This window comes from Stenotrophomonas mexicanensis (assembly GCF_032911605.1).
Lineage (GTDB): Bacteria > Pseudomonadota > Gammaproteobacteria > Xanthomonadales > Xanthomonadaceae > Stenotrophomonas > Stenotrophomonas maltophilia_A.
This window is the reverse complement of record NZ_JAWJTG010000031.1, coordinates 1-57,329: the sequence shown is the minus strand read 5'-3', so window position 1 is coordinate 57,329 and position 57,329 is coordinate 1. Positions and strand designations below refer to the sequence as shown.

48 protein-coding genes (1 of these 48 running past the window's edge) are annotated in these 57,329 nt (G+C 65.1%); 21 read left to right on the top strand and 27 right to left on the bottom strand.

The window, feature by feature from the left end; translation table 11 throughout:
* Positions 1-2,477, top strand: partial view of a M14 family zinc carboxypeptidase gene (locus tag R1L06_RS14110; protein WP_317218020.1) — the 3' portion only. 118 nt of this gene lie to the left of the window's left edge; the window shows 2,477 of its 2,595 coding nt (coding positions 119-2,595); its start codon lies off the left edge, out of view; the stop codon is at positions 2,475-2,477.
* A 562-nt stretch (positions 2,478-3,039) separates the two neighbouring features.
* Here the strand turns inward: R1L06_RS14110 and R1L06_RS14105 are convergent.
* On the bottom strand, positions 3,040-4,455 hold the full coding sequence (locus R1L06_RS14105) for a DEAD/DEAH box helicase (protein ID WP_317218019.1): 1,416 nt from the start codon (positions 4,453-4,455) through the stop codon (positions 3,040-3,042).
* Positions 4,456-5,415: 960 nt separating this feature from the next.
* Here R1L06_RS14105 and R1L06_RS14100 point away from each other — a divergent pair.
* From R1L06_RS14100 to R1L06_RS14090, 3 genes are all read left to right on the top strand, one after another.
* Entirely contained in the window at positions 5,416-6,405 is a 990-nt protein-coding gene (locus tag R1L06_RS14100; protein ID WP_317218018.1) for a fumarylacetoacetate hydrolase family protein, read from the top strand.
* Between the two features lie 14 nt (positions 6,406-6,419).
* Complete coding sequence (gene maiA, locus R1L06_RS14095) at positions 6,420-7,088, top strand: maleylacetoacetate isomerase (protein ID WP_317218017.1); 669 nt, start codon at positions 6,420-6,422, stop codon at positions 7,086-7,088.
* A gap of 139 nt (positions 7,089-7,227) precedes the next feature.
* Complete coding sequence (locus R1L06_RS14090) at positions 7,228-9,165, top strand: hypothetical protein (RefSeq protein ID WP_317218016.1); 1,938 nt, start codon at positions 7,228-7,230, stop codon at positions 9,163-9,165.
* 49 nt (positions 9,166-9,214) lie between these two features.
* Here R1L06_RS14090 and R1L06_RS14085 read toward each other — a convergent pair whose 3' ends face one another.
* The 3 genes from R1L06_RS14085 to R1L06_RS14075 form a co-directional block, all read right to left on the bottom strand.
* The gene (locus tag R1L06_RS14085) at positions 9,215-10,687 is read right to left on the bottom strand and encodes a UdgX family uracil-DNA binding protein (protein ID WP_317218015.1); all 1,473 of its coding nucleotides are present in this window, start codon (positions 10,685-10,687) and stop codon (positions 9,215-9,217) included.
* Entirely contained in the window at positions 10,668-11,945 is a 1,278-nt protein-coding gene (locus R1L06_RS14080; protein WP_317218014.1) for a putative DNA modification/repair radical SAM protein, read from the bottom strand. The genes R1L06_RS14085 and R1L06_RS14080 overlap by 20 nt, the downstream gene beginning before the upstream one ends.
* Before the next feature lie 130 nt (positions 11,946-12,075).
* The gene (locus R1L06_RS14075) at positions 12,076-13,203 is read right to left on the bottom strand and encodes a PilT/PilU family type 4a pilus ATPase (RefSeq protein ID WP_014645840.1); all 1,128 of its coding nucleotides are present in this window, start codon (positions 13,201-13,203) and stop codon (positions 12,076-12,078) included.
* A gap of 121 nt (positions 13,204-13,324) precedes the next feature.
* Between R1L06_RS14075 and R1L06_RS14070 the strand changes: the two genes are divergently transcribed.
* From R1L06_RS14070 to R1L06_RS14035, 8 genes are all read left to right on the top strand, one after another.
* Entirely contained in the window at positions 13,325-13,690 is a 366-nt protein-coding gene (locus R1L06_RS14070; protein ID WP_317218021.1) for a DUF4398 domain-containing protein, read from the top strand.
* Positions 13,687-14,571 (top strand): OmpA family protein, encoded by an 885-nt coding sequence (locus R1L06_RS14065; RefSeq protein ID WP_121504819.1) that lies wholly within the window; start codon positions 13,687-13,689, stop codon positions 14,569-14,571. The genes R1L06_RS14070 and R1L06_RS14065 overlap by 4 nt, the downstream gene beginning before the upstream one ends.
* 324 nt (positions 14,572-14,895) lie before the next feature.
* Positions 14,896-15,132, top strand: coding sequence for an HP1242/YdcH family protein (locus tag R1L06_RS14060; RefSeq protein ID WP_004154075.1), 237 nt, complete (start codon positions 14,896-14,898; stop codon positions 15,130-15,132).
* 299 nt (positions 15,133-15,431) lie between these two features.
* Positions 15,432-16,802, top strand: coding sequence for a pyridoxal-phosphate dependent enzyme (locus R1L06_RS14055; protein ID WP_317218013.1), 1,371 nt, complete (start codon positions 15,432-15,434; stop codon positions 16,800-16,802).
* A 123-nt stretch (positions 16,803-16,925) separates the two neighbouring features.
* A complete protein-coding gene (locus R1L06_RS14050) occupies positions 16,926-18,098 on the top strand; it encodes a cystathionine gamma-synthase (RefSeq protein ID WP_317218012.1) in 1,173 nt (390 codons plus the stop codon).
* Entirely contained in the window at positions 18,095-18,913 is an 819-nt protein-coding gene (locus tag R1L06_RS14045) for an ABC transporter permease (protein WP_317218011.1), read from the top strand. The genes R1L06_RS14050 and R1L06_RS14045 overlap by 4 nt, the downstream gene beginning before the upstream one ends.
* Positions 18,903-20,255 carry an ABC transporter ATP-binding protein gene (locus R1L06_RS14040; protein WP_317218010.1) on the top strand — a complete coding sequence of 451 codons (1,353 nt, stop codon included), beginning with the start codon at positions 18,903-18,905 and terminating at the stop codon, positions 20,253-20,255. Before R1L06_RS14045 ends, R1L06_RS14040 begins: the two co-directional genes overlap by 11 nt.
* On the top strand, positions 20,227-23,667 hold the full coding sequence (locus R1L06_RS14035; RefSeq protein WP_317218009.1) for a glycosyltransferase: 3,441 nt from the start codon (positions 20,227-20,229) through the stop codon (positions 23,665-23,667). Before R1L06_RS14040 ends, R1L06_RS14035 begins: the two co-directional genes overlap by 29 nt.
* Positions 23,668-23,741: 74 nt before the next feature.
* Here R1L06_RS14035 and wecB read toward each other — a convergent pair whose 3' ends face one another.
* Positions 23,742-24,872 (bottom strand): non-hydrolyzing UDP-N-acetylglucosamine 2-epimerase, encoded by a 1,131-nt coding sequence (gene wecB, locus R1L06_RS14030; RefSeq protein WP_317218008.1) that lies wholly within the window; start codon positions 24,870-24,872, stop codon positions 23,742-23,744.
* Positions 24,873-25,039: 167 nt separating this feature from the next.
* Between wecB and R1L06_RS14025 the strand changes: the two genes are divergently transcribed.
* Complete coding sequence (locus R1L06_RS14025) at positions 25,040-25,450, top strand: hypothetical protein (protein WP_317218007.1); 411 nt, start codon at positions 25,040-25,042, stop codon at positions 25,448-25,450.
* Positions 25,451-25,455: 5 nt separating this feature from the next.
* Here R1L06_RS14025 and R1L06_RS14020 read toward each other — a convergent pair whose 3' ends face one another.
* The 13 genes from R1L06_RS14020 to R1L06_RS13960 form a co-directional block, all read right to left on the bottom strand.
* Positions 25,456-26,979 (bottom strand): hypothetical protein, encoded by a 1,524-nt coding sequence (locus R1L06_RS14020; protein WP_317218006.1) that lies wholly within the window; start codon positions 26,977-26,979, stop codon positions 25,456-25,458.
* A gap of 2 nt (positions 26,980-26,981) precedes the next feature.
* Complete coding sequence (rffA, locus tag R1L06_RS14015) at positions 26,982-28,109, bottom strand: dTDP-4-amino-4,6-dideoxygalactose transaminase (protein ID WP_317218005.1); 1,128 nt, start codon at positions 28,107-28,109, stop codon at positions 26,982-26,984.
* Between the two features lie 29 nt (positions 28,110-28,138).
* Entirely contained in the window at positions 28,139-28,765 is a 627-nt protein-coding gene (locus tag R1L06_RS14010) for a class I SAM-dependent methyltransferase (RefSeq protein WP_317218004.1), read from the bottom strand.
* Positions 28,766-28,768: 3 nt separating this feature from the next.
* Positions 28,769-29,134 carry an EamA family transporter gene (locus tag R1L06_RS14005; RefSeq protein ID WP_317218003.1) on the bottom strand — a complete coding sequence of 122 codons (366 nt, stop codon included), beginning with the start codon at positions 29,132-29,134 and terminating at the stop codon, positions 28,769-28,771.
* Between the two features lie 4 nt (positions 29,135-29,138).
* Positions 29,139-30,362 (bottom strand): acyl-CoA reductase, encoded by a 1,224-nt coding sequence (locus R1L06_RS14000; protein ID WP_317218002.1) that lies wholly within the window; start codon positions 30,360-30,362, stop codon positions 29,139-29,141.
* The gene (locus R1L06_RS13995) at positions 30,359-31,465 is read right to left on the bottom strand and encodes a LuxE/PaaK family acyltransferase (protein WP_317218001.1); all 1,107 of its coding nucleotides are present in this window, start codon (positions 31,463-31,465) and stop codon (positions 30,359-30,361) included. The genes R1L06_RS14000 and R1L06_RS13995 overlap by 4 nt, the downstream gene beginning before the upstream one ends.
* Entirely contained in the window at positions 31,462-32,862 is a 1,401-nt protein-coding gene (locus tag R1L06_RS13990; protein WP_317218000.1) for an AMP-binding protein, read from the bottom strand. The genes R1L06_RS13995 and R1L06_RS13990 overlap by 4 nt, the downstream gene beginning before the upstream one ends.
* Position 32,863: 1 nt before the next feature.
* Positions 32,864-33,607: an SDR family NAD(P)-dependent oxidoreductase gene (locus R1L06_RS13985; RefSeq protein WP_317217999.1), complete on the bottom strand. Its 744-nt coding sequence runs from the start codon at positions 33,605-33,607 to the stop codon at positions 32,864-32,866.
* A gap of 2 nt (positions 33,608-33,609) precedes the next feature.
* Positions 33,610-33,858, bottom strand: coding sequence for an acyl carrier protein (locus R1L06_RS13980; RefSeq protein WP_317217998.1), 249 nt, complete (start codon positions 33,856-33,858; stop codon positions 33,610-33,612).
* Positions 33,855-34,613 (bottom strand): GNAT family N-acetyltransferase, encoded by a 759-nt coding sequence (locus R1L06_RS13975; protein WP_317217997.1) that lies wholly within the window; start codon positions 34,611-34,613, stop codon positions 33,855-33,857. Before R1L06_RS13975 ends, R1L06_RS13980 begins: the two co-directional genes overlap by 4 nt.
* The gene (locus R1L06_RS13970; RefSeq protein ID WP_317217996.1) at positions 34,610-35,578 is read right to left on the bottom strand and encodes a glycosyltransferase family 2 protein; all 969 of its coding nucleotides are present in this window, start codon (positions 35,576-35,578) and stop codon (positions 34,610-34,612) included. Before R1L06_RS13970 ends, R1L06_RS13975 begins: the two co-directional genes overlap by 4 nt.
* Before the next feature lie 450 nt (positions 35,579-36,028).
* Positions 36,029-36,970 (bottom strand): electron transfer flavoprotein subunit alpha/FixB family protein, encoded by a 942-nt coding sequence (locus tag R1L06_RS13965; RefSeq protein ID WP_317217995.1) that lies wholly within the window; start codon positions 36,968-36,970, stop codon positions 36,029-36,031.
* Positions 36,970-37,716 (bottom strand): electron transfer flavoprotein subunit beta/FixA family protein, encoded by a 747-nt coding sequence (locus tag R1L06_RS13960; RefSeq protein ID WP_317217994.1) that lies wholly within the window; start codon positions 37,714-37,716, stop codon positions 36,970-36,972. The genes R1L06_RS13965 and R1L06_RS13960 overlap by 1 nt, the downstream gene beginning before the upstream one ends.
* A 264-nt stretch (positions 37,717-37,980) precedes the next feature.
* On the opposite strand from R1L06_RS13960, the gene rfbB reads away from it, so the two are divergent.
* Genes rfbB through rfbD form a run of 4 tightly spaced genes read left to right on the top strand, consistent with a single transcriptional unit; the run spans position 37,981 to position 41,382 of the window.
* Entirely contained in the window at positions 37,981-39,036 is a 1,056-nt protein-coding gene (gene rfbB / locus R1L06_RS13955) for a dTDP-glucose 4,6-dehydratase (RefSeq protein ID WP_317217993.1), read from the top strand.
* Positions 39,037-39,050: 14 nt separating this feature from the next.
* The gene (gene rfbA, locus R1L06_RS13950) at positions 39,051-39,938 is read left to right on the top strand and encodes a glucose-1-phosphate thymidylyltransferase RfbA (protein ID WP_317217992.1); all 888 of its coding nucleotides are present in this window, start codon (positions 39,051-39,053) and stop codon (positions 39,936-39,938) included.
* Positions 39,935-40,492: a dTDP-4-dehydrorhamnose 3,5-epimerase gene (gene rfbC / locus R1L06_RS13945; RefSeq protein WP_317217991.1), complete on the top strand. Its 558-nt coding sequence runs from the start codon at positions 39,935-39,937 to the stop codon at positions 40,490-40,492. The genes rfbA and rfbC overlap by 4 nt, the downstream gene beginning before the upstream one ends.
* The gene (rfbD, locus tag R1L06_RS13940) at positions 40,489-41,382 is read left to right on the top strand and encodes a dTDP-4-dehydrorhamnose reductase (RefSeq protein WP_317217990.1); all 894 of its coding nucleotides are present in this window, start codon (positions 40,489-40,491) and stop codon (positions 41,380-41,382) included. Before rfbC ends, rfbD begins: the two co-directional genes overlap by 4 nt.
* Positions 41,383-41,456: 74 nt before the next feature.
* On the opposite strand, the gene R1L06_RS13935 is transcribed toward rfbD, so the two are convergent.
* From R1L06_RS13935 to R1L06_RS13925, 3 genes are all read right to left on the bottom strand, one after another.
* Entirely contained in the window at positions 41,457-42,860 is a 1,404-nt protein-coding gene (locus tag R1L06_RS13935; protein ID WP_317217989.1) for a mannose-1-phosphate guanylyltransferase/mannose-6-phosphate isomerase, read from the bottom strand.
* Between the two features lie 12 nt (positions 42,861-42,872).
* On the bottom strand, positions 42,873-44,219 hold the full coding sequence (locus R1L06_RS13930; RefSeq protein WP_317217988.1) for a phosphohexomutase domain-containing protein: 1,347 nt from the start codon (positions 44,217-44,219) through the stop codon (positions 42,873-42,875).
* Positions 44,220-44,315: 96 nt separating this feature from the next.
* Positions 44,316-47,633 carry a DEAD/DEAH box helicase gene (locus R1L06_RS13925; RefSeq protein ID WP_317217987.1) on the bottom strand — a complete coding sequence of 1,106 codons (3,318 nt, stop codon included), beginning with the start codon at positions 47,631-47,633 and terminating at the stop codon, positions 44,316-44,318.
* A gap of 160 nt (positions 47,634-47,793) precedes the next feature.
* Here R1L06_RS13925 and R1L06_RS13920 point away from each other — a divergent pair, with 160 nt between their 5' ends.
* From R1L06_RS13920 to R1L06_RS13910, 3 genes are read left to right on the top strand one after another with little or no spacing between them, the layout of a single operon-like run.
* Positions 47,794-48,525: a CoA transferase subunit A gene (locus R1L06_RS13920; protein WP_012509993.1), complete on the top strand. Its 732-nt coding sequence runs from the start codon at positions 47,794-47,796 to the stop codon at positions 48,523-48,525.
* Position 48,526: 1 nt separating this feature from the next.
* A complete protein-coding gene (locus R1L06_RS13915; protein WP_100437842.1) occupies positions 48,527-49,159 on the top strand; it encodes a CoA transferase subunit B in 633 nt (210 codons plus the stop codon).
* A gap of 48 nt (positions 49,160-49,207) precedes the next feature.
* Positions 49,208-49,795: an alpha-ketoglutarate-dependent dioxygenase AlkB family protein gene (locus R1L06_RS13910; protein ID WP_201118141.1), complete on the top strand. Its 588-nt coding sequence runs from the start codon at positions 49,208-49,210 to the stop codon at positions 49,793-49,795.
* A gap of 4 nt (positions 49,796-49,799) precedes the next feature.
* Here the strand turns inward: R1L06_RS13910 and R1L06_RS13905 are convergent, their stop codons facing one another.
* From R1L06_RS13905 to R1L06_RS13890, 4 genes are read right to left on the bottom strand one after another with little or no spacing between them, the layout of a single operon-like run.
* Complete coding sequence (locus tag R1L06_RS13905; RefSeq protein WP_049424921.1) at positions 49,800-50,441, bottom strand: ABC-type transport auxiliary lipoprotein family protein; 642 nt, start codon at positions 50,439-50,441, stop codon at positions 49,800-49,802.
* On the bottom strand, positions 50,438-51,364 hold the full coding sequence (locus R1L06_RS13900; RefSeq protein WP_014035909.1) for an MlaD family protein: 927 nt from the start codon (positions 51,362-51,364) through the stop codon (positions 50,438-50,440). Before R1L06_RS13900 ends, R1L06_RS13905 begins: the two co-directional genes overlap by 4 nt.
* Before the next feature lie 3 nt (positions 51,365-51,367).
* Complete coding sequence (locus tag R1L06_RS13895; protein WP_317217986.1) at positions 51,368-52,195, bottom strand: ABC transporter ATP-binding protein; 828 nt, start codon at positions 52,193-52,195, stop codon at positions 51,368-51,370.
* Between the two features lies 1 nt (position 52,196).
* Positions 52,197-53,318, bottom strand: a complete 1,122-nt coding sequence (locus R1L06_RS13890) for an ABC transporter permease (RefSeq protein WP_317217985.1) — start codon at positions 53,316-53,318, stop codon at positions 52,197-52,199.
* Between the two features lie 92 nt (positions 53,319-53,410).
* Between R1L06_RS13890 and R1L06_RS13885 the strand changes: the two genes are divergently transcribed.
* A complete protein-coding gene (locus tag R1L06_RS13885) occupies positions 53,411-54,670 on the top strand; it encodes a threonine/serine exporter family protein (protein ID WP_049398420.1) in 1,260 nt (419 codons plus the stop codon).
* Between the two features lie 115 nt (positions 54,671-54,785).
* Here the strand turns inward: R1L06_RS13885 and R1L06_RS13880 are convergent, their stop codons facing one another.
* Together R1L06_RS13880 and R1L06_RS13875 are read right to left on the bottom strand one after the other, a co-directional pair.
* Positions 54,786-55,169, bottom strand: coding sequence for an H-NS histone family protein (locus R1L06_RS13880; protein WP_317217984.1), 384 nt, complete (start codon positions 55,167-55,169; stop codon positions 54,786-54,788).
* Positions 55,170-55,391: 222 nt separating this feature from the next.
* Positions 55,392-57,095 (bottom strand): proline--tRNA ligase, encoded by a 1,704-nt coding sequence (locus R1L06_RS13875; protein ID WP_032128001.1) that lies wholly within the window; start codon positions 57,093-57,095, stop codon positions 55,392-55,394.
* Between the last annotated feature and the right edge of the window lie 234 nt (positions 57,096-57,329).

The following is a 57,329-nucleotide window of genomic DNA, read 5'->3' as shown; positions in this document are numbered from 1 at the left end:
CGGCGTTCGATGCAGCGGTGCCCACGCCGGAGCAGTTCCTCGGCTACCCGATCGGCAGCCGTTACACCCGGCACGACCAGCTGGTGGCGTACTTCCAGGAACTGGCGAAACGCTCGGACAAGATCAGCGTGCGCGAGATCGGCCGCAGCTATGAAGGTCGCCCGCTGCTGATCGCCACCGTCACTGCTGCAGGCAACTACGCGCGGCTGGAACAGATCCGCCAGCAGCACGCGACCCTGGCCGATCCGGCGCAGCCGCGCAGCGCCGCCGGTGACAGCCCGGTGGTGGTGTGGCTGGGCTACAGCGTGCATGGCAACGAGACCTCCAGTGCCGAAGCGGCGATGCTGACGGCGTACTACCTGGTGGCCAACCACAGTGCCGAAACCCAGCAGTGGCTGCAGCAGGCGGTGGTGCTGTTCGACCCAGCGCAGAACCCGGACGGCCGTGATCGTGCCGCCAACTGGCACAACGCGTGGGCCTCCGATCCGGCTTCGGCCGACCCGGCCGACAAGGAACACGTCGAGCCGTTCCCGCAGGGCCGCACCAACCACTACTTCACCGATCTCAACCGCGACTGGCTGGCCCTGACCCAGCAGGACTCGCGGCCGAAGGTGGAGGTGTTCCACCAGTGGTACCCGAACGTGCAGATCGATTTCCACGAGATGGGAAAGGACAGCACCTACTACTTCGAACCGTCGCCGAAGAGCATGCACAGCCCGCTGATTCCAGCGGCGTCGTATGAATTCAACAAGACCCTGGCCAAGTACCACGCGCAGGCGTTGGATGCGCTGGGCTCGCTGTACTACACAGGCGAGAACTTCGACAACTTCTCGCCGGTGTACGGCTCGACCTATCCTGATTTCCACGGTGCCGTCGGCGTTACCGTCGAGCAGGCCAGCTCGCGGGGCCGCGTGCAGGAGTCGATGAATGGTCTGCTGACGTTCCCGTTCACCATCCGCAACCAGGTGGCTACCGGGCTGGGCACGGTGCGCGGCGCGGTAGCCGAGCGCAGCGGCCTGTTCGACCTGCAGAAGCAGTTCTTCCAGAGCGCGTTGAAGCAGGCCGCACAGCAGCCGGTGAAGAGCTTCGTATTCGGCGATGCGCATGACCCCGCATTGACCCGTCGTTTGCTGGAACTGTTGCTGCTGCATCGCATCGAGGTGCGCGCGCTGGATCGTGACGTCAGTGTCGATGGTCAGCGCTTCGATGCCGGCAGCGCCTACGTGGTGCCGGTGCAGCAGGCGCAGTTCCGCCTGGTGCATTCGATCTTTGCCGAGACGCCGCCGATCAAGGGCGATGTGTTCTACGGCAGCACCAGCTACGCGATTGCACCGGCCTACGGCGTGGCCTTCGCCGGTAGCCGCAGCCGCATCGACGGCGGCGCACGCGTGGCGGCGCTGCCGGCGGAGCAGGTCGCCGTGCTGGGCGGCCAGGCAGGATTCGCCTACGCGATCGACTGGCGCGACTACAACGCCGGGCGCGCGTTGGCTGCGCTACAGGGCAAGGGCGTGAATGCACGCGCGGCATTCCAGCCGTTCACCACCGCGACGGCGCAGGGCGAGGTCAGCTTCGCCGCCGGCAGCTTGGTGATTCCGGTGGCCGGGCAACCACTGCAGGGCACGGCGTTGCTTGAGGCAGTGACGTCCGCCGCACGCGAGGCAGGCGTGCAGGTGCACGCGCTGTCCAGTGGCCGCAGCCGCGAAGGCATCGACCTCGGCAGTGACGGCGTCAAGGCGCTGCGCAAGCCTGCGGTGGCACTGGTGATGGGCGAGGGCGTGGCCGCCACCGAAATCGGATCGGCGTGGTTCCTGTTGGACCAGCAGCTGCGGTTGCCGGCCAGCAAGCTGGACCCGCAACAGCTGGGCAAAGTGCCGCTGGACCGCTACACCACGATCGTGCTGTCCGGTGGTACCTACACGGGCGTCGATGCCACGGCGGTGGCTGCACTGAAGCGCTGGGTACAGGCCGGTGGCTCGCTGGTGACCTACGGCAGTGCTTCGAAGTGGGCGATCGAACAGAAGCTGGCCGACGGCGAGAAGCTTGGCAAGGAAGAAGAAACCGCTGACGAGAGCCGCCGTGCATTCGGCGACCAGCGTGACATTGCCGCGATCGAGCGGGTCAGCGGCAACATCCTCAGTGCCGACGTGGATACCAGCCATCCGCTGGCGTTTGGCGTGCCACGCCGGCAACTGGCGATCAACAAGGAAAACACGGTAGCGCTGCAGCCGAGCACGAACCCGTTCGCGACGGTGGTGCGCATCGACACGCCGCCGCGGGTGAATGGTTATCTGTCCGAGCGCAACCGCGCGCGGGTGGCAGGCAGCGCGTGGCTGCTGGTGTCGGCGCAAGGGCAGGGCAACGTGGTGCTGTTCGCCGATGATCCGGCGCATCGCAAGTACTGGCACGGGACGGATCGACTGCTGATCAACGCGGTCTTCTTCGGGAATCTGGTGAATCCGAGTAAAGCGCGGGGTTGAGGCTGCATGCGCTTCAGTTGATATATGGGTGGGGAGGCCGGGCGGGCTGCGCAGGACACGCTGTAAATACGTCCGTGTAAGCTCGATCGGCGCATCCATGCGCCTCACGGTCCTGCGCAGCCCGCCCGGCCTCCCCTCGACAGTTTCCTGCGGGCGCGGACGCATCGAACCCCAAGGCGGGAGCAAGGGCAAAAGCAAAAGCAAAGCCAGGAATTGCGACTTCGGCTTTTGCCTTTGAATTTGAATTTGAATTTGAATTTGAATTTGAATTTGAATTTGATCTTTCTTCTCCCGGCTACCCGGCGGGAGAAGAAGGCGCAGGCAATGCTTGAAGCGGATGGGCATGGGGGCAGCGCAGAACCGTTGGCGCCATGGATGGCGCCATCGAGCTTACATGGACGTATTTACAGCGTGTTCTGCGCTGCCCCCATGCTCATCCGCCCTCGGTACTGCCACCGCGTGCTTCATCACCCGGTAGCCAGCAACAAAAAAGGACGGCGCGTCAGCGCCGTCCCTCGACAGCCTCCCGCGCAGCGGGAAGCACAACAGCTGTCAGCTGGGGTCAGCCGGCGCGACCGCCGCCGTTGCCACCCTGGCCGCGGCCACGGCCGCCACCATTGCCGCCACCGCCACGACGCTGGCCCTGACCGGCACCTGCACGCTGCTGGCCATTGCCACCGCCCTCGCGACGGCCGCCACCGGCCTTCTTCGGGCCCGCATGCGCATGGCGCGGCGCATCGCCGTGCGGACGGCGCGCGTGGCTCTTGCGCGGTGCGCGCTCGCCGGTATCGTGCTCGGCTTTGCCCGGCGCACTGTTGCCCCAGCGGATCGGCGTCTGCAGCTCGAAGCCCGGCACATCGCGGATGTCCATGTCGCGGCCCAGCAGGCGCACGATCGCGCGCAGCAGCTTCACTTCATCCTGCGCCACCAGCGAGATCGCCTGGCCGGTTGCGCCGTTGCGGCCGGTGCGGCCGATGCGGTGCACATAATCTTCGGCCACCATCGGCAGGTCGAAGTTGATCACCTTCGGCAGCTCGTTGATGTCGATGCCGCGTGCGGCGATATCGGTGGCCACCAGCACGGTCACGCGGCCGGCCTTGAAGTCGCCCAGCGCACGCAGGCGCTGGCCCTGGCTCTTGTTGCCGTGGATCGCCGCGGTCTTGATGCCCGACTTTTCCAGGAACGTGGCCAGCTTGTCGCTGCCGTGCTTGGTGCGGGCGAACACCAGGGTCTGCTCGCGGCTGTCCTGCGCCAGCAGGTGCAGCAGCAGGTCGCGCTTGCGGCCGGCATCGACCGGGTGCACGCGATGGGTGATGGTTTCGGCCACGGTGTTCTTCGGCGTCACCTGGATCTGTTCCGGGTTGCGCATGAACTCCAGCGCCAGCTGGCGGATGTTGTCCTCGAAGGTAGCCGAGAACAGCAGGGTCTGGCGGTTCTGCTTCGGCAGCTTGGCCAGGATGCGCTTGATCGACGGCAAGAAGCCCATGTCGAGCATGCGGTCGGCTTCGTCCAGCACCAGCAACTCAATGCCGGACAGGTCGATGCTGCGACGCTCGAGGTGGTCGATCAGGCGGCCCGGGCAGGCCACCAGCAGGTCCACGCCACGGCGCAGGATGTCCAGCTGGTTGCCCATGCCGACGCCGCCGTAGATGCAGGCGCTGGGGATGCGCAGGTACTTGCTGTAGCCGCGCAGGCTGTCATGTACCTGAGTGGCCAGCTCGCGGGTCGGGGCCAGGATCAGCGCGCGCGGCTTGCGCGGGCCGCTGCGCACTTCCTGCGAGGCGGTGCCCAGGTGCTGCAGCAGCGGCAGGCCAAAGGCAGCGGTCTTGCCGGTACCGGTCTGTGCACCGGCCAGCAGGTCGCGGCCGGCCAGCGCCAGCGGGATCGCCTGCTGCTGGATCGGGGTCGGGGTTTCATAGCCCTGCTCGGCGAGCGCACGCAGCAGGAAGGGCGCAAGGCCCAGGGATTCAAAAGACATTGAGATTGCTCCAAGTACAAGAAACGCCTGTCCGAACGGACAGACGGGGGCAGATCAAACTGATCGGCTGACTCGGAGCGTTCCCGTGAACCGCGCTGCGAGAATTGGGTGCAGCCGGCACGGAGCGCAGGCTGGAATGCGTGACGAACGGCGTCGGAGTGGGGGCGGGCGAAGAGGGCGGACCCTGGTCGCCGGCGGTCCCGGAGGGAAACGGACGGCCGCTGCAGACCCTGCAAGTCTAAACGATGTTTGAGACTTCACGCAAAAAGGCCTGTTCAGGTAGGGGGGGCTCTATGCAGGGCTGCGCCCTGCACCCGCAGAGGCTGAAGCAACGTCAAAGGCAGGGTTCCTGTGGGTAGGCGGGGTGGGTCCGGTGGCAGGGGACGCTGCAAGTACGTCCATGTAAGCTCGGTCGCCGCATCCATGCGGCTCACGCCCCTGCCACCGGCCCCATCCCGCCTTCGACAGTTTTTCGCGATCTGCGGTAGATCCATGCCATGCGTGGATGCTCCTCGTTCAATTGACGAAATATTCGATCTTGATGGGGATTCATCCACGCATGGCGTGGATCTACTGGCCACCGGCCAACTGTCGAAGGCGGGGTACTGTGGGTTTGCGGGGTGTGAGCGGCATGGGCCCGAGGCATGTCTCGGGCGGGTTGGGCCGGACGCCCAACCCCGGTCTTGCCGTGTGCGCAGGACAGCGCACACGAGCAAGCCGCGACCAAGCCCCCAGGGACGGGTTAACGGCGTCCCCGCAAACCCACAGTGCCCCGCCATCCCACGGAATGCCCGCTGTTGCTGTTGCTTCGGCTGTTGCCCTGGCTTGAAGCAGGTGCAGGGCGCAGCCCTGCCGAACCCCCCACTACGGTAGGGTGGCACGATGCCGCGCTGCAGCTTGGCTAAGTCGCGCATTTGATTACACTTGAAACTTGTTTGCCCACGACTCCGGACACCCACCATGAAGCTTGGTTCTTTGAAGGAAGGCGGCCGCGACGGCACCCTGATCGTCGTCTCGCGTGACCTGCGCCACGGCGTGCGCGCCACCGGCATTGCCGCCACCCTGCAGCAGGCCCTGGAGGACTGGAGCCACATCGCGCCGCGCCTGAACGCCCTGTACGAATCGCTCAACGCGGGCGACGCCGATGGCGTGTTCGACCTGGACCCGCAGGCGCTGGCCGCGCCGATGCCGCGTGCCTATGAGTTCGTCGATGGCAGCGCCTACCTGCCACATGTCGAGCGCGTGCGCCGCGCCCGTGGCGCCGAGGTGCCGGAGAGCTTCTACACCGACCCGCTGATGTACCAGGCGACCAGCGCCGGTTTCCATGGCCCGCGCGACGCGGTCAAGGTGGTCAGCGAGGACTATGGCATCGACCTGGAAGCAGAGATCGTGGTGATCACCGACGACGTGCCGATGGCCGCCACCCCGGAACAGGCCGCAGGCCATATCCAGCTGGTCGGCCTGGTCAACGATGTCTCGCTGCGCAACCTGATTCCGGGCGAGCTGGCCAAGGGCTTCGGCTTCCTGCAGTCCAAGCCGCGCTCGGCGCTGTCGCCGGTGTTCGTCACCCCCGACGAGCTGGGCGCCGCGTGGCAGGACAGCAAGGTGCACCTGCCGCTGCTGACCCACATCAACGGCCAGTGGTTCGGCGCGCCGGAAGCCGGCGTGGACATGCAGTTCAACTTCGCCCAGCTGGTCGCGCATGCGGCCAAGACCCGTCCGCTCAGCGCCGGCACCATCGTCGGCTCCGGCACCATCGCCAACGAGGACACCAGCAAGGGCGCCTCGTGCTTCGCCGAGCAGCGCGTGGTGGAGACACTGCGCGACGGCAAGCCGAGCACGCCGTTCATGTCCTTCGGCGACGTGGTCCGCATCGAGATGCTCGATGCCGCCGGCAACAGCATCTTCGGTGCGATCGAGCAGCGCATCGAACAGGCGACCAGGCCCTGAGCAGAGAGGCGGCGATGGAGATCCCGGTCGACGACGGCATCGTGCTGTACACCTACTGGCGATCCAGCGCCGCCTACCGCGTGCGCATCGGCCTGGAGCTGAAGGGCCTGGCCTGGGAAGGCCGGCCGGTGCACTTGGTGCGCGACGGTGGCGAGCAGCGCCTTGACGCCTATCGCGCGCTCAACCCGCAGCAGCTGGTGCCCACCCTACTGCACGACGGGCATGCGCTGACCCAGTCGCTGGCGATCCTCGAATATCTGGATGAGCGCTTCCCGCAGGTGCCGTTGCTGCCGGCCGATGCCGCCGGCCGTGCGCGGGTGCGCGCGCTGGCCCAGCTGGTGGCCTGCGACATCCACCCAATCAACAACCTGAGGGTGATGCAGTACCTGGAGCGCACCCTGCAGCTGCCAGCCGACGCCCGCACACAGTGGACCCTGCACTGGATCGTCGAGGGTTTCGCTGCCATGGAGGCAATGTTGGCCAACAGCAGCGCGACGGGCACCTTCTGCCACGGTGACCGTCCCGGCCTGGCCGATATCTGTCTGCTGCCGCAGCTGTACAACGCGCATCGCTTCGGCCTGGACCTGACGCCGTACCCGACCCTGCGCCGTATCGAAGCTGCCTGCCAGGCACTGGACGCCTTCGACCGCGCACGCCCGGAAAACCAGCCCGACGCAGGCTGATCGTCGGTCCCTGCCTGTCCTGCCCGCGCATCCCTCTCGATACCGGGGAGGATGCAGCGGCAAACCCGCGCGTAGGTAGAATCGCCATTCCGGCGCGTCGCACACCGCCGGTATAACCGGCGACTGGCAAGGAAAATCAATGAATAGGCTGTTGGCGGTGCTGCCCGCGCTCGTGCAGAGCTGGGGGTTGGGAATGCTGCTGGTCGGCGCACTGGCGGCCTTCACCGTTGGCGTTGGACTGGGTGGCTACGGCGTGCTGGCGGGCTATGTGGCGGTCGTGGTCATGGCAGCCCTGGCTTACAGATCGCGTGTACCGCTGGGCCACGACCGCTGGAACATCCTGATACCGATCCTTGCCTGCTGTGCCACGGGTGTGTGGGGATTCGCGTTCAGCTCGAGCCAGCCGAGTGATTTCGGCGTCTACTACCGCTGTGGTGTCGCCGCAACATCGTCGATGGTGCAGTGGCTGGATAAATGTCAGTCCGCGTACCTTGCCGACAACAGCACCTACTGGCTGCGTTCGTACTTCTATTCCACGCTTGTTGGGCGCATCTTCGGCGAGGGCTACGTGTGGTTCAAGGTCAGCAACATCGGTCTGCACTGCGCGACGCTTTTACTGTGGTACTTCGGCGTCAGGCGAAATCATGGCGGCAGAGCGGCGGCGCTTGCCACGCTCTTGCTCGCACTGTATCCAGAGTATTGGTTCACGACGACCCTGATAACCACGGACAACGCCGCGGTCCTGGCCATCGCCGCATTCCTCCTGCTCATTCCCGGGCTCGAGGGCCGGTGGCCCGTCGCCCTGTTCTCGGCGGTGGCCATTGCCGCCATCGCGTTCCTGGGAAACCAGCTGAGATCGATCGGCACGATCTTCGTCGTTGCATTGCTGCTATGGGCCCTGTGCAGAAGTATTGCGCAGCGACGGTTGGCCTTGGTGACATTGCCGATGGCGTCGATCATCTGCTTGTTCGCGATGACTGCTGCTTTCAACAAGGTAAATCCGACAGGCTTGCCCGATCTGGTCGAGCCGCTGCGCGCGCTTTCCTCCATCGACTTCAGTTCTGACCAGAACTTTGCGGTGAACTACAGGTGGGCAGAGCACTTCTGGACCGCGACGCCAGAATCAGCCCGGTTCGCCAACATGGCCTACAAGGTGTCCACGGAGTTTTCGTCGGGTTTCTGGGATTGGCCCGGCTATCTGTTCAGAAAATCACAGGTTGTTTTTGCAGGTTCCGGCTACTACGGCCTGTCTGCCTTCAACTATCCACCTGGCAACCCGGATTCTCTGAACAATGGCGTGCTCAGTGACATCCCGTTCGATTCCACGCTGTTTCCGTGGCTGGGTCTGGTCGTGTTCGCAGGTCTGAGCTTGTCCGTGGTGGGGGTATTGAAGACGAAGCATGAGGGTCTTTCGCTGGCCTGCCTCATCTTCGTGGGTGCATTCGCACTGATGGTAATCGGTGCGGGTGAGTCTCAGGCCAGGTACAGCGTAGTGATTGCGCCGGCGTTGTCGCTGCTCGCTGCGATGTCTGTGTTCGCCCGTGACAATGCGGATGGCCCCAGGGGCAACGGTCGTCGTTATCTGGTGGGCGGAGTAGGGATCGTTGTCGTCTATCTGCTGGTTACCCTGGTGTCCGCCGTTCTGCCCTCGGCGGCAGACGTCATGAAGGGTGTCAGGCTTCTGCCGGTGGGAGCCAGCGCAACGGGTGCGTGCCAGCGCTCCGATGCCGTCCTGTCGCTGGATGAAAAGCGCGCACGGATCGATTTCAAGGACGGAAGCGCCTGCGCCGTGCTTTCCATTCCTGTCAGATCGGACTCCACGTCGGTTGGATTCTATGTCAGCGGATCGACGTTCCCTTTCAAGTTCGAAGAACGTCCGGAGTCGCCGGTCTCATACACGCTGTACTCCAATGGCGTGGGTATTGCTTCGGGAAGCATGGGGCGGCAGACTGTTCGATGGGTCGAAGCATCCCTTGCCAGCCCGCACGAAGGAGTGGTGTACCTTCGATTGGACAGAACGGCGGAGGCCGGGGCGGACTACGTCGAGGTGACGCTGATCCGGCCATCTGTCCAGTAGATTCCACCGAAGCCCGCAGCGGAAGAGGGTTCGCTACGGAGATGTCAGGCTACAGGCTTCCTGCATTCCCATCCTCGGCGACTTCATGTATCTGCCGCAGGTCATCGCGGAACAGCCGGTAGGCCTCCTCACGCCGGGCGTCGTCGCCTTGCCGCAGCACCCACGCCGGGTGCACGGTCGCATAGCCGCGGGTGCCGTCTTCCAGCGTGTGCCAGCGTCCGCGGTCGCGTGAGAGGTCGAACCCACGACCAAACACCGAGTCTGCCGCTGTCGCGCCGAGGCACACGATCACCTGGGGCCGCACGCGCGCGATCTCACCCATCAGCCAAGGGCGGCAGGCCTGGATGTGCCGGCTTTCCGGTCGCTTGTGCAGTCGCACCTTGCCACGCCGTTCATGATGGAAGTGCTTCACGGCGTTGGTGAGGTACAGCCCCGCGCGATCGATTCCCAATTCGGTCAGCGCACGGTCCAGTAGCTGACCGGCAGGACCCATGAACGGCTGTCCGCGCAGATCCTCGGTGTCGCCAGGTTGTTCCCCGATCAGCATCATGCGGGCGTCTGCAGGCCCCTGTCCGAACACGGTCTGCGTGGACTGCTCCCACAGCGGGCACTGGCGGCAGGTGCTGGCCTGTTCGCGTAGATTCTCCAGACTGCTGGCATCCGCTGCTGGCATCGCAACACCTGCACGCAGGGGGATCCTGCGCTGCGGTGCCTGCGCGGGACGGTCATGCATTTCCTGCACGCGGTCGGCCGCATCGCGCACCAAGCGTGGCAGCAGCTGGGCCTCCGGCAGGTGGCGCCAGTACTTTGCCGGCATCTCCTGCATCATCATGCGTGTATTGAGTCGCGCCGGATTGAAGATGTTGGCGTAGTAGGTCTGCCACAGTGATTCGCGCGCATCCTCGGCCGGGGCATCCTCGCGCCGTGCGCCGGGGCCGAAAGCAAGCGCCTGCCCATCCCATGCGACACTGCGCGAAGGCGTGAGGATCGCCCAGCGCATGCCGGTGAAGCGGCGCGCGAAGAAGGGCGCGACCCGGTCGACAATGTGGTGCTGTGGCTCAAACCAGGCGATGAACGCATCAGGCTGGCCAGGCACCTCGCGGAAGCGCACGAATGCCTTCATCTTGTGCGTGTCACGGCGGACGGCCTGGGCGAGCGCCGTTGCGCGCAGGACATCGGCGTCGGCGGGGTTGCTCAGCACCGAACGCTCGCCATGGACGATGCGCCACAGCAGGCGATACAGCAAGGCCAGTCGCTGGGGGTCGCGATGGCACAGGCAGGTGGCCGCCAGTTCCAGGAAATCGCGGGGCACGTTGGGTGCACTGGCATCAGCCAGCATCGGCGCCCGCTGCACGGCCGGCGCATCCAGCAACGACGTTTCGCTCCCTTCCAGCCAGTCCAGCTGAGGCGGGGCCACGCCTCGCAGCAACGCTTCGCGCGCAGCATCGCGCCAGGCCTGCAGCGACCACTGCGGGTCCACCCGCAGCGACCAGCGCTGCGCGTCAGGCGGCGGGCGGTGCATCAAACAGCGATCCCTGACGAGGCGGTGGGGCCAACTGCGCGCGCAGCGCCGCCGGATCGTCCAGCGATTTGCGTGGATGGTGGTCAGCCAGCTGCACAAACGGAAGCAGTTTGCTCATCGGTGCCTTCAGGCGTGCTACATCGGCAACCCGCAGGCGACCGTGGCGGCGTGCCATCAGCACCCGTTTCACGTTGCGCACGCCCAGCCCGGGTACGCGAAGCAGCATTTCCTTCGGCGCGCGGTTGAGATCCACAGGAAAGCGCTCGGGGTGACGGATCGCCCAAGCCATCTTCGGGTCGATATCCAGGTCGAGCATGCCGTCCTGGGTGGTATCGGTAATCTCATCCACGCCGTACCCGTAGAAGCGCAGCAACCAGTCGGCCTGGTAGAGGCGATGTTCGCGCTGCAGCGGAGGCGGTTGCAGTGGCAGCTGCCGGCTGGCGTCCGGAATCGGGCTGAACGCGGAGTAGTACACCCGGCGCATGCGGTAGTTGCCGTACAGCGCATCGGCGCTGGCCAGGATCTGTTGGTCGTTGGCCCCGTCCGCGCCGACGATCATCTGCGTGCTCTGCCCGGCGGGTGCGAAACGGGGAGGGCGTGGACTGCGGCTGGCCCTCGGCGCCACCGCTGCGGGGGCGTTGCGCGCCTCCTTGGCTTCCTCGATGCGCCAGCGTAGTTCGCCCATCGCGCCGCGTATCGAATGCACCGTCTTCTCCGGCGCCAAGGCGCTCAGGCCGGCTTCGGTCGGCAGTTCCACGTTGATGGACAGGCGGTCGGCATAGCGCCCGGCACTGGCCAGCAGCTCCGGCGAGGCCTCGGGAATGGTCTTGAGGTGGATGTAGCCGGCGTAGCGGTGTTCTTCGCGCAGCTGCCGGGCCACTTCCACCATCTGTTCCATGGTGTAGTCCGCATTGCGGATGATGCCGCTGGACAGGAACAGGCCCTCGATGTAGTTGCGCTTGTAGAAGTCCAGGGTGAGTGTGACCACCTCGTCCACGCTGAAACGTGCACGGGCTACGTTGCTGGAGACCCGGTTCACGCAGTAGGCGCAGTCGTAGACGCAGAAGTTGGTCAGCAGGATTTTCAGCAATGAAACGCAGCGGCCGTCCGGCGTATAGCTGTGGCAGATGCCCATACCCTCAGTGCTGCCGATGCCGCCACTAGCGCGTGAATCGCGCTTGCCCGAGCCGCTGGAGGCGCAGGAGGCGTCGTATTTGGCGGCATCGGCCAGGATGGCCAGCTTGCGGATGGTTTCCATTGAGGAAACCTACGGATGAGGGGTCTCATTGGATGAGATCACCCCTGAACGCTTCAGAAAAAGGGGGCGGAGGGAATTACGTCGTAAGTGCATATACGACTTAATTCCCTCCGTCCCCTTTTTCGTGTGGTCAGAAGCCGTGGGTGATGCTGGGTGCGCCCGCCGAGAAATCCGCATACGGGTCGTGCTCGCCGCTGCTGCCTTCGGACAGGCGGAACTTCAGGGCCAGGCCATCGCGCGAGTCGGCCGCGCGCAGCGCTTCCTCCTGCTCGATGATGCCGGCCTTGGCCAGACGGAACAAGCACTGGTCGAAACTCTCCATGCCTTCCTCCAGCGAGCCTTCCATCGCCGCCTTGATCTCGTGCACCTGGCCGCGACGCAGCAGGTCACGGATCATCGGCGTGTTGATCAGCACCTCGGTGGCCGGCAGGCGACGGCCCTCCTTGTTCTTCACCAGGCGCTGGCTGATCACCGCACGCAGGTTCAGCGCCAGGTTCATCAGCACGTTCTTGTGTGCGCTTTCAGGGAAGAAGTTGAGGATGCGCTCGATGGTCTGGTCGGCGTTGTTGGAGTGCAGGGTGGCCAGGCACAGGTGGCCGGTTTCGGCGAAGGCGATCGCCGCCTCCATCGTTTCCGCATCCAGGATCTCGCCGATCAGGATCACGTCCGGCGCTTCACGCATCGCGTTCTTCAGCGCGTTGTGGAAGGCATGGGTGTCCAGCCCGACCTCGCGCTGGTTGACGATCGACATCTTGTGCTTGTGCAGGTACTCGATCGGGTCCTCGATGGTGAGGATGTGACCGGTGGTGGTGCTGTTGCGGTGGTCGATCATCGACGCCAGCGAGGTGGACTTGCCGGAACCGGTGGACCCCACCACCAGCACCAGCCCGCGCGGGGTCATGATGACGTCCTTCAGCACCTGCGGCAGGTTCAGCTCCTCGATGCTCGGGATGCGGCTGCGGATGGCGCGGATGACCATGCCCACTTCGCCGCGCTGCTTGAACACGTTGACGCGGAAGCGCCCGGCATCGGGCAGGGCGATGGCCATGTTGAGCTCCAGCTCGCGCTCGAACTGCGGCACCTGGCCTTCGTCCATCAGCGAGTAGGCGATCTTCTTGACCATGCCCGGCGGCAGGCCGGTGTTGCCCAGCGGATAGAGCTTCCCCTCGATCTTGATGTAGACCGGTGCTCCGGTGGTCAGGAACATGTCCGAAGCGTTCTTTTCGGTCATCAGCTTCAGGAAGTAGCCGATATCCATTGCGAATTTTCCCCAACGAAACGGCCGACGCCCGTTGCCAGCACGGTGTCGGCTTGACGACAATGGCCGTGAACCGACAACCGGTACGGCCTCCCCAATGAAACGACTTAGCTTCGCACGAATGCGCCATGGCCTGTATGTGATGGCGTTTGCATTCGCACTGTCTGCCCCCGCCTCGGCGCAGGACGGCGCACTGGAACTGGCCCAGGCCCGGCAGGCGGTCGACAAGGCCACCCAGGCCGACGCCGACCAGTACGCCCCGGACCTGATCGGGCTGGCCCGGCAGGGGCTGGAACAGGCCCAGCGTGCTGCCGGCGACCGCCGCGAGCGCAAGAACGCCCCGGCGATCGCCCTGCGCGCCGCTGCCGATGCCGACCTGGCCCGCGCCCGCAGCGAGGAAGCCACCGTCACCGCGCAGCTGCAGCTGCGCCGCAACGAGGTCAACCAGCTGCAACGCCAGCTGTCGACCGGGGAGGACCGCCGGTGAAGCCGATGACTGCCGCAACCCTGGCTGCCCTGCTGACGCTGCCGACCCTGGCCCTGGCCGCCGACAACCCGATGGTGGCGCAACTGAGCCAGCGTCTGATGGCCATCCAGGCCAATCCCGACACGGCTGAGCTGGGCGCCTTCGAGCGCATGCAGGCCCAGCAGGCCATCGCCACCCTGGACAAGGCCAAGCGCCGCGACCAGGAGCTGGCCACTTACCTGGCCGAGCGCCGGGTGGAGATTGCCGAGACTGCCGTGCGTGCCGCATTGGCCGCGCGTGAGGTCGATCGCCTCGAGCGCACCCGCAGTGATCTGCTGATCGAGGCCAGCCGCCGCGATGCCGCCCGTGCCCGCCAGGAGGCCGAGCAGCTGCGCATGCAGGCGCAGATGCAGGCCGAGGAGGCTGAGCGCCTGCGCCAGGCCGCCGAGGCCGAGACCCTGGCCCGCCAGGATGCCGAGAATGCTCTGACCAGCGTGGCCGGCAAGCAGCAGCAGCGCCTCAGCGCCGCCCAGCAGAACGCCGCCAAGCTGGCCCGCGAGGAAGCCGAGCTGGTATCCGGGCAGAAGTTGCCGGGCTCGAAGTTCGATGGCCGTGGCGAAGTCTTCACCTTCAATGGTGACGCATTTGCCGCTGGCGCCTCCAGCCTGTCCGGTGGGGCCCGCAACCAGACCAAGGCACTGGCCGAGTACCTGAACATCGGCAAGAAGGGCCGCCTGCGCATCGAGGCCTATGACAGCGCCAACGGGGTCGGTCAGAAGCGTGCCGAGGCCCTGCGCGATGCCCTGGTCGCGGCGGGTGTCGCGAGCAACCGGATCCAGCTCAGCGGCAAGAAGGCGGCGTCCACCCGGGCACGCTCGGCCGAGGTCATCATCGCCCCGTAATTGCTTGATATTGTTTGTTTTTCGTTGCGATGAGCATTCAGCCTGAACCCCGCCCCGGCGGGGTTCGGTCTTTTTGCCGCAGGGGTCTTGTACCCCGCCTTGAGCAGGCGTAGGGTCAATCGTCCGGGACGCAATGCCGCGGACCGGACGATGGGAGGGCCGGGCCGATGCAAACAGGGCGCGAACCGCAGCAGATCGACGTGCGCAGGCCAGTGCCGCAGGTCGTTGCAGGCATCCAGGTGGCCATCGACCGGCGCTCCTCCATGAACAACGCCCCGTGCCTTGCGGCCGGGGCGTTCGTGTATCTGTCGAAGGAGGTCCATCATGTTTGAAGATCAGCCCCAGAGCGAGATCGACGCCCGTCGCGCGCGTGATCCGGAGTTCAGGGCACTCCATGACCAGCACCGTAAGTTGAACAAGAAGTGCATGGACGCGGAGTTGGGTGTACTCCCGATCGATGATGTCACCCTGGGTCGCATGAAGCGCGAGAAGCTGCTGGCCAAGCAACGACTTCTGCGAATGTACGAAACACCGCTCCCAATGACGTCCCCCACGCTTTGACGCACCCCGTCACGCCCGGAACGGCGTGACCCGGCCATCGATGGCCCCGCCGGGCGCTCCTGCCCCGGCATCGCCGCACCGCCGATGAGGCGGCCGCGCCAAGGCACCACAGGCCGTGGTGCCTTGGCCTGCAGGCACAGCTCACCGATGCGGGCGGTACCGGTCTCCTCGTCGATCCGGGGCCGTCCGCATCTCTTTTTACGGTGGACGGGCTGCGGCCCTGCCGACCTGACTTTCATCGCCATCCGTCGGATAATCATCGGTCCGGCCCTGTGCGGCGCGAACCGAAAGTCCTCCGAATGCCCATTCATTCTTCCGTCCTTGAACTCATCGGCCAGACCCCGATCGTCAAGGCCCAGCGCCTGGACACCGGCGTCTGCGAGCTCTACCTGAAGCTCGAAAGCGCCAACCCGGGCGGATCGATCAAGGATCGCATCGGCCTGTCGATGATCGAGGCGGCGGAGCAGCGCGGCGACCTGAAGCCGGGTGCGACCCTGGTGGAAGGTACCGCCGGCAACACCGGCCTGGGCCTGGCCCTGGTCGCGCAGCAGAAGGGCTACAAGCTGATCCTGGTCGTTCCCGACAAGATGAGCCGCGAGAAGATCTTCAACCTGAAGGCGATGGGCGCCGAAGTACGCTTGACCCGCTCGGACGTGGCCAAGGGCCATCCGGAGTACTACCAGGACCTGGCCAAGACCATCGCCGAGCAGACCCCGGGCGCCTACTTCATCAACCAGTTCGGCAACCCGGACAACCCGGCCGCGCATGAATTCGGTACCGGCCCGGAAATCCTTGAGCAGATGGGCGGCGACCTCGACGCCATCGTGTTCGGCTGCGGCAGCTCCGGCACCATGACCGGCCTGTCGCGCGCCTTCGCCAAGCTGTCGCCGAAGACCGAGCTGGTGCTGGCCGATCCGGTCGGTTCGATCCTGGCCGAGTACATCAACGACGGCAATCTGAACGACAAGTCGGGCAGCTGGCTGGTGGAGGGCATCGGCGAGGACTTCCTGCCGTCGATCTCCGACTTCAGCCGCGTCAAGAAGGCTTATGCCATCAGCGATGCCGAGAGCTTCCACACCGCACGCGAACTGCTGGGCAAGGAAGGCATCCTGGGTGGTTCGTCCACCGGCACCCTGCTGGCCGCCGGCCTGAAGTACTGCAAGGAGCAGACCACGCCGAAGAAGGTGCTGGTGCTGGTGCCGGATACCGGCAACAAGTACCTGTCGAAGATGTACAACGACTACTGGATGCTGGACAACGGTTTCCTGCAGCGCCCGCAGCACGGCGACCTGCGCGACCTGATCCTGCGCCCTTACGGCCAGCGCGACACCGTGGTGATCGGTCCGAACGACCTGCTGACCACTGCCTACCAGCGCATGAAGCTGTACGACGTGTCGCAGCTGCCGGTGATGGACGGCGAGCAGCTGGTCGGCATCGTCGACGAAAGCGACGTGCTGCTGCACGTGTATGGCGATGAGGCACGCTTCCGCGACACCGTCGCCACCGCGATGGTCAGCAAGCTGGACCGGCTGGACGTGAAGTCGCCGATCGAGGCGCTGCTGCCGGTGTTCGACCGCGGCCAGGTGGCGATCATGATGGACGGCGACACTTTCCTGGGCCTGATCACCCGTATCGATCTGCTGAACTATCTGCGCCGTCGCGTGCAGTAAGCCGCTGATCGCCGACGTTCACTGCTGAATCCTGGTTTATCCGCGTCAAAGGTCGTTAAGGCCGCGCTGGTAGACTTCCGCACCTTCGATGGCGCCGTGCGTCGGCGCCCCTCAGGAAAGAACATGTCCAACGCAACTTCCCAGGATCGCGCCCTGGCCCTGGCTACCCTGGCCATCCACGGTGGCCAGTCGCCCGACCCCAGCACCGGCGCGGTGATGCCGCCGATCTACGCCACCTCGACCTACGCCCAGTCCAGCCCGGGCGAGCATCAGGGCTTCGAGTACTCGCGTACCCACAACCCGACCCGCTTCGCCTATGAGCGTTGCGTGGCGTCGCTGGAAGGCGGCACCCGCGGCTTTGCCTTCGCTTCGGGCATGGCGGCCAGCTCGACCGTGATCGAGCTGCTGGACGCCGGCAGCCATGTGGTGGCAATGGACGATATCTACGGCGGCAGCTTCCGTCTGTTCGAGCGCGTGCGTCGCCGCACCGCCGGGCTGGACTTCAGCTTCGTCGACCTGACCGATCTGGCGGCGTTTGAAGCCTCCATCACGCCGAAGACGAAGATGGTGTGGATCGAGACCCCGACCAACCCGATGCTGAAGATCGTCGACATCGCTGCGGTCGCTGCCATCGCCAAGCGCCATGGCCTGATCGTCGTCGTCGACAACACCTTCGCCTCGCCGATGCTGCAGCGTCCGCTGGAACTGGGTGCGGACCTGGTCCTGCATTCGGCCACCAAGTATCTCAATGGCCACTCGGACATGGTCGGCGGCATGGTCGTGGTCGGCGACAACGCCGAACTGGCGGAGCAGATGGCCTTCCTGCAGAACTCGGTGGGTGGTGTGCAGGGCCCGTTCGACAGCTTCCTGGCCCTGCGTGGCCTGAAGACCCTGCCGCTGCGCATGAAGGCGCACTGCGCCAACGCGCTGGCGCTGGCCCAGTGGCTGGAAAAGCACCCGGCGGTGGAGAAGGTGATCTACCCGGGCCTGCCGTCTCACCCGCAGCATGAGCTGGCCGGCAAGCAGATGGCCGGCTACGGCGGCATCGTCTCGATCGTGCTCAAGGGCGGGTTCGAGGCGGCCAAGCGCTTCTGCGAGAAGACCGAACTGTTCACTCTGGCCGAGTCGCTGGGCGGCGTGGAAAGCCTGGTGAACCATCCGGCGGTGATGACGCATGCCTCGATTCCGGTCGCGCGGCGGGAGCAGCTGGGGATCAGTGATGCGCTGGTAAGGCTGAGCGTGGGTGTGGAGGATCTGGGGGATCTGCAGGTGGATCTGGAAAGGGCGCTGCAGTGACCCATGCGCCCGCCACGTCGGAGCGTTCATTGGCCACCCGCGCAAGCCTGGCCTGGGAAATGGCCAAGCGGGATGTATTCGCACGCTACAAGGGCTCGGTGATCGGTCTCGCCTGGTCGTTTTTCTATCCAGTGCTCATGCTGGGCGTGTACACGTTCGTGTTCGGCGTCATTTTCCGCTCGCGCTGGACAGGCACGCACAGTGACGCGCCGTTGACTTCGGAGTTCGCGCTGATCCTGTTCTCGGGACTGGTGGTCTATGGCTTCTTTTCCGAATGCCTGAACAAGGCGCCGGGCCTGATCACGGCCAATGGGCAGTTCGTGAAGAAGGTGGTGTTCCCGTTGGAAGTACTGCCCGTGTCGACCGCGTTGTCCGCGCTGTTCCACATGCTGGTCAGCCTGTTGGTGCTGCTGATCGCCATGCTCCTGCTGAAGGGCAGCGTCCCGGTCACTGCCATCGCCTTCCCGGTCGTGATGATGCCATTGCTGCTGGCGACCCTTGGCTGCACCTGGCTGTTCTCCGCGTTGGGTGTCTATCTGCGCGACCTGGGGCAGATCATGCCGCTGGTCACGACGATGCTGCTGTTCCTGTCACCGGTGTTCTATCCGATTACCGCGGTTCCTGCCTCCTTCCGTCATATCGTCGAGCTGAATCCCATCACAGGCGTCATGGATGGGGTGCGCGATACGCTGATATTCGGCCACTGGCCGGACATGGGGCTTCTGCTGTGGCAGTACCTTGTGGGTCTGCTGATCATGCTGTTTGGGCTGTCCGTGTTCCAGTACGTGCGTAGGGGTTTTGCCGATGTCATCTGACGCGCTGATCAGGGTGGAGGGCTTGGGCAAGCGATATGACATGTTTGCCAAGCCGGTTGACCGGCTGATGCAGTTGATGTCGGATCCGGTGCGTCGCGGCCTAGGCATGGCACCTGCCAAGCACAGCAAGGAAGTCTGGGCATTGCGTGGTGTCAGCTTCGAGGTTCCGCCCGGTGAAGCGCTGGGTGTGATGGGGCGCAACGGCTCGGGCAAGAGCACGATGCTGCAGATGCTGTGCGGCACGCTGACCCCGACCGAGGGGCACGTCCAAGTGCGTGGCCGGATCGCAGCGCTGCTGGAGCTGGGGGCTGGCTTCAACCCGGAGTTCACGGGCCGGGAGAACGTTTTCCTCAATGGTCGCCTTCTCGGCCTGGAAACCGCGGAGATCGAGAGCCGCTTCGACGACATCTGTGCGTTTGCCGACATCGGTGCGTACATCGATGAGCCGACCAAGACCTATTCCAGCGGTATGTTTGTCCGCTTGGCGTTTTCGGTGGCGACGTCCGTGGATGCGGACATCCTCGTGGTTGATGAAGCCCTCGCTGTGGGTGATGCGCGCTTCCAGGCGCGCTGCATGAAGCGTATCCGGGCCATCCAGGACGATGGCGCCTCTGTTCTTTTCGTCAGCCATGACGTGGCGGCCGTGCGCACGCTGTGCCAGCGGGCTCTCTGGCTGGAGCGCGGCGGGATGAAAGAGCTGGGGCCGGTGCTGCAGGTCAGCTCCCGGTACATGGAGTCCATCTTCCAGGATGATCCCGAGGCGCTGCATCCAGCGGTGGGCGTCGATGCGCACGATGAAGAGGGAAGCAGTGCAGGCGGGGACGCTGGCGTGCAGGACACGGCAGCTCCCGACGTACCGACGGTTCACAAGGAAAAGCCCCTGGCGCACTGGGGGCAGCAGATCGGCCTGATCCGCGCCGTGACCCTGGCCGCGGGTGATCAACGCGACTGCGAACTGCTCGAATGGGGCCAGCGCTGCCGCATCGGGATCCGGGTCCTGTTGCCTCCTGATTACGCGCCGGAGTCGTTCCGGGTCGCGTTCTCCATCAAGGATCTGAGAGGACATGACATCGTCGTATCCAGTACCGACGACAGCAGCAGCACGCCGCCGGCGCATTGGTCAGCGGGTGCCGAGGTGGAGATCGAGTTTGCCTTCGAGAACGGATTGGTTGAAGGTAAGTACTTCCTTGTCGCTGCAGTCGAGAAGCGCGCGGGGCCGGTTGTGGAGTACTACGAGTACATCGAAGGCGTGCGGTACTTCTCGGTGATCAGCCCGGTTCGCCACTTCGGCATTTACCAACCCAAAATCGAGCATGTGTTCAAGGAGTTGCTCCGTGTCTGATGACGTAATCAATTCCAAGAATTACTGGAACGGTCGTTTCGGTGAGGATTGGGAAGATCTCGGTGGACGCGAACAGTCACGCTTCTTTGGCGCGCTTGCCGTGCAGATGCTTCCCGCCTGGCTGGTGCGTGCCAGTAGCCAGCGCCGCCTGACCTGGTGCGACTGGGGCTGCGCACTGGGAGACGGTACCCAGGAAGTAGCGCAGAGCATTCCCGGCGCGATGTTCACCGGGGTCGACTTCTCTGCCGTTGCGATTGCCGACGCACAGCAGCGCTTCCCAGGCTTGAGTTTCATCAGCGACGATTGGCTTGCATCCACCGCACAGGCGGATGCGCCCGTCTTCGACGTGGTCTTCAGCTCCAACACGCTGGAACACTTCCACGAACCGTGGAAGGTACTCGGCACGGTTGCTGCGCGCGCCCGGCACTGCATCGTCCTGATGCTGCCCTATCGCGAGCGGCATCGCATTGAAGAGCACCATGCCTCCTTCATGCCGGAGAACATTCCGCAGCAGATCGACGGCAAGGTGCTGGTGCATGCCAGTGCCCGCGATACGCGGAATGATCACCCTTGCTTCTGGCCGGGCGAGCAGGTGCTGCTGGTCTGGGCCGACCCCACCTGGCTGGGTGAGCAGTCACTGACCCTGCAGGATCTGCAGCTGGGTACAGAACCCCCCAGCCCGTTGCGTCCGCTTCTCGCTTCGGCAACGCAGCTTGCGCTGCAGCTCAATGGCGACCTGGGCACGTTGCGCAGTCACGTGCCCGCTGCACCGGAGCAGGTGCAGGCACTGGATCAGCTGCGTGTGGATCTGGACAAGTGGCTGCTGGTGCGCGACCTGACTGCACAGTCCACCGGGCCAGCGTGGAGCCACGAGCAGATGGCACGCGAAGCGCGCGATGCGCGGATCCTGGAGTCTGCGCTGCAGGCGCTGCAGCCCCTGCTGGTCGGCAGCACCTTGCTGGATCGTCTCAACGATGCACATGCTGACCTGGTGCAGGTGAGGAATGTACTGCAGGAGGATCGGAACATTCGAGCCGGCCTGTTGGCTGATACCGAGGCGCTACTCGCACAGGCATCGGCGGCGCGTGTCGAGGCCGATCAGAGCGTGGGTGCGACGCTCCGACTGGGAGCGGAGATCGTCAATCTGGTGGGGGCCCCGGCAGGTGCGAAGCTGGACGCGCTTGCAGGCACGGATGACGAACAGCCGGCCGACGTGCAATTGCAGCGACTGCGGTTGCGCCTGCTGGCCATGGACCAGGAACTGGATGCACTCCACCGGAGCACGTCCTGGCGTATCACCCGGCCGATGCGTGTCATCCGGCGTTTTCTCTCCAGCCCCATGCAGGAGCTTCGAAACATCGGCAAGCATGCCCCGCGCTCGGTGCAGGCAGCCACGCGCTTCGGTATCCGGACGCTGCGCAACGGACGCCTGGATCCGTCGGATCGCGCGCGGCTGGCGCAGATCATCTCGCCTTCTCCGAAGGTGACCGTGGGCGATCCGCTTGGCTTCGTCGATTACTCCCACCTGCCGACCCTCGCTGCCGCCGACGCCAACTCCACTGACGTGTTTGTCTGGGCTGTGATTGACTGGAACTTCCGCGTCCAGCGTCCCCAGCATCTGGCAATGGCGCTGGCTGCCAAGGGGCACCGGGTCTTTTACATATCCAACAATTTCGTCGACGCCTCCGAAGCGGGTTTCAAAGTCGAGCCGTTGGATGACAGCGGTCGCCTGTTCCAGGTGAATCTCAACCTGGCCACTGCGCCGCAGATCTATCACGCAATGCCTGGCAATGAGCAGGTGGCTGCGATCCAGTCCAGTCTGTCTGCGTTGCTGGGATGGACCCGGTCGGTTCGCTGCATGTCGTTCGTGCAGCACCCATACTGGCTGCAGCCGGCGCAGTGCCTTCCTAACGCGAAGCTTGTCTATGACTGCATGGACCACCATGGCGGTTTCGAAGACAACGCTGCCAGCATCATGGAGGGCGAGCGCCAGCTGATCGAGCGGGCGGACCTGCTGGTCGTTACTTCCCAGTGGTTGCACGACGAGCTCAGCCCGCGCGCGCGCAACATCGTGATGGTGCGCAATGCCACCGAGTACGCTCATTTCTGCACTCCGCCGGCCAAGGTCTTCGCCGATGCGAAGGGCCGACGGATCATTGGCTACTACGGTGCCATTGCAGAGTGGTTTGATGCAGAGCTGTTGCGCCGGGTTGCCCTGGACAACCCGGATGCGCTTGTCCTGATGATCGGTCGTGACACGGCCAACGTTGCCGCCAGCCTGCAGGGTATCGACAACGTACGTTTCGTCGGCGAGGTGCCGTATGCCGAACTGCCGTACTGGCTCCATGCATTCGACGTCTGCCTCCTGCCTTTCAAGGTCATTCCCCTGACCCTGGCGACCAACCCGGTCAAGGTGTACGAGTATCTCAGTGCGGGTAAGGCGGTCGTTTCAGTGGATCTGCCGGAGCTGGCCCAGTTTGAAGGGCTGGTGCGCCTGGCAGGTGACCACGAGGGATACCTGGAGCAGGTCCGCCTTGCACTGGCGGAAGCCGATGATGACAGCCTGCTGGCGTCGCGCCAGGCATTCGCGGCCCGGCAGACCTGGCTGCACCGTGCTGAGGCCCTGGATGATGCGCTCTCCTCGATCAGCGAACCGCTGATCAGCATCGTCGTGCTGACCTACAACAACCTGGACTACACCAAGCAGTGCCTGCACAGCCTGGATGTCAACACGGACTATGAGAACGTCGAGATCATTGTCGTTGACAACGCCTCCAGCGATGACAGTCCCGCGTACCTGGCGGAGTGGGAGCAGGGCGCGGCCAACCGGCGCTTCATCGCCAATCAGAGCAACCTTGGTTTCTCGGCAGGCAACAACGTAGGCCTGGATGTTGCCCGGGGCGACTACCTGGTCGTGCTGAACAACGACACCTATGTGACGCCGGGCTGGCTGCGTACCCTGCGTAACCAGCTCCGCCGTCGCGCGGATGCGGGTCTCGTGGGGCCGGTGACCAACAACATCGGCAACGAAGCCAAGATCCAGATCAGCTACGAATCAATGGAACAGATGGTGGAGCTGGCGGGCCGGTACACTCGGGCAAATGCCGGGCGGAGTTTCGAGATCGCGACCAGTGCCTTCTTCTGCGTGATGATTTCGCGGCAGGCCTACACCATGGTTGGCGGCCTGGATGAGCAGTTCGGCGTGGGCTTCTTCGAGGACGACGACTACTGCCGTCGGCTGGAGCAGGCAGGGCTGGTGCGGTTGTGCGCGGAGGACGTGTTCGTGCACCACCATCTTTCCGCCAGTTTCAACAAGCTCAAGGCCGAGGCCAAACAGGCTCTGTTTGAGAAGAACAAGGCGTTGTACGAGGCGAAGTGGGGCAAGTGGTCGCCCCACGGCTATCGGTCGTAACCGGCGTTTCCCGCATCGTTGCGGATAACGGAAAAGGGGCTGCGCATGGCGCAGCCCCTTTTTTTTTCTGCACTTCAGCCGTTGCTGATGGCGTCGGCGATGCGTTGGGCGGCGGTGCCGTCGCCGTAGGGATTGTGACTGCGCGAGAACTGCTGGTAGGCCGTTGGATCATCGATCAGGCGACCTGCCTCGGCCACGATGCGCGCCGCATCGGTACCGACCAGGACTACGGTCCCGGCTTCGACGGCTTCCGGGCGTTCGGTCACATCCCGCATCACCAGCACCGGCTTGCCCAGCGACGGGGCTTCCTCCTGGACACCGCCTGAGTCGGTAATCAGCAGATAGGCCTGGGACATGAGGTACACGAAGGGCAGATAGTCCTGCGGTTCGATCAGGGTGATCGCCGGATGATTGCCGAGGAATCGGTTGACCGGCTCCTGGACATTCGGATTCAGGTGAACCGGGTAGACGATCTGTGTATCGCCGCGGTCTGCAAGGCTGCGAAGTGCCTGGCAGATCTGCTCGAATCCATCACCGAAATTTTCCCGACGGTGGCCGGTGACCAGGATCAGTTTTCTGGAAGGATCCAGGAACGGGAAACGTGCCGCGAGGCTTTCGCGCAGGGCGTCGTCGTGCTCGATGCGGTTCGTCACCTGCAGGAGTGCATCGATGACGGTATTGCCGGTGACCAGGATCCGCCCATCGTCGATGTTCTCGCGACGCAGATTGTCGCGGGCACGCTGGGTGGGTGCAAAGTGCATGGACGTCAACGGAGCGGTCAGGCAGCGATTGGCTTCTTCAGGCCACGGTGCGTAGAGGTCGCCCGTGCGCAGCCCCGCCTCGACATGGCCTACGGGAACCCGGTTGTAGAACGCTGCCAATGCGGAAGCCAGCGTCGTGCTGGTATCGCCATGGACCAGGACCAGATCGGGCTTGCGCCGCGCGATGACGTCGCACATGCCCATCAGAATCTTGCTGAACAGGCCTTGCAGGGTCTGGCCCGGCTCCATCACATCCAGGTCTTCGTCGGGCCGGATCTCGAAAAGCTCGAGCACCTGGTCCAGCATCTGCCTGTGCTGGGCAGTGACCGCAACGATAGGCTCGATGCCGGGCGCATTGCGCAGGGCCTCTACGACGGGGGCCATCTTGATAGCCTCCGGACGCGTACCGAAAACGACCAGTACCTTCTTGCGCGCGTCATTCATCGGTTCTTCTCGCTTTACGGAGCTCATCGCCATCCCAGAAGTTCTTCGATCATGGAATTATCCCAGAACACGCCGGCCTTGTTGGCCCTCGCCGCTGCCGCGTTCAGGCGCACCCAGCGAGGTCGCCGCAGCATGGATAGAATGGCGCTATTTCCGCAGGAGCCGGCATGCGCACCATGAATGGATTGTCGATCGCAGCCATGGTGCTGATGTTGTCTGCGTGCCAGCGTTCCCCGGCAGACGTAACGGCCGTGGCCTACCAGGTGCTGAACGCGCAGGCCGGGGAGGGGTGCGCGGTCTGTCTTGTCCCGGCCCGCACGGCGTGCGGGGACGGGGCGGAGGCGGGAGAGCTGCGTTGGAACCTGCCTGCCGGGCTGGATGCCACCGGGGTGCGCATCCAGTTGCTTCGGACCGATGGAGAACGCACCGATCTCGCAGCCGGCAGTACGGCGGGTGCCGCGTCCTTCACTGAAGTCCTGCATGCAGGAGATCGCATCGAAGTGCTGGACGAAACGACTTCCCAGCAGTTGATGTACATCCAGCCGGCAGTGGATTCAGTCTGCCCGCCAGAAGACTGAATCATTCATTTTTTCGAGGCGTCGTCCGCGGGCGTGACGACTTCCATCGGACCGGTGGGGGCAGCGATCGCCTCCATGGAGTAACGGCTCAGCATCTCGGCCGAGTAGGCGTTGAGATGATGGTCGCGCAGCAGCGTGATCGAGCGGATGCGTTCCCCGTTTTCTGCCTCGCATATGACCAGCGTCGGTGCGCACGCGGCCAGCTTGGCCTGGGGATTGGAACCCAGCAGGATCATCTGTCGTCCGAGGTTGTTGCCGTACACCTGCACGTAGGGAGCGTCACTCCAGGTCGCTCTGCTGAGAGGCAGCTGGGCGGCGATCAGCGCAAGCAGGCCGATCGAGACGAGGCCTTTCTGCACAAGGCCCCATGTGCGCCAGTTGCTGCCGGCCGACAGAAGTGCGATGGCGACCGTGCCCAGCTGGTACAGCATCAGGTAGCGTTGCTGGGAGGCGTAGCCGGGCCCGAACATGGACACGCGCGTGATGATGATGCCTGCCACTGCACCGTAGCAGAACAGCATCAGCACGACGGCCAGGAACTGGGTGCTGTTCCATCGATCACGGACGGCGCGCCACCAGAACCATGCATGCGAAGCGATGACCACGGCACCGAGCACCAGGTGCAACAACTCGCCGCGGCCGGGGAAGTGCAGCTGCAGCGGCGGCAGGTCGGACACCGACAGGGCAGCGATGGTCAGCATCATCCGCGCAATCGGCTCCACGCCCATGTCGAGGAGTGCGCTCACGCCTTGCCCACCTGTTGCCAGGACGGGCAGCCCCGAGTGCAGATACAGGCTGCTGGCCAGCTTGTAGGCCACGATCCAGCCGGCCACGATGACGACAGCGACCGCGGTTGGACGCAGGGTCGTGCCGCGCAGCTTGAACTCGCGAAGCAGCAGTGCGCAGATGACGCTGATCGCGCAGATGACTGCGGTCGCGTCCTGGGTGAATGCAACGAGGGCGGCAACGGCAACCAACGGCCACCATCGCTTCTTCTCCACGCCTGTCCACGCCGCCACCGCCAGGGCCGTGGCGGCCAGTGGCCCCAGATAGCCCAGGGTCACCAGTGACCAGTTGAACACCATCCCCCCGCTGAGGGACACGAAGCTGGCCGCGCTGGCGACTGCAGGCAGCAACCACCAGATCCCGGGCCTGTTGCCGCGATTGTCCATCGCCATGACATGCAGCATCAGCGACCATGCGACAGCTGCAATCGCCAGCCCCATGTAGGACTCGATGACGAAGTCCAGATTGAACGCCTCGGCATTCCAGAGCAGCAGGAGCTTCTGCACGGGCTGGGCATGGTCGTCGGCACTTCGCTTGACATAGAAGTCCTGCAGCGACAGCCCTGCGTGGTAGTGCTTCTGCAGGAACGCATCGACGAAGTACCAACCATCCGAGGTGACAAAAGGAATGCCGGCGTAGGAGATGTAGGCAGCAGCATTGATGAAGGCAGGCATCGCCAACAGCAGTACGGTCAGCGTACGCCAGTTGATCCAGGCATCCAGGACAGGAGTACGGCTCTGCATGGTCAACCCATCAGTACACGATCAGCCGCTGCCAGGATCGCATCCAGGTGCTGCTCCACGCCGATCCACAGTGGCATGCGTACCAGGCGCTCGCTGAGCTCATCGGTGACCTGCATCGACGAACCCGTGCGGCCATGGCTGAGGCCTGCCGGCGACGAATGCAGGGGGATGTAATGGAAAACGGCCTGCACGCCCTGTTCGCGCAGAGACTGGATGAAGTGGGTACGCGCATCCAGTGACGGCAGCAGCATGTAGTACATGTGCGCGTTGTGCGTCGTGTGCGCCGGAATGGTGGGGCGGATCAGCCGTCCTGCGGCTTCGTGCGGTGCCGCCCAGGCGTGGTAGCGCTCCCAGATGGCCAAGCGACGTGCGGTGATGTCTTCCGCGGCATCCATCTGCGCGGCCAGGAAGGCAGCGGTGATCTCGCCGGGGAGGAACGATGAGCCCACGTCCACCCATGTGTACTTGTCGACCTGTCCGCGGAAGAAGCGGCTGCGATTGGTCCCCTTCTCGCGCACGATCTCGGCGCGCTCGGCGTAGACATGGTCGCGGCAAAGCAGCGCGCCGCCTTCACCGGAAATGATGTTCTTGGTCTCATGGAAGCTCAGCGCGCCCAGATCGCCAATGGTGCCCAGCGGACGCCCCTTGTAGGTGGACATGATGCCCTGTGCAGCATCTTCCACCACGGCCAGGCCGTGGCGCTCTGCAATGGCGAGGATCTCGTCCATTTCACAGGCCACGCCGGCGTAGTGGACTACGCAGATGGCCTTGGTGCGCGGCGTGATCGCTGCTTCGATCAGAGCTTCGTCGATGTTGAGCGTGTCCTTGCGGATGTCCACGAACACCGGGATCGCACCGCGCAGCACGAACGCATTGGAGGTCGAAACGAAGGTGTAGGACGGCATGATCACTTCATCGCCGGCCTGCAGGTCGAGCAGCAGTGCCGACATCTCCAATGCAGCGGTGCACGAGTGGGTCAGGAGCGAGGCACTGGCACCGGTGCGCTGGTTGAGCCAGGCGTGGCACTGTTTGGTGAACGGGCCATCGCCACTGAGGTGGCCATTGGCGTGCGCATGGGTGATGTTGACCAGTTCCTGGCCAGTCATGAACGGCTTGTTGAACGGAATCACTGGGGCTCCTGATCGTGGCTGGCGAGCGCCTAGCGCACGCATTCCATGATGTAGTGTGTGTAAGGTACGAAAAGCAGATCGGTGCGTACCTGGCCATCCACCGTGCCGAACTCGGCTGCAGCGATCGCGTGGTAGGCGGCGGGTGTGCGGATGCTCTGCCCGCGATCGCGGGAGATCAGTGCACGTGCGATCGCCGATTGGCCATCCACGTAGGCACCATCCAGGGAAATGAAACGGCCGCCGGGCTTCAGCGCGGCGAAGGCGGTGCGCATGAGTGCGCGCGCATGGGCATCGTCCAGATGGTGCAGGATGCCGACTGCCAGAACCAGATCGGCTTTCTGCTGCTGGTCGTGGCCGACTTCATAATCGGCCACGTCCATGCATTCGAAGCGGGCGCGATCGCCAAACCGCTTCCTCGCCGCCTCGATATAGGCTTTGGACAGGTCGAAGCCTATATAGCGCAGCCCCGCCGGCAACTGGCTGAACAGTTCGCCGGTACCACAGCCGATGTCGAGGATGTGATCGCCGGGGCGCGGGCGGATATGGTCGCGGATCAGCCGCCTACGGGACCGACGTGCTCCAAGCAGGTTCTGCAGCAGGTCATAGACCGCCGGGTATGAAAGCACTGCGTGCAACCCATCGGTCTTCTGCGGCATGGTTCAGGCTCCAGAACGAGACAGGACGATGACGCCCAGAATGATCAAGGCGGTGCCGGCGATCTTATGCGAGTCGAACGACTCGCGGAAGAGCCATACCGCCAGCGTCGCAACCAGCGGAAAACTCAGGGCGGTGAACGGGTAGGCCTTGCTCAGGGGCATCCGGCCGATGGCGGCCATCCAGCACAACGATGCGCCGAATGCTGCGGCGAACGCACTGATCACCCAGGGGTTCAGCAGCAGCATGATGATCGCGCGCGGGTTGAGGCCATCAATGGTGGCGCCGGGGTTGAGGCTGACCTGCCATTTCAGCATCAGCTGTCCGTAGACGGTCAGCAGGATGGTCAAGGCAATGAAGACGTAGCTCATCGATTCAGTTCGCTGGCAGGGTGATCTTGCGGGTGAGAACGTCGATCAGATCGGTTCCGTCCCACACGGGATGGAAATCCAGCGCGCGGCCGAAGGGCACCACGCGGTCGATCGCACGATTTTCGAGGCGGCATAGGAAATCACGCAGCTGCTCTGCGTTGAATCCATGCTGGACCAGGGTCTGGTCGCGGTCATCCAGCTGCGCGGCCAGTGCATCCAGCGCGGGCAGATCGATTTCCACCACCAGGCCGTGGCCGGACTGGATCTCGCGGATCTCGCCATCGGCGCGGGCCGCTTCCAGCCGCAGCGGATATAGGCCGATGGCATCCGCTGCGTGCACGCCGTGGCCCAGCGCTGCAAGCAGGTTGGCATCGGTCACACGCGCCATCAGTGCTGCCGGCTCGTCTTCCAGCGCGGCAGCCAGCAGGCGCACGGCCGGCCAGAAACGCGACTTGGCAGCGCCTGTCTCGGCGTCATTGCCGATCCAGTAGAGCGTGCGGGGCGAAGAGCAGGCCTGCTGACCGAACCAGAGCACGTCGTTGCAGAAGCGGCGGGCCAGTTCCTGGAGTTCGGTGTCGCTGGCATCGGCAACCGCCGTGGCGCGCATCACGGCCACGCCGAAGCGGTCAGGGAAGGCGAGCTCAAGTGCCAGCGGCGCGATCGGCAGCGAGCGGATCTTGGCCACGGTGGCGTCGCCGCCCCAGATGATGCGGGCATGACAACGGAGGGAAATGGCCGTGGTAATGGCATCGTCATGCGGGTAGGTCAGCAGCACTGCGCGTTCGAGCACCTGCGGGTGCACGCCCTCGCGCTGCATGTCATGCAGGATCGAGACCAGTGCGTCGCGCTGGGTACTCTGCTTCTGCGACAGGCGCGCCACATTGGTATTGCCCGACAGCACCGACATCAACCAGGCGTAGGCGAACAGCACGTCGACGTTGGCGGGTGCCAGGTGGAACACCAGGCCACGTGCCAGATCCAGCTCGGTCGCCCGTGTGCCGGTCCGCTGCGACAGCTGGTTGACGGCTGCGCCGCGGAACCAGTGGCCCAGTGTGGCCAGCTCGGGATGCTGGCGCAGCTGCGGCAGGGTGAACACGCGACGGGAGAAATCCGCCACGAACTCGCGCAGTGGCGCGCTGAACGGCAGCAGGGGAGGCAGCGCCGCCAGGCGCTCCAGTTCGGCGTCCAGCGAGGCGTCGGGGTGGATGGAGAAGAGCAGTCTGGTCATGCGTTGGGTACCGTGCGGGTATCGCTGCAACCGCGGATTTCCACGTTCTTGATGCGGCCGAGTACGGCGAAGTACTTGCCGGGACGGCCGCACGCGCAGTCGTCCTCACCATGGATCACGCCGAGGTCTTCGGTGAGCAGGCTGTGGCCCGGATAGCTTTCCGGCAACAGGCTCAGGACCTGGATCGCGCCGGTGGTGCCATGCGGTACCGGCGCCAGATCCTGCAGGTCGCGCACGATCACATCGGCGTAGGCCGGGGCGTGCAGATGGCCATGCTCGCATTCGAAGAAGATCGAGCCGACCTGTTCAACCATGCCGTAGTAGTTGTGGACGCGTTCGATGCCGAAGGTTTCCGACAGTGCGGCCTTGTAGGCGGCGTTGTCGACCCTCTGCTCGTCCATCTTCTTCCAGCCACCGCCGTGGACCAGCATGCTGCCGGCCGGGAAACGGATCTGCCTGCCTGCGCGGCGCGCGGCCTGCACGAACGATTGCCAGACAATGAAGGTGAAGCCGAACAGCAGCACCGGTTCATCGGGATGGGTCTGCAGCCATTGCTGCAGCGCATCCCAGTCCGGCTGCAGGTCTTCATCCAGCAGGTACAGGTGGTCGCGGCCGAAGTTGGAGAAGCCGAGGATACCGGCGGCGCGTGCGTTGAAGCGGCTGCGGTCGCGCAGGAAGCTGGCGTCGTCCACCACCAGCATGCGCATGCGCTTGGCACCGGCGAAGTGGGAGAAGATGCGGGTCAATGCCCGTGCCTGCGCGCGCGCGGTGTCGGCGTCGAGGAAGATGCGGGACACCGCGGCACCGGTGGTGCCGCTGGAAACCAGCGTGCGTGAGACCTGGTCGTCGGCAACGCTCTTCAGGTCCATCAGCTTGAACATGCGCACTGGCAGCCACGGCACATCTTCGAGGCTGGCGGCACCTTCTGCTGCCCACAGGCCGTTGAGAATGCGAGCGTAGGGAGCGCACTGCGCGCGGTGCAGGGCGGTCAGGCGGTTCAGGCCGTCCAGCAGCCAGGAGCGCTTGCTGGCACGGTCGAGGCCGAACACATCGACATCGAGTGCGGCGGCCGCGGTAGCGGTCGAGGGGGCAGGTGCGGTCACCGTGATGCTCCTTGTCCGGCCATCTGCCGGAGACTCTGGTAGTCCACCTTGCCGCTGGCCATCAGCGGCAGCGCATCCAGGTGGAGGGCACGGACGTGCCCGCCGAACAGCTTGTAGCGCTCCTGCACCAGTTGGCGCACCCGGTCCTGGTCGGCCACTTCTGCGCCGTGACTGAAGGCGACCAGGTCATCGTCGCTGCCCGAGCAGGCAATCTGCTGGCCGAGTGCGGCCGAGAGCATGGCCTCGACTTCGTCGAGGTTGACCCGGTTGCCGGAAATCTTGAGGAAGCGCTTGGCGCGGCCGGTGATGTAATGGAAGCCGTCCTCGTCCACCCGGGCGAGATCGCCCGTGCGCAGCACGCCCTGCATCTCGTCGGCCTTGGCCAGATCGCCGCGGGTGGTCGCGTACCCCATCATCACGTTGGGGCCGGAATAGACCAGCTCACCGGTAGTGGCATCGACCTGTATCGTGCCGCCGGGAACCGCCACGCCGATGCTGCCGACCTTGTCGACGATGCACGCCGAAGGCACGTAGCTGATGCGCGGTGAGGCTTCGGTCTGCCCATACATGACGAAGAATTCCAGGCCATGTTCACGGCAGGACTCCGCGAAATAAGCCACCAGCTCGTCACGCAGTCGGCCGCCGGCCTGGGTCAGCATGCGCAGGCTGGGCAGCTGCATGCGGGCCAGGCCCATCCGGCGCAGGATCTCGAACGTGGCCGGTACGCCTGACAGCGAGGTCACCGCATGCTGGCGCGCACTGTCCCAGAATCCGCGCGTCATCAGGCTGTCTTCGCTCAGGACCACCGATCCACCTGCGGCAAGGTGGCTGTTGAGAATGGACATGCCGAACGAGTACGCCAGGGGCAGGGTGGTGATCGCGCGATCATCACCGTTCAGGCCGAGGTACTGGACGATGGACGCTGCATTGGCATCCAGACCGGCGGCAGAAAGCCGGACCAGCTTGGAGGAACCGGTGCTGCCGGACGTGCTCAGCAGCAATGCAAGGTCGGCATGGAGGGCTTCACTTGTTGAGCCTGCATTGCGCACATGCAGGGACAGTGCCTGGCCCTGGTGCACGGTGCGATAGCCTTCGGCGGCCGGTCCCGGGCTGGCGACCCACTCGGGCTGGTAGTGCCCCACCAGAGCGTCCAGCAGCTGCGGATCGGTGTCTGGCTGCAACAGCAGTGGAACCTGGCGGCCGCTGCGCAGTGCGCCGAGATAAAGGGCTACCGCTTCGACTTGGCTGGGCATGCACAAAAGGCCCATGCCGCGCCCTTCCGGCAATCGTGCGGCGTGCGCATCGGCCAGTGCGGCCAGTGCGTTGAAGTCCAGCGACTGCTCGCCATCGATCAGCGCAATACGCGCGCCATGTTGTTCCAGGTTCCAGAACGGCATTTCAGACCACCATCTGTCCGTCGATGCCAATCACCTGTCCTGTGACATAGGTGGAGGCATCGCTGAGCAGGAAGGCCACCAGTGCGGCAACTTCCCCGGGAGTACCGGCACGGCCCATTGCAATCGATGCGACGCGCTTGGCGTGCGCGGCTTCGGGCATGTTGCGGGTCATGTCAGTGTCGATGAAGCCCGGCGAGACCGCGTTGACACGGATGCCGCGCGGGGCCAGCTCCTTGGATGCCGAGCGCGTGGCGCCAACCAGCGCGGCCTTGCTGGCCGCATACAGGCTGAGCCCGGCGGCACCGTTGACGCCCATGATCGAAACCAGGTTGACGATGCTGCCCCGGCCGTTGCGTGCCATCAACCTGGAGGCGTACTGCATGGCCATCAGCGGCGCCTTGACGTTGACCGCCAGCACCTGGTCGATGTCCTCGGCGCGGATCATGCCGAGCAGCCCTTCATGCAATAAGCCGGCGTTGTTGACCAGGCCATCCAAGTGGCCGAAGCGGGCAAACACCTGCTTGAACAGGTTGCCGATGGCATCGGCGTCAGTCAGGTCGAGCGCCGCGCACATCGCCGCGGGTGCGCCGAGTGCCTGCACTTCTGCATCCAGTTCGGCCAGCGCTTGCGCGTCGCGGGCAACCAGCACCAGCTGTGAGTGCTGCGCGGCCTGGTGCAGGGCAATGGCTCGGCCGATGCCGCGCGATGCACCGGTGACCAGGATGACAGGCGCGACGTCACCCATGTTCAGACCGATGCCCCGTGCTTGCGCAGGATTTCGCGTGCCTTGCCGACCGAACTCATGTCGATTACTTCATCCATGTCGATCATCACGCCGAAGGCTTCTTCCAGCGCGGCGACGACGGACATGTGGGCGATCGAATCCCACTGCGGGATGGTCGCGTAGCGAAGGTCGTCATTCACGCTGTCTGCCGGAATGCCCAGCACACGGGCGAACACGGCAACGACCTGGTCTTCGGTAACGGCGTCATTCATAGGAATTTCCTGAACCCAAACAGGGTGCTGTTGAAATGGAAGCCGAGCCGGGCATACAAATTGATGATGCCGGTGTTGGCGGCGGAAACGAGGGTGGTGCATTGCGGAACGCCACGTGCGCCAAGGGACTCCAGCGCAGTGATCCACAGCGGCAGTGCCAGCATTGCGTACGGCGCGGTCGCACCGGTGAGCAGCAGTTCGACGTTGCTGTTGTCAGTGGCCACGCGCTCGGCATGGAAACCGATGGTGCGGCCACGTGATTCAGCCACGTAGGCCAGCTCATCCTTGACCAGATCCTCGATCCAGTTGGCGGTACGCAGGGCCGCACGCTCTGGGTCGATGGCGGGATCTTCCAGGAAGCGCCCGTGGGCAAAATCGACGGCGGCGATGCGGCGCAGTTCGGCCACGTCATCGGCGGTGGCCGGGCGCAGCGTCGGCAGCATGCCGCGCGGCACCGGCGGCAGGTTGGCAAAACCGCTGCGCGACACGGTCAACGACGTTTCCACGAAGGCGTAGCCGTGCTGCAGCAGGGCCGCCTTGGCGACTGGCTCGGTGGCATCGATACGGCCGAACAGATAGCGCACCGATTGCTCGGCACACCATTGTTCCAGCGCGGCCAGCAGCGGGGCCGCCTGCTCGATGGTCTCGACCTTCAGGGCGGTGACTTCGGCAGTGGCAAAGCCCAGCGCACGTTCATCCCAAGGCGTCAGGCGCGCGGCGAGGGTGCCCTGGCCCGCGTCGATGGTCAGGTTCATCGTGCTTCCCTGGCGTCGTTCACGGCATCGGCGACGATGTAGTAAGGCCGCTTCTGCACGTTGCGGAACACCTGGCCCACATACAGGCCGACCACGCCCAGGCAGAACATCACCAGACCGCCGATCAGCCACACCGAGCCGATGATGGAGGTGTAGCCGGCGACTTCGATGTCGCCATCCCACCAGCGCAGCAGGCTCATGGCCACCAGTACGAAGGCCACCAGCGAACAGGCGATGCCTGTGCCGGCGACCATGCGCAGCGGCTTTTCCGAATAGCCCAGCGCGATGTTGGTGGACAGGGCCAGCAGCTTGCGCAGGGTGTACGAGGTTTCACCCTCGGCGCGGGCCTGGTGCTGTACGGGCAGCTTGCCGGTGCGGAAACCGGCCCACTTGACCATCAGCGGGAACGAGCGGTCGCGTTCGGGCATCTGGCAGACTGCCTGGATGACCTTGCGGTGGTAGATGCCGAAATTGGCGGTGCTGGGATCCTGCGGGACTCCGGTCAGCCAGCCGAGCACGCTGAAGAAGGCCCAGGAGGAAAAGCGCTTCAGCGGCGCATCCTGGCGCTCGACGCGTTGGGCGAAAACGACATCAAGCTGTTCGTCGTTGGCCTTGCGGTACAGCGCCGGAATCTCCGCTGGCACGTCCTGCAGGTCGCAGTCCATTACCACGGTCCAGCGGCCGTCCGCATGTTCGATGCCTGCAGAAATGGCCGAATGCTGTCCGAAGTTGCGCGAAAGGCGAAGCCCGCGCAGCCAGGGGCGGGTCGCGGCCAGTTCGGTGATGCGAGGCCAGGCCCCGTCCGGGCTGGCGTCATCGACCAGGATCATTTCGAATTCCACGCCCAGTGTCGCCACCGCTGCCTGCACTTGGTCGACCAGGTCTTCCAGGCAGCCCTTGCAGCCATAGACCGGCGCCACCACCGAAATCTCCGGGCGGAGTTCCTTGTCTGGCCCGATCAACACTGAGTGCGACGTCGCATCTGTCATGGCGTACTGAAGTCCCTTGCGCGCCCTGCCTCGGCACATGAATGGCACCGCATCGCCCAGCTGCGGGGGTATGAGGGCGCGCGTGCCCCAGCATTCCGACCGCGCGACGATCAGTGCCGGCAGTCGGCAATTATAGCTTCACCGACTGGTTCCACGCGGGCCGCGCGTTGCCCCTGTCAACTCATTCTATCGCCGTGGTGTGTTCAGCGGCGACACAGCTCGTTGGGTGGTCGTGCGGGCCCGGATTCGATGCTGCCGATCGCCCGATGGCCGCCACCGCATTTACAAATAGGGTCATGAACTGCAGGCTTCGTTCATGATTGTAGCAATCCCGTGAAATCATCTGCCTCTCAAGCAAGAAGCCCCCGGCAAAGCAGTCGCTTCAGCCGGGGGCCTGACTTTCAACAGCAGGTATTCGTGCGTTGCTCAGCCCAGTGCCGCTTCCAGCTCCGGCAGGACCGCAAACAGATCCCCCACTAGGCCGATATCGGCGATTTCAAAGATCGGCGAATCCGCGTCCTTGTTGATGGCCACGATCGTGCCGGCATCCTTGATGCCGGTCAGGTGCTGGATCGCACCGCTGATGCCGACGGCTACATACAGTTCCGGCGCGATGATCTTGCCGGTCTGGCCGACCTGCAGGTCGCTGGGCACGTAGCCGGCATCGACCGCCGCACGCGAGGCACCGACGGCAGCACCGAGCTTGTCGGCCAGCTGGAAGATGACCTTGAAGTTCTCTTCCGAACCGACGCCACGGCCACCCGAAACCACGCGCTTGGCGCTCTGCAGGTCCGGACGGTCGCTGGCACCGGCGGCCAGGCCGACGAAGCGGGTGTGGGTCGGCAGGGCAGCATCGACGTTGGCCGCTTCGATGGCGGCGCTGCCGCCCTGGGCCGCTTCCGGCCACGACGCGGCACGCACGGTGGCGACCACGATCTGGTCGGCCGGGGCTTCCACAGTGATGATCGCGTTGCCAGCGTAGATCGGGCGCTTGAAGGTGTGGCTGCCTTCAACGCTCATCAGGTCGGAGACCTGGTTGACGCCGAGCAGGGCGGCCACGCACGGCATCAGGTCCTTGCCGAAGGTGGTCGACGGGCCGAATACGTGGGTGTAGCCCTTGGCCAGCTGTGCGATCTGCGGCGCCAGCACCTGGGCGATGGCCTGCGCGTTGGCCGCGTTGGCGACGGTCAGGACCTTGGCGACCCCAGCGATCTTCGCGGCTTCAGCGGCGATAGCGGCCGGATCGGCGGCCAGCACCAGCACGTCGATGCTGGCGCCGCTGATCGCGGCGGCGGCGCTGATGGTCTTGGCGGTGGCGGCGTTGAGCTTGCCGTCGTGGTGCTCGGCGATGACGAGAATCCTGCTCATTACAGCAACCCCTTCTGCTTGAGTGCGGCAACCAGTTCGGCCGCGTCCTTGACCATCACACCCTTGCTGCGCTTGGACGGAGCGGCGTACTGGGTGGTCTTGAAGGTGTCGGCGGCTTCAACACCGAGATCGGCCAGCTGCAGAGTCTCCAGCGGCTTGGCCTTGGCCTTCATGATGTCCGGCAGCTTGATGAAGCGCGGCTCGTTCAGGCGCAGGTCGGTGGTGACCACGGCCGGCAGATCGACTTCCAGTGTTTCCAGGCCAGCATCGACTTCACGGGTCACCGTGGCCTTGCCGTCGGCAATCCCCAGCTTGCTGGCGAAGGTCGCCTGCGGGCGGCCCCAGAGCGTGGCCAGCATCTGGCCGGTCTGGTTGGCATCGTCGTCGATGGCCTGCTTGCCAAGGATCACCAGGTCCGGCTGTTCCTTCTCGATCAGCTTGAGCAGGGTGCGCGACGCGGTCAGCGGCTGGATGGCCTGGTCGGTGACGACGTGGATGGCGCGGTTGGCGCCCATGGCCAGGCCGTTGCGCAGGTGCGCCTGGGCGTCGGCCGGGGCGATGGTGGCAACCACGACTTCGCTGGCGATGCCCTTGTCGCGCAGGCGCAGGGCTTCTTCCAGGGCGATTTCATCGAAGGGGTTGGGGGACAGCTTGACGCCGTCGGTGACCACGCCGGAACCGTCCGGCTTGACCTGAATGCGGACGTTGTAGTCCACCACGCGCTTGTACGCGACGAGGATTTTCATCTGGTACGGGGTCCTTCAATAACGGGGAGAACGTCCGGTCCTGGAGCAGCAACCGGTTCGGGGGTGGGACCCCGATTCTAGCTGGCTTGGGGGGACCATGCGAATGCGTATGGTGGGAGCTCCGGCTGTTGCGATGCAGCAATGCAGTCGGCCTGAGTTCACTTGTGTGATCGCGTGTTGCCGGATGCCCGTTGTATCCTTCAACGTTGCATTGTCGTGGCCATGAAGGCCCCGTCCCACGAATCTCGATCAGGAGAACAGGTAGTGCCCACATGGCTTGTCACCGGCGGCGCCGGATTCATTGGCGGTAACTTCGTTCTCGAGGCCGTCGCGCGCGGCGTCAAGGTCATCAACCTCGATGTGCTGACCTACGCCGGCAACCTGAAGACCCTGTCCAGCCTTGATGGCAACCCGAACCACCTGTTTGTCCAAGGCGACATCGGCGACCGTGATCTGGTCGCCCGCCTGCTGGCCGAGCATCAGCCGGACGCGGTCGTGAACTTTGCCGCTGAAAGCCACGTTGACCGCTCCATCGATGGTCCCGGCGCCTTCATCCAGACCAATGTGGTGGGCACCCTGGGCCTGCTGGAAGCGGCCCGTGACTACTGGAAGGCGCTGCCGGCCGAGCAGGGCGCGGTGTTCCGCTTCCTGCACGTGTCCACCGACGAGGTGTACGGCACCCTGGGCGAGACCGGCAAGTTCAGCGAAACCACCCCGTACGCCCCGAATTCACCGTATTCGGCGTCGAAGGCCGCTTCGGACCATCTGGTGCGTGCGTTCCACCACACCTATGGGTTGCCGGTGCTGACCACCAACTGCTCCAACAATTACGGCCCCTACCACTTCCCCGAGAAGCTGATCCCGCTGGTGATCGCCAAGGCGCTGGCCGGCGAGCCACTGCCGGTGTACGGCGATGGCAAGCAGGTGCGCGATTGGCTGTTCGTGTCCGACCACTGCGAGGCGATCCGCACCGTGCTGGCCAAGGGCCAGGTCGGCGAGACCTACAACGTCGGCGGGAACTCGGAAAAGCAGAACATCGAAGTGGTGCAGGCCATCTGCGCGCTGCTCGATGCGCGCCGCCCGCGTGAGGATGGCCAGCCGCGCAGCAGCCAGATCACCTACGTCACCGACCGCCCGGGCCATGACCGCCGTTACGCGATCGATGCTTCGAAGCTGAAGAACGACCTGGGCTGGGAACCGGCCTACACCTTCGAGCAGGGCATCGCCTTCACCGTCGACTGGTACCTGGACAACCAGAACTGGGTCAACGGCGTGCTCGACGGCAGCTACCGCCTGCAGCGCATCGGCACTGCAGCCTGAACCCAGGAGACACCATGACCCAGCGCAAGGGCATCATCCTCGCCGGTGGTTCCGGCACCCGCCTTTATCCGATCACCAAGGGCGTCAGCAAGCAGCTGTTGCCGGTGTACGACAAGCCGATGATCTATTACCCGCTCAGCGTGTTGATGCTGGCGGGCATCCGCGAAGTGTTGATCATCAATACCCCGCACGAACAGGCGCTGTTCCAGCAGTTGCTGGGCAACGGCTCGCAGTGGGGCATGGACATCCAGTACGCGGTGCAGCCCAGCCCCGATGGCCTGGCCCAGGCCTACCTGATCGGCCGCGACTTCGTGGCCGGCAAGCCGAGCTGCCTGGTGCTGGGCGACAACATCTTCCACGGCCACGGCCTGCGCGAAGTGCTCAAGCGCGCCGACGAGCGCGTGGATGGCTCGACCGTGTTCGGCTACTGGGTCAATGATCCAGAACGTTACGGCGTGGCCGAGTTCGACACCAGCGGCAAGGTCATCGACCTGGTGGAGAAGCCGGAGAACCCGCGCTCGAACTATGCGGTGACCGGCCTGTATTTCTACGACGGCAACGCCAGCGATTACGCGGCCGAACTGAAGCCGTCGCCGCGTGGCGAACTGGAGATCACCGATCTCAACAAGCGCTACCTGGCCCAGGGCAACCTGCACCTGGAAGCGCTCGGCCGTGGCTATGCCTGGCTCGATACCGGCACCCACCAGTCGCTGCTGGAAGCGTCCAACTTCATCGAGACCATCCAGACCCGTCAGGGCCTGCAGGTCTGCTGCCCGGAGGAAATCGCCTTCGGCCAGGGCTGGATCAACGCCGAACAGCTGGAAGCGCTGGCCGCACCGCTGATCAAGAATGGCTACGGCCAGTACCTGCACAAACTCGCCCTGCGTGGAGTCGTTCCGTGAAAGTGATTGAAACCAAGCTTGCCGGCTGCAAGATCATCGAGCCGGCCGTGTTTGGCGATGCGCGTGGCTATTTCTTCGAAACCTGGAATGCCGAGCGGTTCGCTGCGCTGGGCCTGCCGGACCGTTTCGTGCAGAGCAACGTATCGACGTCCGCACAGGGCGTGCTGCGTGGCCTGCATTACCAGTGGCCGCGCCCGCAGGGCAAGCTGGTCAGCGTGCTGGAGGGCGAGGTCTATGACGTCGCCGTGGACATCCGTCGTGGCTCGCCGACCTTCGGCCAGTGGGAAGCGGTGGTGCTGAGTGCGGAAAACAGGAGGCAGTTCTGGATTCCGGAAGGCTTCGCGCATGGGTTTGCCGTGCTCTCCGAACGTGCGCTGTTCAGCTACCTGTGCACCGATGTCTATGTCAAGGAAGCGGATGCGGGTATTCGCTGGAACGATGCTGATATCGCAGTGGACTGGCCGGTCAGCGCACCGACTCTGTCGGCCAAGGACGAGAACGCGCCGTTCCTGAAGGACATCGCTGAAGATCGCTTGCCGGTCTACGTGCCATGACCGTTCTGGTGTTCGGTGGCAATGGCCAGGTCGGCCAGGAGCTGCTACGCGCGCTGTCGCTGCTGGGTGAAGTGGTTGCCACCACCCGCAGTGGTCAGCTGCCTGATGGCAGCGCCTGCGAGGTGGCTGATTTCGGCCAGCCTGACACTCTGCCGGCCCTGCTGGATCGTCTCCAGCCGTCGGTAGTGGTGAACGCGGCCGCCTACACGGCGGTGGACCGCGCCGAACAGGACGTCGATGCGGCCTTCGCTGCCAACGCGCAGGCACCGGGCGTGATTGCACGCTGGTGCGCCGTCCATCGCGTGCCCTTCGTGCATTACTCCACCGACTACGTGTTCGATGGCCAGGGCACCACGCCGTACCGCGAAGACGAGCCGACCGGGCCATTGGGTGTGTATGGCACCAGCAAGCGTGATGGCGAAGAGGCCGTGCGCGCTGCCGGTGGCCGCCATCTGATCTTCCGCACTGCGTGGGTGTACGCCTCGCATGGCGCCAATTTCCTGCGCACGATGCTGCGGGTGGGTGCCGAGCGCGACCAGTTGCGTGTGGTAGCCGATCAGGTCGGCACGCCGACACCGGCTGCGCTGATCGCTGATGTCACCGCGCAGGCACTGCAGCATCCGGGGCAGCTGTCCGGCACCTGGCATCTGACGGCCAGCGGCCAGACCAGTTGGCATGGGTTCGCCGAGGCGATCTTCGCCGAAGCGCTGGCGACCGGCGTGTTGGCGAAGGTGCCGACCGTCGAGGCGATTCCCAGTTCCGAATACCCGACCCCGGCCAAGCGCCCGGCCTGGTCGGTGCTGGACAACCGCAAGCTGCAGCAGGATTTCGGCATCGTGCTGCCGACATGGCAGGACGGGCTGAAGCGGGTGATGGCGGAGATTGCCTGAGCCTGTGGGCGAGTGCCGACCAACGGTCGGCACCCACCCCGACCAACGGTCGGCACCCGCCGCAGGGCGTCGGATCAACTACGCCCGTACGTGTCCTCGAAACGCACGATGTCGTCCTCACCGAGGTAACTGCCGGACTGCACCTCGATCAGCTCCAGCGGCAGCTTGCCCGGGTTGCGCAGGCGATGGGTCACGCCCAGCGGGATGTACGTGCTCTGGTTCTCGCTGAGCAGGATCACCTCGTCGCCGCGGGTCACCTCGGCGGTGCCGCTGACCACGATCCAGTGCTCGGCGCGATGGTGATGCATCTGCAGGCTGAGCGTACCGCCGGGCTTGACGGTGATGCGCTTGACCTGGAAACGCTCGCCGTTGTCGATCGAATCGTAGGCCCCCCAGGGGCGGTAGACCTTGCGATGCCAGGTGGCCTCGCTGCGACCGTCGGCCTTCAGCTGCGCCACCACGGTCTTGACCTCTTGCATGCGGTCGGCCTTGCCGACCAGCACCGCGTCGTCGGTCTCGACCACGATCACGTCATCCAGGCCGACCAGTGCCACCAGGCGCTGTGCATAGGCATAGGTGTTGCGGCAGTCGATCGCGATCACGTCGCCCTGGTGCGCATTGCCATCGCCATCCTGATGCGAGACATCGCGCAGTGCGGTCCACGAACCGACGTCGTTCCAGCCGGCGTCCAACGGAATCACCACGGCGTCTTCGGTTTTTTCCATCACGGCATAGTCGATGGAATCGGAGGGAACGGTGGCGAACGCCTCCTTGTCGAGGCGGGTGAAATCCGAATCGCGACGGGCCTGCTGCCAGGCCTGGCGGCTGCTGGCCAGCATGTCGGGCTGGAAGCGCTCCAGTTCCTGCAGGTAGCGCGAGGCCTTGAACAGGAACATGCCGCTGTTCCAGTAGTACTGGCCGCTGGCCACATAGCCGGTGGCGGTGTCCAGATCGGGCTTTTCGACGAAACGCTCGACGGCACGCAGGCCCTGCCCATTGGCGGCCTTGATATAGCCGTAGCCGGTCTCCGGACCGGTCGGCACGATGCCGAAGGTCACCAGCTTGCCGGCCTCGGCAGTGCTGGCTGCAGCCTGCACGACTGCACGGAACGCAGCCTCATCGGTGATCACATGGTCCGAGGGCAGCACCAGCAGCAGCGCATCGGCGCCGTCGCGGGTGGCCTCCAATGCTGCGACCGCAATCGCCGGCGCCGTATTGCGGCCAACCGGTTCCAGGATGATGGCAGCCGGCTCGGCGCCGACCTGCTGCAGCTGCTCGGCAGCGACGAAGCGGTGCTCTTCGTTGGCGATCACCAACGGGCCGTGGGTGGCAATGGGCGCGACGCGCTGCCAGGTGGCCTGCAGCATCGTCAGTTCGCCTGCCAGCGGCAGGAACTGCTTCGGATACGCCTCGCGCGACAGTGGCCACAGGCGGGTGCCGGAACCACCGGACAGGATGACGGGCTGGATGTTGCTCATGATCTTCCTTGATTACTGCTGGATAAGGCGGGAGATTTCGTCGGTACGCGCCTGCATCAGCGCTGCGTCACCGCGGGCTTCGACGTTCAGTCGCAGCAGCGGCTCGGTGTTGGAGCTGCGCAGGTTGAAGCGCCAGTCGCCGAAGTCGGCGCTGATGCCGTCGGTATGGTCCAGCGCCGGCGACTGCGCGGCGAAGTGCTCCATCACGCGTGCCACCGCAGCCTTGGCATCGGCCACCTTGAAGTTGATTTCTCCGCTGCAGGGATACGCCGCCATGCGGTCTTCGACCCAGTCGGCCAGCGAGCGACCGCTCTCGGAAATCAGCTGCGCGATCAGCAGCCACGGGATCATGCCGGAGTCGGCATAGGCGAATTCGCGGAAGTAGTGGTGGGCGCTCATCTCGCCGCCGTACACCGCATCTTCGGCGCGCATCTTTTCCTTGATGAAAGCGTGACCGCTCTTGCACAGCACCGGCACGCCGCCTGCCTGTTCAACCATTTCCACGGTGTTCCAGACCAGCCGCGGGTCGTGCACGATCTTGCCACCGGGATTGCGTGCCAGGATGGCCTTGGCCAGCAGGCCGACCAGATAGTAGCCCTCGATGAAGCGGCCGGTATGGTCGAAGAAGAAGCAGCGGTCGAAGTCACCGTCCCAGGCAATGCCGAAGTCGGCGCCGTGTTCGCGCACCGCATTGGCGGTGGCGGCGCGGTTTTCCGGCAGCAGCGGGTTGGGAATGCCGTTGGGGAAGCTGCCATCAGGTTCGTGGCAGATGCGGATGAACTCGAACGGCAGGTGCGGTGCCAGCAGGTCGACGATGGCGCCCGCACCACCGTTGCCGGCATTGACCACCAGCTTCAGCGGCTTGAGCTTGGCGGCGTCGACGTAGCTCAGCAGATGCTGGATATAGGCGCTCTTGTCATGCTGGGCGGTCTGCCCGGCGCGTGGCGGCTGGGCCTCGGACGTATCGACGGCGACCGCATCGGAGATCGCGAACAGGCCGGTATCGGAGCTGATCGGGCGGGCGTTCTCCTTGACCAGCTTCATCCCGTTGTAGTCCATCGGGTTGTGGCTGGCGGTCACCATCACACCGCCGGCTGCGCCGAGGTGATCGGTCTGGAAGTAGACCTCTTCGGTACCGCACAGACCGATGTCGATCACCTCACGACCGGTACCACGCAGGCCTGCGGCCAGTGCATCCTGCAGCGCCGGGCTGGTCAGGCGCACATCGTGGCCGAGGACCACCGGGCCGGGAGCGAGCTGCGCAGCCAGGGCGACGCCGATGCGGCGCGCCAGGTCTTCGTTCAGTTCTTCCGGCACGCGGCCGCGGATATCGTAGGCCTTGAAGGCGGGCAGGGGCATCGATCAGATCCTTTGTGAGCTCAGCCCTCAATTGTAGTCCCAGTCCCGTTTGGGAATCGTTTCCATCGGGGAACGCCACCTGACTGGCGCCACGGATCAGGCCTGCAGCGATCGTCGGCCTGGCCGGCGGGTGCGCTTGGCCGGCAGGCCCGGCAACGGCGCCAGCAGCGCCTGGACGTCTTCCTCACTGAAGCGTGGACCCGTGCTGCCGCCGCCTTCCAGAATCGATTCCGCCAGAAGGGCCTTGCGTTCCTGCAGCTCGGCAATCCGTTCTTCGATGCTGCCTGCGGCGATCAGCCGGTAGACGAACACCGGCTGCTGCTGGCCGATGCGGTGGGCGCGGTCACTGGCCTGGTTTTCGGCCGCCGGGTTCCACCAGGGATCGAAGTGGATGACGGTGTCTGCAGCAGTCAGGTTCAACCCGACGCCACCGGCCTTCAGGCTGATCAGGAACACGGGTACCTCGCCCTGCATGAAGCGCTGCACCGGTGTGGCCCGGTCCTGGGTATCGCCTGTCAGCGTCACATAGGCCAGCCCGAGCTCCTCCAGCGCCTGCGCGATCAGCGCCAGCATGCCGGTGAACTGCGAGAACACCAGGATCCGCCTGCCTTCCTCGACCATCGACGGCAGCATGTCGCGCAGCAGCTCCAGCTTGGCCGAGCCGGCATTGCGTGCAGGGGCGTCGCCCGGCAGCAGGCGCGGATCGCAGCAGACCTGGCGCAGCTTCAGCAAGGCATCCAGCACCACGATATGGCTGCGCGCCAGCCCGCTGCCGCTGATGGCTTCGCGCACCTGCTTTTCCATCGCGGCACGCACGGTTTCATAGAGATCACGCTGGCCACCCTCCATCTCCACCGCGCGGGTAATGAGGGTCTTGGGCGGAAGCTCTGACGCGACCTGATCCTTGCGCCGGCGCAGGATGAAGGGGCGCAGACGCTGCGCCAGCAACGTGGCGCGACGGTGATCGCTGCCGCGTTCGATCGGATGGCGCCAATGCTGGTTGAACTGTTTCTCGCTGCCGAGCAGGCCGGGCAGCAGGAAATCGAACTGCGTCCACAGTTCGCCCAGATGGTTTTCCAGCGGCGTACCGGTCAGGCACAGGCGATGGCGGGCCTGCAGCGTGCGCAGGGTGACCGCCGCACGCGATTTCGGATTCTTCACCTGCTGGGCCTCGTCGAGGATCAGCAGATGGTAGGCATGTGCCTGCAGCGCCTGCTCGTCGCGCCACAGCAGGGGATACGTGGTCAGTACAAGATCGTGCTCGGGGATCGCCTCGAACAGTGCTTCACGTGCCGGTCCGTGCAGGGTCAGTACGCGCAGGCCCGGGGTGAAGCGTGCCGCTTCGCTCTGCCAGTTGTGCAGCAGCGAGGTCGGCACCACCAGCAGCGCCGGCCGGTCCAGGCGGCCACTTTCCTTCTCGACCAGCAGATGCGCCAGTGTCTGCAGGGTCTTGCCCAGCCCCATGTCATCGGCCAGCACCCCGCCCAGCCCCTGCTGGCGCAGGTACTGCAGCCACGACAGGCCCTCCAGCTGGTAGGGACGCAGCGTTGCCACCAGCCCCGCTGGTGGCGGCACTTCGCCAAGTGCGGGTGCCTGCATCAGCCGCTGCACCAGCGCCTGGGTATCCTTGCGGCCCCGGAACTGCAGGCGCGCCGTGTTCTGCAGTGCCTGCAGGCGGCCACGGTCAAGCGCTGACAAGCGCAGCGGCGCGCCACGCTGGGCGAACAGGTCCGCCAACAGGGCCATGATCGGCTTCAGTCGCGCGGCCCGCAGTGCCAGGCGGGTGTTGTCGCCTGCCATCAACAGAACGTTCTCGTCGTCGCCGATGGCGTCCAGCTGGCCACGCATCCAGCGGGGATCGGACTGCAGTACCTGCTGCAGCAGCGGAACCATCGATACGTTGCGGCCTTCCACCTGGATGTCCAGACCCAGGTTGAACCAGCCCGCATCCGTCGGGTCCACCTGGATGTCCAGGTCGATCTCATCCACCCGGGTGATGCGATGGCGGAAGTCGTCGTCCGTCTCCACCTTCCAGCCCAAGGCTTCCAGGCGCGGCACGTCATCCAGCAGGAACCGTGTCCAGTCATGGGTGCGCAGCTGGAACTGCGGGCCAGCGCCGTCCAATGACGCCCGCGGGTCCGTGTCGCGATACAGTCCCACCGTGCGCAGCTCGGTCTCGCGCCGTGATTCCTCAGCCAGGTCACGGGGCAGCAGGGCGAGCTGGCCCTCCGGATCGAGTGCGAACAGGCTCGGATCATCCAGGAACCGCACGTGCTCGTCGTACTCGAAGGCCACGGTCGCGATATCGGCCCATTGCGACGGGTCGCGGCGGCCGAGCCACGCCGGCCGGAACTCAATCGTATGCAGGCGCAGCACGGGGATCATCGCGCTGATCTGCAGGGTGGGCAGTGTGTCGCTTGCACCGGGGCGCGGCAGGGCAGGGTCGATCTGTTGCAGCATCTGTGCGACCACCGCTTCTTCGTTGGGTAACAGATTGGGCAGGCTCAGGAAGGCGTCGGCGTCCTCGGCCCTGACATCCAGCAGCAGCGGACCGACCTCGCCGGTGACCGGGTCCAGATAGCACGCACTCCGGCCCAGGACCACGCGTCTGGCGCCGCCCTCCACGCTCAACGCGGGTTCCAGCAGCGTCGCGCCCTGCGTCATGCCAACGGTCCAGCCCAGTTCGCCGCGGCGTGGAGCTCCTGACCGGGCCGGCACGTCGCCGTGCGTACCGCAGGAGACCCAGCCATGGCCGCTGGAGACGATCAACTGCAGGGTGGCCGCGAAGTCGATCCATTCGTCCTTCGTCGCGGGCTGCCGCTGGGTGCGTAGCTGGATCATCACCGCCAGATCAGTCGGCGTGAGATAGGCCGGAGGATCCAGCAGCAGGTCCGCGGTGATATCCATCCACTTGCCCATGCTGATCGCACCATCGGTCCCGTACTTGACGCGCCGGACCAGCACGGCGGGGTGGTGGTTGTAGGTGGACAGTTCGAAGATGACACCGTTCCGGCGTGGCTGGGCCGGCCGGATCCGCGCGCTCTGCCAACGCGAAAGCTCCGCCAGCAGTTCAGGACGCGGCGGTTGCGCCAGGTCCTGTTCGGTCAGGGGACTCTCGTCGTCCATGGCAAGCGAATCCAGCATGTACGAGACCAGCACCGCCGCCACATGCTTGCAGGTGCGGCCGACGGGGCAGGAACAGGCACTCTGCAGGCGGCTGCGCGCGGTGCGCGTACTGGCCGTCAGATCGATCTCCACGTAGTAGGGATGCCTGGCCGAACCCTGTACCTCGGCCGTCAGCAGGCCATCGCGAAGTTGCCGGTTGCGCACGCCACCCAGGCACTGCTCGCTTTTCTGCAGTGTCCATTCGTCGATCCAGCGGAACAGGTCTTCGTCTGTGAAGGTCGGCGTCATCGTAGATCGAGGGGCGTAGGCGCTGAAGCACCCTTCTGCGTGGAATCGCCCATTCTACCCAATGCCCGCCTGGTGCTCCGTCAATGCTGCGGCGCATCCAGGCCCTTCGCCGCCCTCCAGCTAGAATGCGGTCATCCTCAACGTGCAGGGTAGTACAGCAATGCAGCAATCGACTTCCACCGGCAAGCGCGGCAAGCGCTTCGCCAGTGCGGCGGAGGCCCTGCAAGGGGTGGTCGCCGATGGCCAGACGCTGGCCGTGGGCGGCTTCGGCCTGTGTGGCATTCCCGAGGCGCTGATCGCCGCGCTGCGCGACAGTGGCGCCAAGGGCCTGACCGTGATCTCCAACAATGCCGGCGTCGATGGTTTCGGCCTGGGCCAGCTGCTGGAAACCCGCCAGATCAAGAAGATGATCTCGTCCTACGTGGGCGAGAACAAGGAATTCGAGCGCCAGTTCCTGGCCGGCGAGCTGGAGCTGGAATTCAATCCGCAGGGCACCCTGGCCGAGCGCCTGCGTGCCGGTGGCGCGGGCATCCCGGCGTTCTTCACTGCCACTGGCTACGGCACGGTGGTGGCCGAGGGCAAGGAAACCCGCGAGTTCGACGGCAAGCACTACGTGATGGAGACCGCGCTGCGTGCTGATGTCGCGCTGGTCAAGGCGTGGAAGGCCGACGAAGCGGGCAATCTGGTGTTCCGCAAGACCGCTCGCAACTTCAACCCGGCCTGCGCGATGGCCGGCAAGGTCTGCATCGTGGAAGTGGAAGAAGTGGTGCCGGTCGGCGCCATCGATCCGGACCAGGTGCACCTGCCGGGTATCTACGTGCACCGCATCGTGCACAACCCGCATCCAGAAAAGCGTATCGAACAGCGCACCATCCGCGCGGAGGGCAACTGACATGGCGTGGACCCGCGATGAGATGGCGGCACGCGCCGCCCGCGAACTGACCGATGGTGCCTACGTGAACCTGGGCATCGGCCTGCCGACCCTGGTTGCCAACCACATTCCCGAAGGCGTGGACGTGTGGCTGCAGTCGGAAAACGGCCTGCTCGGTATCGGCCCGTTCCCGACCGATGCCGAAGTCGATGCCGACCTGATCAACGCCGGCAAGCAGACCGTGACCGCACGTGCCGGTGCCAGCTACTTCGGCAGCCACGACAGCTTTGCGATGATCCGCGGCGGCCATGTCAACCTGGCCATCCTCGGCGCCATGCAGGTCACCGACAAGGGTGACCTGGCCAACTGGATGGTGCCCGGCAAGATGGTCAAGGGCATGGGCGGCGCGATGGATCTGGTGGCCGGCGTGCAGCGCGTGGTGGTGCTGATGGAGCACACCGCCAAGAACGGCGAGCACAAGATCCTGACCGAATGCACGCTGCCGCTGACCGGTGTGGGCGTGGTCGACCGCATCATCACCGATCTGGCCGTGTTCGACGTCACCGACAAGGGCCTGTTGCTGGTGGAAGCGGCGCCGGGCGTCAGCGATGACGAGTTGAAGGAAAAGACGGGCGTGGCGTTCGTTCGCGGTTGAAGGTCTGGGGCGGCCCGGCTCAGGGACGCCCCATTCTCAGGTAGCGCCATGCTTTTCCCTCACGACCTGCCCGATGCCGATGTCCAGCACTTGCCGGGCTGGCTGGCCGCGACCGATGCCGACCGGCTCCTGTCCGTGCTGCAGGCCGAAGTCCCCTGGGAAGTCCACCGCATCCGCATGTTCGGCAACTGGGTGGATTCGCCGCGGCTGAGCTGCTGGATCGGCGATCCGCAGGCGCGCTACCGCTATTCGGGGGCTGAATTCGTGCCGCACTTCTGGCCACCCGCGTTGCAGGCCATGCGTGATCGCCTGCAGGTGGAGGGCCTCGGCCGCTTCAACAGCGTGCTGCTGAACCGCTATCGCGGCGGCGGTGATTACATGGGCTGGCACAGCGATGACGAGCCGGAGCTGGGGCCGGCCCCGGTGATTGCTTCGCTGAGCCTGGGCGCGGCGCGGCGCTTCCTGCTACGCCGGCGCGATGACCCGGCGCGGAAGGCCGAGTATCTGCTCGGCCACGGCGATCTGCTGGTGATGGCCGGTCAGACCCAAAAGTTCTATCAGCACGCGCTGCCGAAGATGGCGCGGGTGCAGGGCGAGCGGATCAACCTGACGTTCCGCTGGATCACGCCGCGCTGATCGATCAGCGCGCGACGGTCGGCTGGTCGGCCTGCCCGCTGGTTAGCGTCCAGCCGACCACGTCCTGCGCCAGCTGCTGCAGGCCACGTTCGAAGGCGGCGGTGACGGCAGGAACATCGGTGCTGCCGACCGGCTGCGCCTGGCGGAAGGTGCGGTCGGCGACCACGCGCTGGTCGGCGACGTGGATCAGCTTGGCGTTGACCTCGATCACCACCGTCGGCGTGGCCTGTCCCTGGTAATCCGATTCGAAGCGGCGCACGTCGGTGGACAGCTTGTAATCGGCGCGGATGCCGGCGGTGCTGCGGGCCACGCCGCGGATGCGGCCGGAATCCTCGAAGCCGCGCAGCAGGGTGTCCTCGATCATGTCGGTGGCCGGCTGGGCCCAGCTGGCGCCCTTGTAGATCTCCAGCTGCGACGGCGTCGGCCGCACGTTGATGCGCGGACTGTCGACCATGCGCGCGGCGCTGGGTTTGGCCAGTACCAGCTGCCAGCTGGCCTGTGGCCACGCCGGGTCCGCCTTGACCTGCACGGACGGCGAGTACAGCGTCACTGCGGTTTTCTCGCTGCTGCCAAGGATGGAGCAGCCGCCCAGCAGGGTGACCATCGAAGCGGCCAGCAGCAGGCGCGGAAGGGTGGTCGGGCTCATTTGGGTTCGAACTCCTTCGGTGCGTCGCGGCCCAGCAGGTAGCGCGCGGGGTTGTTCTCGAGGCGGTCGCTGACCCGGCGCAGGTCGCGGATCAGGCCGCGCAGTTCGGTCAGCGTCGGGCCGAGCTGGCCGAGGCCATCGTTGGCGAAGCTGTTGATGGCAGCGCGGTTCTCGCCAAGGATCGAATCGGCGTTGCCTGCGGCCGAATCAAGCTTGGCCAGGGTGCCGTCGAGCTTGTCGATGATGCCCGGCAGCTGCTGCACCAGGTTCTTGTCCAGGCGCTCGATGGTGCCGTTGGTGGTCTTCAGCGTGGTGTCCAGGCTGCGGGCGGCGTCGCGCGCGCTGAGCAGCAGCGCCTGCGTGCCCTGGTCACGGTCGGCCAGACCACCGCTGATGGTTTCCAGGTTGGCCAGTGTCGCGTTGATCGAAGCCACGTTGCGGTCGCTGAGAATCTGGTCCATGCGCTCGACGATGCGGTTGGCGACGTCGGTGATGTTCTGCAGCGCCGACGGCGTGGTCGGGATGATCGGCGCCGGGTCCTTGTTGACCGTGGTCAGCGCCGGCGACTGCGGCGTGCCACCGCTGAGCTGGATGATCGACGGGCCGGTCAGGCTGGTGATCGCCAGCTTGGCGCGGGTATCGGTCTTGACCGGCGTGTTGGAGTTCAGGCGGATGCGCGCGACCACCTGGCGCGGGTCGTCCGGTACCAGGTTCAGTTCGGTGATCGAGCCCACCGCGATGCCGTTGTACTGCACCGGGCTGCCCACCGACAGCCCGGTCACCGCTTCGCGGAACACCACGCGGTATTCCTGCCAGGTGCGGTCGGAAGAGTACTTGGCGGCCCACAGGCCGAAGGCCAGCAGGGCCAGGCCGGTGATCAGGGTGAACGCGCCGATCAGCACGTAGTTGGCTTTGGTTTCCATGGCTCAGGCACTCTCGATCTGTTCGCCACGCGCGGCGCGCGCGCGGGGTCCGTGGAAGTATTCCTGGATCCACGGATGATCCAGTTTCTCGATGTCAGGCAAGGGCGCGTTGGCCACCACCCTGCGGTCGGCGATCACCGCGACCCGGTCGCAGATCGCGTACAGCGTGTCCAGGTCGTGGGTGATCAGGAACACGGTCAGCCCCAGCGCTTCCTGCAGGGTCTTGATCAGGCGGTCGAATGCAGCCGCACCGATCGGGTCGAGGCCGGCGGTCGGTTCGTCCAGGAACAGCAGCGGTGGGTCCAGCGCCAATGCACGGGCCAGGCCGGCGCGCTTGCGCATGCCACCGGACAACTGCGAGGGCAGCTTGTTGATCGCATCGGCGGGCAGGCCGGCCAGCTTCACTTTCAGCAGCGCCAGTTCGTAGTGCCAGCGCTCGGGCAATTCGCGGTGGTGTTCCTTCAAGGGCACCTGCACGTTCTCGCCCACGGTCAGCGAGGAGAACAGGGCGCCGTCCTGGAACAGCACGCCGGTGTTGCGTTCGATGTGCAGGCGGCTCTCGGCATCGTCGGCAAGCGCGTCGCGGCCGAGCACTTCGATCTGCCCGGCATCGGGCACGCGCAGGCCGAGGATCGAACGCATCAGCACCGATTTGCCGGTACCCGAACCACCCACCACGCCCAGGATCTCGCCGCGGCGCACGTCCAGGTCCAGGTGCTCATGCACGGTCTGGCTGCCGAAACGGTTGACCAGCCCGCGCACGCGGATGGCCAGCTCGTGGCCGTTGTCGTCCTGCATGGGAACTTCTTCGGGCGTCGGATGCGTGCTCATGTCACCAGTCCATGTGCATGAACCACAACGCCGCGAAGGCGTCGATGATGATCACCAGCGAGATGGTCTGCACCACGCTGGAGGTGGTGCGTTCGCCGACCGACTGCGCCGTGCCTTCGACCTTCAGTCCTTCCAGACAGCCGATCAGGCCGATCACCAGCGCGAACACCGGCGCCTTCGACAGGCCTACCAGCATGTGCCGCACTTCCATCGTCTCGTGCATGCGCGCGATGTACATCTGCGGCGGAATATCCAGGTCGAACGCACCCACCGTGATGCCGCCGGCCAGACCGGCGACCATGGCGATGAAGGTCAGCAGGGGCAGGGTGACCAGCAGGGCCAGCAGCCGTGGCAGCACCAGCAGGTCGATCGGGTCCAGGCCCAGAGTGCGCATCGCATCGATTTCCTCGCGCGCCTTCATCGCACCGATCTGCGCGGTGAAGGCGCTGGCGGTGCGGCCGGCCAGCACGATCGCGGTCAGCAGTACCGCAAATTCGCGCAGGAAGGCGATGTTGACCAGTTCGACCACATAGATCTCGGCGCCGAAGTCGCGCAGGATGGTCGAGCCGAGGAAGGCGATCACCGCGCCAACCAGGTAGGACAGCAGTGCCACCAGCGGTACCGCATCCAGCCCGACCTGCTCCATCTGATGCACGGTGGCGGTCAGGCGGAAACGGCGGGGTTCCTTGACCAGGCGCGCGGCCTTGACCAGGTTCTCGCCGAGGAAACTGCACAGCGCCTTGATGTTGTGGCCGGTGGCATGGACGCTGACACCCAGCCGTTCCAGTGCAGCCAGCACGCCGAAGTCGCGCTTGGGCTTGGGCCGGTCGTCGGCCACTTCCTCGATGGTGCACACCAGCGCCTGGTGGTCCGGGCGGAACTTCAGTGCGTCCTCGCCGAGGTCGGCACGGTGGGCTACGCGCAGCACCTGCAGCACGCCGGCCGAATCCATCTTCTCGATGGCGGTGGCATCGATGCCGGTCAACGTCTCGGGAACGCCGCGCAGCACTTCGGCCGCGGCCAGCGCGGTCTTCAAGGTCCAGGTGCCGGACAGGCGGATCACGCCCGGGTCATGGGCATCCTGTTCGAGCTGGGGGGCGTGGTTCGGGGTCACTTGGGCCATTCGGGTCGCAGCATAACCGTTCTGTATTGGGCATCGCGTCGAACTCGGATGAATTTCTCCGGTAAGGCCCAGCCTAGGTAATACTACGGCGCATGTCCGCAGACGCTCACACGATCCCCACGCCCCAGGCCACCTACGCGCAGCGCGTGGCCTTCGTTTCCGAGATCGCCGGACGCCTGCACAGCTACGGCACAACGGCCCAGCGTCTGGAAACGGCAGTGGTGGCACTGGCCCGCCAGCTCGATCTGGATTGTGAACCGTGGTCGAATCCCACCGGTATCATCCTCAGCTTCAGCGACCCTGCGCAGGCGATCGGCTCCAGTGACATCACCCGCGTGATCCGCCTGGCCCCCGGCGAGAACGACCTGCACAAGCTCAGCGTGGCCGACCATATCGCCGAGGAAGTGGCCAACGGGCGGATGAGCATCGCCCAGGGCCACACCGCGTTGCGCCAGCTGGACAAGGATCCGGGCCGGCGCGGCAAGCTGCGCACCATCCTCTCGTTCACCCTCGGCGCGGCCGGTGTGGCCGGAATGTGGAAGCTGCCGTGGCTGGACATCGCGACTGCAGGTGTCATCGGCCTGATGATCGGCTTGCTCGGCATGGTCACCGACCGTCGCCCGGCCACCCGCGAAGCCGCCGAGGCACTGGCCGCGCTGCTGGCCGGCCTGGTCGCCACCCTGGTCGCGTCCTTCATCGGCGCGCTCAACCTCAACACGGTGATCATCGCCTCGCTGGTGGTGCTGCTGCCCGGCATGTCGCTGACCAATGCGGTCAATGAACTGGCCAGCCAGCACTGGGTGTCGGGTACCGCGCGCTTTGCCGGTGCGCTGACCACCATCATGAAGCTCAGCGTCGGCGCGATGATCGCGGTGACCCTGGCCGACGTGCTCGGGCTCGATCCGGTGATCCGCGCCACGCGGCCGCAGGGGCCGTGGGTGGAGTGGGGCTCACTGCTGACCGCAGCGTTTGCCTTCGCGATGCTGTTCAAGGCCAACCGCCGCGATTATCCGTGGGTGATCGCGGCCTCGGTCGCTGGTTATGCGATCTCCAAGTTCGGTGGCCACGCCTGGGGCGCGCCGGCTGGCATCTTCCTGTCGGCGATGCTGCTGACCGCCGGTGGCAATCTGTTCGGCCGCCTCGTCGGCCGCCCGGGCGCAATCATCCGCCTGCCCGGCATCATCATGATGGTGCCCGGCAGCACCAGCCTGCGCGGCGTGCTGACCCTGGTTCAGCAGCAGGACGTGGGCGCCGGCCAGAGCGTGTTCCTCACCGTGCTCAACGTGGTGATGGCGCTGGTCGCTGGCCTGCTGTTCGGCAACCTGCTGATGCCGGCCCGCAAAACCCTGTAATCGCCCTCTGGGCTGCTTCCTGTGGGTGTGGACCGTTGGTCCACACCCCTTTCCTTTCCGGGGAATGAAAAACGCCGGCTTTCGCCGGCGTTTTTCATTGCATCCCGATCCGGCCTCAGGCCTTCTTTATCAGGAAATCTTCCGGCTTCTTGCTGCCCTTGGCGGTCAGCTCGGCCATCCAGCGCGGCTGCTTGCCACGGCCGGTCCAGGTTTCCTTCGGATTGGCCGGGTTGCGGTACTTCGGCGCAACCTTGCCCAGCTTGCGGCCAGCGGTCTTCGACGGTGCCCTGGCAACCTTGGCCACCTTGCGCGCGCGCGGGGCCGGGGCGTCGCCGAACAGTTCCTCGATGGTGTAACCCTCGGTCTTGGCCAGCTTGGTCAGCTGTGCCCGGACCTTGGTGATCGGCCGGCGCTTGGCGACGATGGTCTGCTGTTTCTTGGCGGTGCGGATCAGGGCGCCCAGCTCGCGTGCCGACAGGCCGGTCAGGTCAATGCTCATTTACGGTTACTCCGGAAACTAATAAGTGGACGGGACGAGCCAGTCCCTGGCGTCGCGGGACAGAATAAAGATGAATTAATCGCAGCACAAATGCAGACCGGTCATGGCCTGGCAGCATCCCGGCTGCATTGCGTCGATTTTGACCGGATTATGTCCGCTGCAATATTGCTCAAATGGGCGTCAGGCAAAAAAAGACCGGGGCATGCCCCGGTCTTTTCCTGATCAACCCTGCAGGCGCTGCAGCAGGGTGGCCTTGTCCAGGCTTTCCGCTTCGCTGGCACGACGCGAGCGGTACTCGTAGGTGCCGGCGGCCAGACCACGTTCGCTGACCACCACGCGGTGCGGGATGCCGATCAGTTCCATGTCGGCGAACATTGCGCCCGGGCGCAGGCCACGGTCGTCGAGTGCCGCGTCCAGGCCCGCATCGCGCAGCTCCTGCAGCAGGTTGGCCGCGGCGTCGGCCACGGCGGCGTCGCCCTTCGGATTGATCACGCACACCACCACCTGCCACGGCGCCATCGCGTCCGGCCAGATGATGCCGGCATCGTCATGGTTCTGTTCGATCGCGGCAGCCACCACGCGCGAGATACCGATGCCATAGCAGCCCATCGCCATCACCGCCGCCTTGCCGTTCTCGTCCAGAACGGTGGCATCCAGCGCTTCGGCGTACTTGCGGCCGAGCTGGAACACGTGGCCGACTTCGATGCCACGGGCGATCTTCAGTTCACCACCGTCCAGCGCGCGGTCACCGGCACGCACGTTGCGGATGTCGGCCACTTCCGGTTCCGGCAGGTCGCGGCCCCAGTTGACGCCAGCCAGGTGGAAACCGGCTTCGTTGGCGCCGACGACGAAGTCGGACATCGCCGCCACTTCGCGATCGGCCACCACGCGGATGGCCTTGGCCGGGGCGACCGGGCCGAGGAAGCCCGGCACGCTGCCCAGGTGCTCGGCGATTTCCGCCTCACTGGCGAAGCGCTGTTCGTCCAGGCCGGCAACCTTGGCCAGCTTGATCTCGTTGACCTCATGGTCGCCGCGTACCAGCAGCAGCACGAACTGCTGTGCCTTGCCTTCGCCGGCGATCAGCGCCACCGATTTCACCGTGCGCTGCAGGTCGATGCCGAGCAGCGCCGCGACATCCTCGCAGGTCTTCTGGGTGGGGGTATCGACCTTGCGCATGGCTTCGCTGGCGGCCGCACGCGGTGCCGGATCGGCAGCGATCGCCGCTTCCATGTTGGCCGCGTAGTCCGAACCGGTGGAGAACACCAGCGCGTCTTCGCCGGAATCGGCGATGACGTGGAATTCCTGCGAGGCATCACCGCCGATCGCGCCGGAGTCGGCCTGCACCATGCGGAAATCCAGGCCGAGGCGGGTGAAGATACGGCTGTAGGCCGACTTCATGTTCTCGTACTCGCGCACCAGGCACTCATCGTGCAGGTGGAACGAATAGGCGTCCTTCATCAGGAACTCGCGCGAACGCATCACGCCGAAGCGCGGACGGATCTCGTCGCGGAACTTGGTCTGCACCTGGTAGAAGTTCACCGGCAGCTGCTTGTAGCTGGACAGCTCGCTGCGCGCGAAGTCGCAGGCGGCTTCTTCGGCGGTCGGGCTGTAGCAGAACACCTGGTCCTTGCGGTCCTTGATCTTCAGCAGCTGTGGGCCGAACTTCTGCCAGCGCCCGGTCTGCTCCCACAGTTCCTTCGGCTGGATGGTCGGGATCTGGAATTCCACGGCACCGGCGCGGTCCATTTCCTCGCGCACGATGCGCTCGACCTTGCGCAGCACGCGCAGGCCCAGCGGCGACCAGGTGTACAGGCCCGATGCCAGCTTGCGGATCATGCCCGCGCGCAGCATCAGCCGGTGGCTGGTCAGCTCGGCGTCGCTGGGGGTTTCCTTGGTGGTGTGCAGGTGGAACTGGGAGAGGCGCATCGTCGGCTTCGGATAACGGCAGAGACGCCTATTCTGCCAGCCCGGCCGGGGGGAGGGGTATCGGCAGGGCTGCGCCCTGCACCCGCCTCAAGCAACGTCAACTGCAACTGCAACAGCGGGCTTCCCGTGGGATGGCGGGGTGGGTCCGGTTGCGGGGGACGCCGTAAATACGTCCCTGTGGCTCGGTCGCGCCATCCATGGCGCTCACGCCCCCGCAACCGGACCCACCCCGCC

Bases quoted from the DNA above. Each gene is read 5' to 3' on its own strand.
- R1L06_RS14105 (WP_317218019.1), bottom strand. From the start codon at position 4,455: ATGTCTTTTGAATCCCTGGGCCTTGCGCCCTTCCTGCTGCGTGCGCTC.
- R1L06_RS14100 (WP_317218018.1), top strand. From the start codon at position 5,416: ATGAAGCTTGGTTCTTTGAAGGAAGGCGGCCGCGACGGCACCCTGATC.
- maiA (WP_317218017.1), top strand. From the start codon at position 6,420: ATGGAGATCCCGGTCGACGACGGCATCGTGCTGTACACCTACTGGCGA.
- R1L06_RS14090 (WP_317218016.1), top strand. From the start codon at position 7,228: ATGAATAGGCTGTTGGCGGTGCTGCCCGCGCTCGTGCAGAGCTGGGGG.
- R1L06_RS14085 (WP_317218015.1), bottom strand. From the start codon at position 10,687: ATGCACCGCCCGCCGCCTGACGCGCAGCGCTGGTCGCTGCGGGTGGAC.
- R1L06_RS14080 (WP_317218014.1), bottom strand. From the start codon at position 11,945: ATGGAAACCATCCGCAAGCTGGCCATCCTGGCCGATGCCGCCAAATAC.
- R1L06_RS14075 (WP_014645840.1), bottom strand. From the start codon at position 13,203: ATGGATATCGGCTACTTCCTGAAGCTGATGACCGAAAAGAACGCTTCG.
- R1L06_RS14070 (WP_317218021.1), top strand. From the start codon at position 13,325: ATGCGCCATGGCCTGTATGTGATGGCGTTTGCATTCGCACTGTCTGCC.
- R1L06_RS14060 (WP_004154075.1), top strand. From the start codon at position 14,896: ATGTTTGAAGATCAGCCCCAGAGCGAGATCGACGCCCGTCGCGCGCGT.
- R1L06_RS14055 (WP_317218013.1), top strand. From the start codon at position 15,432: ATGCCCATTCATTCTTCCGTCCTTGAACTCATCGGCCAGACCCCGATC.
- R1L06_RS14050 (WP_317218012.1), top strand. From the start codon at position 16,926: ATGTCCAACGCAACTTCCCAGGATCGCGCCCTGGCCCTGGCTACCCTG.
- R1L06_RS14040 (WP_317218010.1), top strand. From the start codon at position 18,903: ATGTCATCTGACGCGCTGATCAGGGTGGAGGGCTTGGGCAAGCGATAT.
- R1L06_RS14035 (WP_317218009.1), top strand. From the start codon at position 20,227: ATGTGTTCAAGGAGTTGCTCCGTGTCTGATGACGTAATCAATTCCAAG.
- wecB (WP_317218008.1), bottom strand. From the start codon at position 24,872: ATGAATGACGCGCGCAAGAAGGTACTGGTCGTTTTCGGTACGCGTCCG.
- R1L06_RS14025 (WP_317218007.1), top strand. From the start codon at position 25,040: ATGCGCACCATGAATGGATTGTCGATCGCAGCCATGGTGCTGATGTTG.
- R1L06_RS14020 (WP_317218006.1), bottom strand. From the start codon at position 26,979: ATGCAGAGCCGTACTCCTGTCCTGGATGCCTGGATCAACTGGCGTACG.
- R1L06_RS14010 (WP_317218004.1), bottom strand. From the start codon at position 28,765: ATGCCGCAGAAGACCGATGGGTTGCACGCAGTGCTTTCATACCCGGCG.
- R1L06_RS14005 (WP_317218003.1), bottom strand. From the start codon at position 29,134: ATGAGCTACGTCTTCATTGCCTTGACCATCCTGCTGACCGTCTACGGA.
- R1L06_RS14000 (WP_317218002.1), bottom strand. From the start codon at position 30,362: ATGACCAGACTGCTCTTCTCCATCCACCCCGACGCCTCGCTGGACGCC.
- R1L06_RS13990 (WP_317218000.1), bottom strand. From the start codon at position 32,862: ATGCCGTTCTGGAACCTGGAACAACATGGCGCGCGTATTGCGCTGATC.
- R1L06_RS13985 (WP_317217999.1), bottom strand. From the start codon at position 33,607: ATGGGTGACGTCGCGCCTGTCATCCTGGTCACCGGTGCATCGCGCGGC.
- R1L06_RS13980 (WP_317217998.1), bottom strand. From the start codon at position 33,858: ATGAATGACGCCGTTACCGAAGACCAGGTCGTTGCCGTGTTCGCCCGT.
- R1L06_RS13975 (WP_317217997.1), bottom strand. From the start codon at position 34,613: ATGAACCTGACCATCGACGCGGGCCAGGGCACCCTCGCCGCGCGCCTG.
- R1L06_RS13965 (WP_317217995.1), bottom strand. From the start codon at position 36,970: ATGAGCAGGATTCTCGTCATCGCCGAGCACCACGACGGCAAGCTCAAC.
- R1L06_RS13960 (WP_317217994.1), bottom strand. From the start codon at position 37,716: ATGAAAATCCTCGTCGCGTACAAGCGCGTGGTGGACTACAACGTCCGC.
- rfbA (WP_317217992.1), top strand. From the start codon at position 39,051: ATGACCCAGCGCAAGGGCATCATCCTCGCCGGTGGTTCCGGCACCCGC.
- rfbD (WP_317217990.1), top strand. From the start codon at position 40,489: ATGACCGTTCTGGTGTTCGGTGGCAATGGCCAGGTCGGCCAGGAGCTG.
- R1L06_RS13935 (WP_317217989.1), bottom strand. From the start codon at position 42,860: ATGAGCAACATCCAGCCCGTCATCCTGTCCGGTGGTTCCGGCACCCGC.
- R1L06_RS13930 (WP_317217988.1), bottom strand. From the start codon at position 44,219: ATGCCCCTGCCCGCCTTCAAGGCCTACGATATCCGCGGCCGCGTGCCG.
- R1L06_RS13925 (WP_317217987.1), bottom strand. From the start codon at position 47,633: ATGACGCCGACCTTCACAGACGAAGACCTGTTCCGCTGGATCGACGAA.
- R1L06_RS13920 (WP_012509993.1), top strand. From the start codon at position 47,794: ATGCAGCAATCGACTTCCACCGGCAAGCGCGGCAAGCGCTTCGCCAGT.
- R1L06_RS13915 (WP_100437842.1), top strand. From the start codon at position 48,527: ATGGCGTGGACCCGCGATGAGATGGCGGCACGCGCCGCCCGCGAACTG.
- R1L06_RS13910 (WP_201118141.1), top strand. From the start codon at position 49,208: ATGCTTTTCCCTCACGACCTGCCCGATGCCGATGTCCAGCACTTGCCG.
- R1L06_RS13905 (WP_049424921.1), bottom strand. From the start codon at position 50,441: ATGAGCCCGACCACCCTTCCGCGCCTGCTGCTGGCCGCTTCGATGGTC.
- R1L06_RS13900 (WP_014035909.1), bottom strand. From the start codon at position 51,364: ATGGAAACCAAAGCCAACTACGTGCTGATCGGCGCGTTCACCCTGATC.
- R1L06_RS13895 (WP_317217986.1), bottom strand. From the start codon at position 52,195: ATGAGCACGCATCCGACGCCCGAAGAAGTTCCCATGCAGGACGACAAC.
- R1L06_RS13890 (WP_317217985.1), bottom strand. From the start codon at position 53,318: ATGGCCCAAGTGACCCCGAACCACGCCCCCCAGCTCGAACAGGATGCC.
- R1L06_RS13885 (WP_049398420.1), top strand. From the start codon at position 53,411: ATGTCCGCAGACGCTCACACGATCCCCACGCCCCAGGCCACCTACGCG.
- R1L06_RS13880 (WP_317217984.1), bottom strand. From the start codon at position 55,169: ATGAGCATTGACCTGACCGGCCTGTCGGCACGCGAGCTGGGCGCCCTG.
- R1L06_RS13875 (WP_032128001.1), bottom strand. From the start codon at position 57,095: ATGCGCCTCTCCCAGTTCCACCTGCACACCACCAAGGAAACCCCCAGC.